At 68.7% G+C, this 56,812-nt stretch carries 53 protein-coding genes, 1 tRNA gene and 1 pseudogene (1 of these 55 cut by a window edge); 25 read left to right on the top strand and 30 right to left on the bottom strand.

The features are described 5' to 3' along the window. A pseudogene (locus AC5RUP_RS03740) lies at positions 1–339 on the bottom strand (hypothetical protein); the annotation flags it as partial. A 136-nt stretch (positions 340–475) separates the two neighbouring features. Then, positions 476–1,468: a stage II sporulation protein M gene (locus AC5RUP_RS03745; protein WP_494158283.1), complete on the bottom strand. Its 993-nt coding sequence runs from the start codon at positions 1,466–1,468 to the stop codon at positions 476–478. 111 nt (positions 1,469–1,579) lie between these two features. Here AC5RUP_RS03745 and AC5RUP_RS03750 point away from each other — a divergent pair, with 111 nt between their 5' ends. Then, positions 1,580–2,383 (top strand): RDD family protein, encoded by an 804-nt coding sequence (locus AC5RUP_RS03750; RefSeq protein WP_494158284.1) that lies wholly within the window; start codon positions 1,580–1,582, stop codon positions 2,381–2,383. 52 nt (positions 2,384–2,435) lie between these two features. On the opposite strand, the gene AC5RUP_RS03755 is transcribed toward AC5RUP_RS03750, so the two are convergent. From AC5RUP_RS03755 to AC5RUP_RS03770, 4 genes are all read right to left on the bottom strand, one after another. Further along, positions 2,436–3,680: a L,D-transpeptidase gene (locus tag AC5RUP_RS03755; protein ID WP_494150164.1), complete on the bottom strand. Its 1,245-nt coding sequence runs from the start codon at positions 3,678–3,680 to the stop codon at positions 2,436–2,438. Positions 3,681–3,875: 195 nt separating this feature from the next. Further along, on the bottom strand, positions 3,876–5,369 hold the full coding sequence (ahcY, locus tag AC5RUP_RS03760; RefSeq protein WP_494133714.1) for an adenosylhomocysteinase: 1,494 nt from the start codon (positions 5,367–5,369) through the stop codon (positions 3,876–3,878). 10 nt (positions 5,370–5,379) lie between these two features. After that, the gene (locus tag AC5RUP_RS03765) at positions 5,380–5,613 is read right to left on the bottom strand and encodes a Trm112 family protein (protein ID WP_494133411.1); all 234 of its coding nucleotides are present in this window, start codon (positions 5,611–5,613) and stop codon (positions 5,380–5,382) included. 125 nt (positions 5,614–5,738) lie between these two features. Further along, entirely contained in the window at positions 5,739–6,128 is a 390-nt protein-coding gene (locus AC5RUP_RS03770) for a DUF3499 domain-containing protein (protein ID WP_494001441.1), read from the bottom strand. A gap of 211 nt (positions 6,129–6,339) precedes the next feature. Between AC5RUP_RS03770 and AC5RUP_RS03775 the strand changes: the two genes are divergently transcribed. Next, positions 6,340–6,825 (top strand): metallopeptidase family protein, encoded by a 486-nt coding sequence (locus AC5RUP_RS03775; protein ID WP_494150166.1) that lies wholly within the window; start codon positions 6,340–6,342, stop codon positions 6,823–6,825. Between the two features lie 31 nt (positions 6,826–6,856). On the opposite strand, the gene AC5RUP_RS03780 is transcribed toward AC5RUP_RS03775, so the two are convergent. The 3 genes from AC5RUP_RS03780 to AC5RUP_RS03790 are packed head-to-tail and all read right to left on the bottom strand — an operon-like array spanning position 6,857 to position 12,674. Continuing rightward, positions 6,857–8,716 carry a DUF5719 family protein gene (locus AC5RUP_RS03780; RefSeq protein WP_494158285.1) on the bottom strand — a complete coding sequence of 620 codons (1,860 nt, stop codon included), beginning with the start codon at positions 8,714–8,716 and terminating at the stop codon, positions 6,857–6,859. Next, a complete protein-coding gene (locus tag AC5RUP_RS03785) occupies positions 8,713–12,096 on the bottom strand; it encodes a glycosyltransferase (RefSeq protein WP_494158286.1) in 3,384 nt (1,127 codons plus the stop codon). Before AC5RUP_RS03785 ends, AC5RUP_RS03780 begins: the two co-directional genes overlap by 4 nt. A 29-nt stretch (positions 12,097–12,125) precedes the next feature. Beyond that, on the bottom strand, positions 12,126–12,674 hold the full coding sequence (locus tag AC5RUP_RS03790) for a WhiB family transcriptional regulator (protein ID WP_494133415.1): 549 nt from the start codon (positions 12,672–12,674) through the stop codon (positions 12,126–12,128). A 272-nt stretch (positions 12,675–12,946) separates the two neighbouring features. On the opposite strand from AC5RUP_RS03790, the gene AC5RUP_RS03795 reads away from it, so the two are divergent. Beyond that, entirely contained in the window at positions 12,947–13,642 is a 696-nt protein-coding gene (locus AC5RUP_RS03795; protein ID WP_494093069.1) for a TIGR03089 family protein, read from the top strand. A gap of 25 nt (positions 13,643–13,667) precedes the next feature. On the opposite strand, the gene AC5RUP_RS03800 is transcribed toward AC5RUP_RS03795, so the two are convergent. After that, the gene (locus AC5RUP_RS03800; protein ID WP_494133416.1) at positions 13,668–14,240 is read right to left on the bottom strand and encodes a GtrA family protein; all 573 of its coding nucleotides are present in this window, start codon (positions 14,238–14,240) and stop codon (positions 13,668–13,670) included. Positions 14,241–14,436: 196 nt separating this feature from the next. On the opposite strand from AC5RUP_RS03800, the gene AC5RUP_RS03805 reads away from it, so the two are divergent. The 5 genes from AC5RUP_RS03805 (at position 14,437) to AC5RUP_RS03825 (ending at position 20,174) form a co-directional block, all read left to right on the top strand. Beyond that, entirely contained in the window at positions 14,437–15,561 is a 1,125-nt protein-coding gene (locus AC5RUP_RS03805; protein ID WP_494154959.1) for a 5-(carboxyamino)imidazole ribonucleotide synthase, read from the top strand. Next, on the top strand, positions 15,558–16,085 hold the full coding sequence (gene purE, locus AC5RUP_RS03810; protein WP_494158287.1) for a 5-(carboxyamino)imidazole ribonucleotide mutase: 528 nt from the start codon (positions 15,558–15,560) through the stop codon (positions 16,083–16,085). The genes AC5RUP_RS03805 and purE overlap by 4 nt, the downstream gene beginning before the upstream one ends. A 52-nt stretch (positions 16,086–16,137) precedes the next feature. Beyond that, entirely contained in the window at positions 16,138–17,736 is a 1,599-nt protein-coding gene (locus AC5RUP_RS03815) for an LCP family protein (protein ID WP_494158288.1), read from the top strand. Between the two features lie 126 nt (positions 17,737–17,862). Then, positions 17,863–19,140, top strand: coding sequence for a mannose-6-phosphate isomerase, class I (gene manA, locus AC5RUP_RS03820; protein WP_494133419.1), 1,278 nt, complete (start codon positions 17,863–17,865; stop codon positions 19,138–19,140). Next, positions 19,137–20,174, top strand: a complete 1,038-nt coding sequence (locus AC5RUP_RS03825; protein ID WP_494133420.1) for a lipid II:glycine glycyltransferase FemX — start codon at positions 19,137–19,139, stop codon at positions 20,172–20,174. Before manA ends, AC5RUP_RS03825 begins: the two co-directional genes overlap by 4 nt. An 86-nt stretch (positions 20,175–20,260) precedes the next feature. On the opposite strand, the gene glpX is transcribed toward AC5RUP_RS03825, so the two are convergent. Continuing rightward, entirely contained in the window at positions 20,261–21,250 is a 990-nt protein-coding gene (gene glpX / locus AC5RUP_RS03830) for a class II fructose-bisphosphatase (protein WP_494068294.1), read from the bottom strand. A gap of 245 nt (positions 21,251–21,495) precedes the next feature. Between glpX and AC5RUP_RS03835 the strand changes: the two genes are divergently transcribed. From AC5RUP_RS03835 to AC5RUP_RS03855, 5 genes are all read left to right on the top strand, one after another. Beyond that, the gene (locus AC5RUP_RS03835; protein ID WP_494133421.1) at positions 21,496–22,089 is read left to right on the top strand and encodes a DUF4245 domain-containing protein; all 594 of its coding nucleotides are present in this window, start codon (positions 21,496–21,498) and stop codon (positions 22,087–22,089) included. Between the two features lie 60 nt (positions 22,090–22,149). Beyond that, positions 22,150–22,764, top strand: coding sequence for a carbonic anhydrase (locus tag AC5RUP_RS03840; RefSeq protein WP_493978642.1), 615 nt, complete (start codon positions 22,150–22,152; stop codon positions 22,762–22,764). A 123-nt stretch (positions 22,765–22,887) separates the two neighbouring features. Then, complete coding sequence (locus AC5RUP_RS03845) at positions 22,888–24,315, top strand: class II fumarate hydratase (RefSeq protein WP_493978641.1); 1,428 nt, start codon at positions 22,888–22,890, stop codon at positions 24,313–24,315. Positions 24,316–24,606: 291 nt separating this feature from the next. Further along, positions 24,607–25,917: a S8 family serine peptidase gene (locus tag AC5RUP_RS03850; protein ID WP_494133422.1), complete on the top strand. Its 1,311-nt coding sequence runs from the start codon at positions 24,607–24,609 to the stop codon at positions 25,915–25,917. A 42-nt stretch (positions 25,918–25,959) separates the two neighbouring features. Beyond that, positions 25,960–26,190, top strand: a complete 231-nt coding sequence (locus AC5RUP_RS03855; protein WP_494068208.1) for a hypothetical protein — start codon at positions 25,960–25,962, stop codon at positions 26,188–26,190. Between the two features lie 2 nt (positions 26,191–26,192). Here AC5RUP_RS03855 and AC5RUP_RS03860 read toward each other — a convergent pair whose 3' ends face one another. Both AC5RUP_RS03860 and AC5RUP_RS03865 read right to left on the bottom strand, forming a co-directional pair. After that, positions 26,193–26,663, bottom strand: a complete 471-nt coding sequence (locus AC5RUP_RS03860) for an NUDIX hydrolase (protein ID WP_494154590.1) — start codon at positions 26,661–26,663, stop codon at positions 26,193–26,195. A gap of 9 nt (positions 26,664–26,672) precedes the next feature. Then, positions 26,673–27,179, bottom strand: a complete 507-nt coding sequence (locus AC5RUP_RS03865; RefSeq protein WP_494150178.1) for a prepilin peptidase — start codon at positions 27,177–27,179, stop codon at positions 26,673–26,675. Between the two features lie 56 nt (positions 27,180–27,235). Between AC5RUP_RS03865 and AC5RUP_RS03870 the strand changes: the two genes are divergently transcribed. The 4 genes from AC5RUP_RS03870 (at position 27,236) to AC5RUP_RS03885 (ending at position 31,454) form a co-directional block, all read left to right on the top strand. Next, a complete protein-coding gene (locus tag AC5RUP_RS03870) occupies positions 27,236–28,024 on the top strand; it encodes a hypothetical protein (RefSeq protein WP_494154591.1) in 789 nt (262 codons plus the stop codon). 402 nt (positions 28,025–28,426) lie between these two features. Continuing rightward, positions 28,427–29,356, top strand: a complete 930-nt coding sequence (locus AC5RUP_RS03875) for an AfsR/SARP family transcriptional regulator (protein WP_494154352.1) — start codon at positions 28,427–28,429, stop codon at positions 29,354–29,356. A gap of 138 nt (positions 29,357–29,494) precedes the next feature. Then, positions 29,495–30,118 carry a response regulator gene (locus AC5RUP_RS03880; protein ID WP_494154353.1) on the top strand — a complete coding sequence of 208 codons (624 nt, stop codon included), beginning with the start codon at positions 29,495–29,497 and terminating at the stop codon, positions 30,116–30,118. Next, complete coding sequence (locus AC5RUP_RS03885; protein WP_494154354.1) at positions 30,108–31,454, top strand: sensor histidine kinase; 1,347 nt, start codon at positions 30,108–30,110, stop codon at positions 31,452–31,454. Before AC5RUP_RS03880 ends, AC5RUP_RS03885 begins: the two co-directional genes overlap by 11 nt. 132 nt (positions 31,455–31,586) lie before the next feature. On the opposite strand, the gene phoH2 is transcribed toward AC5RUP_RS03885, so the two are convergent. After that, the gene (gene phoH2, locus AC5RUP_RS03890) at positions 31,587–32,984 is read right to left on the bottom strand and encodes an RNA 5'-3' helicase PhoH2 (RefSeq protein ID WP_494133426.1); all 1,398 of its coding nucleotides are present in this window, start codon (positions 32,982–32,984) and stop codon (positions 31,587–31,589) included. 268 nt (positions 32,985–33,252) lie between these two features. Then, complete coding sequence (locus AC5RUP_RS03895) at positions 33,253–34,014, bottom strand: isoprenyl transferase (protein ID WP_494014372.1); 762 nt, start codon at positions 34,012–34,014, stop codon at positions 33,253–33,255. Positions 34,015–34,138: 124 nt separating this feature from the next. On the opposite strand from AC5RUP_RS03895, the gene trhA reads away from it, so the two are divergent. Beyond that, on the top strand, positions 34,139–34,900 hold the full coding sequence (trhA, locus tag AC5RUP_RS03900; protein WP_494154355.1) for a PAQR family membrane homeostasis protein TrhA: 762 nt from the start codon (positions 34,139–34,141) through the stop codon (positions 34,898–34,900). A 33-nt stretch (positions 34,901–34,933) separates the two neighbouring features. On the opposite strand, the gene AC5RUP_RS03905 is transcribed toward trhA, so the two are convergent. The 3 genes from AC5RUP_RS03905 to mca form a co-directional block, all read right to left on the bottom strand. Continuing rightward, a complete protein-coding gene (locus tag AC5RUP_RS03905) occupies positions 34,934–37,090 on the bottom strand; it encodes a thioredoxin domain-containing protein (protein ID WP_494158289.1) in 2,157 nt (718 codons plus the stop codon). Between the two features lie 2 nt (positions 37,091–37,092). Then, positions 37,093–37,452 (bottom strand): hypothetical protein, encoded by a 360-nt coding sequence (locus AC5RUP_RS03910; protein ID WP_494154147.1) that lies wholly within the window; start codon positions 37,450–37,452, stop codon positions 37,093–37,095. Between the two features lie 63 nt (positions 37,453–37,515). Continuing rightward, on the bottom strand, positions 37,516–38,430 hold the full coding sequence (gene mca / locus AC5RUP_RS03915) for a mycothiol conjugate amidase Mca (RefSeq protein ID WP_494154146.1): 915 nt from the start codon (positions 38,428–38,430) through the stop codon (positions 37,516–37,518). Between the two features lie 54 nt (positions 38,431–38,484). On the opposite strand from mca, the gene AC5RUP_RS03920 reads away from it, so the two are divergent. Both AC5RUP_RS03920 and greA read left to right on the top strand, forming a co-directional pair. Further along, on the top strand, positions 38,485–38,934 hold the full coding sequence (locus AC5RUP_RS03920) for a DUF4307 domain-containing protein (RefSeq protein ID WP_494091945.1): 450 nt from the start codon (positions 38,485–38,487) through the stop codon (positions 38,932–38,934). Positions 38,935–39,203: 269 nt separating this feature from the next. Beyond that, positions 39,204–39,695 (top strand): transcription elongation factor GreA, encoded by a 492-nt coding sequence (gene greA, locus AC5RUP_RS03925; protein WP_494001468.1) that lies wholly within the window; start codon positions 39,204–39,206, stop codon positions 39,693–39,695. Between the two features lie 94 nt (positions 39,696–39,789). Here greA and AC5RUP_RS03930 read toward each other — a convergent pair whose 3' ends face one another. The 5 genes from AC5RUP_RS03930 to AC5RUP_RS03950 form a co-directional block, all read right to left on the bottom strand. Beyond that, on the bottom strand, positions 39,790–40,365 hold the full coding sequence (locus AC5RUP_RS03930; protein ID WP_494154145.1) for a rhomboid family intramembrane serine protease: 576 nt from the start codon (positions 40,363–40,365) through the stop codon (positions 39,790–39,792). Between the two features lie 2 nt (positions 40,366–40,367). Further along, a complete protein-coding gene (gene ilvA / locus AC5RUP_RS03935; RefSeq protein ID WP_494001470.1) occupies positions 40,368–41,606 on the bottom strand; it encodes a threonine ammonia-lyase in 1,239 nt (412 codons plus the stop codon). Next, entirely contained in the window at positions 41,603–42,880 is a 1,278-nt protein-coding gene (locus AC5RUP_RS03940; protein ID WP_494068222.1) for an AI-2E family transporter, read from the bottom strand. The genes ilvA and AC5RUP_RS03940 overlap by 4 nt, the downstream gene beginning before the upstream one ends. A gap of 37 nt (positions 42,881–42,917) precedes the next feature. Beyond that, positions 42,918–43,844 (bottom strand): aldose 1-epimerase family protein, encoded by a 927-nt coding sequence (locus AC5RUP_RS03945; RefSeq protein WP_494154144.1) that lies wholly within the window; start codon positions 43,842–43,844, stop codon positions 42,918–42,920. A gap of 83 nt (positions 43,845–43,927) precedes the next feature. Continuing rightward, positions 43,928–44,770, bottom strand: a complete 843-nt coding sequence (locus AC5RUP_RS03950; protein WP_494068224.1) for a Bax inhibitor-1/YccA family protein — start codon at positions 44,768–44,770, stop codon at positions 43,928–43,930. Positions 44,771–45,092: 322 nt separating this feature from the next. On the opposite strand from AC5RUP_RS03950, the gene AC5RUP_RS03955 reads away from it, so the two are divergent. The 5 genes from AC5RUP_RS03955 to AC5RUP_RS03975 all read left to right on the top strand — a co-directional run bounded on the left by AC5RUP_RS03955 (position 45,093) and on the right by AC5RUP_RS03975 (position 49,864). Beyond that, a complete protein-coding gene (locus tag AC5RUP_RS03955) occupies positions 45,093–45,389 on the top strand; it encodes a GroES family chaperonin (protein WP_493978707.1) in 297 nt (98 codons plus the stop codon). A gap of 317 nt (positions 45,390–45,706) precedes the next feature. Beyond that, on the top strand, positions 45,707–47,035 hold the full coding sequence (locus AC5RUP_RS03960; RefSeq protein WP_494091941.1) for a branched-chain amino acid ABC transporter permease: 1,329 nt from the start codon (positions 45,707–45,709) through the stop codon (positions 47,033–47,035). An 11-nt stretch (positions 47,036–47,046) separates the two neighbouring features. Beyond that, positions 47,047–48,027 (top strand): branched-chain amino acid ABC transporter permease, encoded by a 981-nt coding sequence (locus AC5RUP_RS03965; RefSeq protein WP_494001474.1) that lies wholly within the window; start codon positions 47,047–47,049, stop codon positions 48,025–48,027. A 74-nt stretch (positions 48,028–48,101) separates the two neighbouring features. Next, on the top strand, positions 48,102–49,097 hold the full coding sequence (locus AC5RUP_RS03970) for an ABC transporter ATP-binding protein (protein ID WP_494133716.1): 996 nt from the start codon (positions 48,102–48,104) through the stop codon (positions 49,095–49,097). Continuing rightward, the gene (locus AC5RUP_RS03975) at positions 49,094–49,864 is read left to right on the top strand and encodes an ABC transporter ATP-binding protein (RefSeq protein ID WP_494091940.1); all 771 of its coding nucleotides are present in this window, start codon (positions 49,094–49,096) and stop codon (positions 49,862–49,864) included. The genes AC5RUP_RS03970 and AC5RUP_RS03975 overlap by 4 nt, the downstream gene beginning before the upstream one ends. Before the next feature lie 232 nt (positions 49,865–50,096). Here AC5RUP_RS03975 and AC5RUP_RS03980 read toward each other — a convergent pair whose 3' ends face one another. From AC5RUP_RS03980 to AC5RUP_RS04010, 7 genes are all read right to left on the bottom strand, one after another. Next, positions 50,097–51,491, bottom strand: coding sequence for an ABC transporter substrate-binding protein (locus AC5RUP_RS03980; protein WP_494133436.1), 1,395 nt, complete (start codon positions 51,489–51,491; stop codon positions 50,097–50,099). 145 nt (positions 51,492–51,636) lie between these two features. After that, a tRNA-Leu gene (locus AC5RUP_RS03985) sits at positions 51,637–51,709 on the bottom strand. 46 nt (positions 51,710–51,755) lie between these two features. Continuing rightward, the gene (locus AC5RUP_RS03990) at positions 51,756–52,265 is read right to left on the bottom strand and encodes a GNAT family N-acetyltransferase (protein ID WP_494153852.1); all 510 of its coding nucleotides are present in this window, start codon (positions 52,263–52,265) and stop codon (positions 51,756–51,758) included. 97 nt (positions 52,266–52,362) lie between these two features. Beyond that, positions 52,363–53,811: an NAD(P)/FAD-dependent oxidoreductase gene (locus tag AC5RUP_RS03995; protein WP_494153851.1), complete on the bottom strand. Its 1,449-nt coding sequence runs from the start codon at positions 53,809–53,811 to the stop codon at positions 52,363–52,365. A gap of 123 nt (positions 53,812–53,934) precedes the next feature. Further along, positions 53,935–55,377, bottom strand: a complete 1,443-nt coding sequence (locus tag AC5RUP_RS04000) for a S8 family serine peptidase (RefSeq protein ID WP_494153850.1) — start codon at positions 55,375–55,377, stop codon at positions 53,935–53,937. A 49-nt stretch (positions 55,378–55,426) separates the two neighbouring features. Then, complete coding sequence (locus AC5RUP_RS04005) at positions 55,427–56,377, bottom strand: Ppx/GppA phosphatase family protein (RefSeq protein ID WP_494153849.1); 951 nt, start codon at positions 56,375–56,377, stop codon at positions 55,427–55,429. Then, positions 56,377–56,812, bottom strand: partial view of a DUF501 domain-containing protein gene (locus AC5RUP_RS04010; protein ID WP_494153848.1) — the 3' portion only. 281 nt of this gene lie beyond the right edge of the window; the window shows 436 of its 717 coding nt (coding positions 282–717); its start codon lies off the right edge, out of view; its stop codon occupies positions 56,377–56,379. Before AC5RUP_RS04010 ends, AC5RUP_RS04005 begins: the two co-directional genes overlap by 1 nt.

A 56,812-nucleotide genomic window follows, 5' to 3' on the forward strand; every position in this document is an offset into this window, starting at 1 on the left:
GGGGGCTCCGACCCGGGCGGATTCGGCAGCGGCGCCCGCTCCCCCGGCGGCCGGCGCCCCGGCGTCGGGCTGCGTGGACCCCTCGCTCCGGGGTTTCGTTCCGGCGCCGTCCGGGGCACCGCCGTCGCGCTCGGCGCCGTGGCCGTTCGCCACGGCGCTCAAATCCGGCAGCCTGCTGGGCCGGCGCATGGGCAGCGGGTTGGCGCCGTCCCGAAACCGGCCGTTGACCGCAGGGACCGGAGGCGCGGGGGCGCGCTCCGGTTCAGCGCCAGGGGCTTCTCCCGGCGCTGTCCGTGCCCTGCGTTCGTCTCCGCCGGATTTCACGTCTTCGACTGCCACGTCCGTCGCCTCTTTCTGTACCGCTGGCCTCTCTGCCTATGAGACTACCGCCGGCCGGCGGCGCTTCACGGTTGCCACCCCGGGGGCGGCCCGCCCGGCCGCCGCCTGCCGGCCCCGTCGCCTGCCCGGACGGCAGCTACCCGGTGGCGGCGGCCTCGCCGGCGTCGAACCGGCCCAGGTCGCCGCGCTCCCCCGCCAGGTAGGCCCGCCGGCCCACGACGAGGGTATAGATCCAGTAGGCGGCCAGCACCAGCACACCGATGCCCAGGCGCAGCCAGTCAGGCAACTGGCTGGGGGTCACGAAGCCCTCGACCAGGCCGGAGATCAGGAGGACGAGGACCAGCCCCAGGGCGACGGTAATCAGCGACCTGCCTTCCCGGGCCAGCGAGGCGGTACGGGTGAGCCGGCCGGGCGAGACCCAGGACCAGAAGATCCGCAGGCCGGCCGCCCCGGCAATGAAGATGGCGGTGATCTCCATCAACCCGTGCGGCAGGATGTAGAGGAAGAAGACGTCCAGCCGGTCGTAGGCGGCCATCATCCCGCCGGCCATGCCCACCCCCTGGGCGTTCATGAACAGGATGTACGGCACCCACAGTCCGGTCACTCCGAAGGCCACCGCCTGCGCGGCGATCCAGGCGTTGTTGGTCCACACCATGCCGGCGAAGGAGGCGTTGGGATTTTCCGAGTAGTAATTGACGAAGTCCTCTTCCACATACTGCCGGATGTCCTCGTCGGACCCCATCGCTTTGATGACCTCGGGGGTTCCCGCCACCCAGGCGCCGAACAGCCAGGCGACCAAGACGAAGAGGGCGCCGATGGCCACGGTCAGCCAGCGCAGGCGGTAGAACGCGGCCGGCAGCGACAACACGAAGAACTCCGCCACGTCCCGGGCGAAGTTGGAGCGGGCCCCCGTGAACCGCGTCCGGGCGCGCGAGAGGCGGGTGGAGAGGGCCGCCGACAGTTGGCCCTCGGCGGCCACCGACCGGATCATCGACAGGTGGGTCGACGTGCGCCGGTAGAGCACGAGCAGTTCATCCGCCTCGGCGCCGGTGAGCCTGCGTTTGGCGCTCAGTTCGTCCAGCCGCTGCCAATCGTGCTCATGCACCGCGGCGAAGGCATCGATATCCACGCTCCTAGCCTAGCCGCCGCGCGCGGAAGATCCGGGGCGCCGCCCGGCCCGCCGCCCCGGATCGATAGAGTGGAACCGGGCGCGGCACAGACCGCCCGGGAAAGGGATCCGATGAGCAACGTCATCACCGGCGAGGCGGTAGTGCTGGAACTGCGGCCGGCGTCGTTCGGCGTCCGGGCGCTGAGCTCGATCATCGATGTGGTGGCCAACGTGATCCTGCTGATCGCCGCCTTCGTGCTGCTGGCGGAGACCCTCGAGGTCAGGTTCGACGCCGCGGCCGCCCGGGCGCTGGTCATCGCCGTGGTGCTGTTCTTCCTGGTCGGGGTGCCCATCGCCGTCGAAACCCTTACCCGCGGCAAGTCGCTGGGCCGCTGGGCCATGGGCCTGCGGATCGTGCGTGACGACGGCGGTGCCATCCGGTTCCGGCATGCGCTCATCCGCGGCCTCGTGGCGGTCTTCGAACTGTACATCCTGCTCGGTTCGGTGGCCTTCATGGTGGCCCTGTTCAATGACAGGTCCAAGCGGCTCGGCGACCTGCTGGCGGGCACCTACAGCATGCGGGAACGCGTCGCGGTCACGCCGAAGATCCTGCCGGAAATCCCCCCGCAACTTGCACCCTGGGTGAAGCTCGCCGACATGGGGCGGCTGCCGGAGCCGCTGGCCCGGCGGATTATCCAGTTCCTCTCCCAGGCGCCCAAGATGATTCCGGCCTCCCGGGCCCGGTTGGCCACGGCCTTGGCCAACGAGGCGTCCGGCTATGTCTCTCCCCCGCCGCCGGCCGGGACGCCGCCGGAAATGTACCTGCTGGCCGTGATGGCCGAACGGCGCGAACGCGACTTCGTCCGGCTCTCCCGGCAGCAGGAGCGCGCCGCCCGGCGTGGCGCCCGGCTGCATTCGCTGCCCTTCCGGGACTAGGCCCGGCCGCGCGGTCCGCCCGCCCGCCACCGGGCCGCCGGCCGCGGGACGGCTACCCCTTGTCCTGCGACGTCCAGGTCTTCCAGTCCACGTTCCAGTCCCCGAAGCCGTCCGTCGGGTCCAGGAAACCGCCGTCGGTGTTGCGGATATCCACGATGTCCCCGGTCCGCATGGTCTCGTAGAAGTACCGGGCGCCGGCTTCGGACATGCCCACGCAACCGTGGGAAATGTTGCGCACGCCCAGGGCCGAGGGGTCCAGGGTGGTGTGGACGAACTCGCCGCTGTTGCTCAACCGGCTGGCGTACTTGGCGTCGAACGGCTCGTACCAGTCCGGGTCTCCCGGTTTGAGCCCGATGCTGCGCGGGTTGAACGGCAGCGACTTATGCATGTCCATGATCGGGTGGATGCCCTTGCTGGACGGCCAGTTCGGGTCGCCCAGCGTCACAGGGAAGGTCTTGGCCAGCTCGCCGCCCACGTAGATCTTCATGGTCTTGGTCTTGTTGTCCACGATCGCCCGGCGGTCATCGAGGATGTTGACGGTGATCTTCTCGTCGTTCATGCCGATCATGTCGTTGCCGAACTCCACGCCGAACAGTTTCATGTCCACGGTCACCGTGCTGTTCGGCTCCCAGTATCTTTCCGCGCGGAAGCGGGCCTTGGTGTCCGAGTACCAGTAGAACTCGCCCTTCTGCCCGGCGGAGGTGGTGATGGCGATGGCCTCCTCCACCGCTTCCTTGTTGAGCACGGGTTCGCTGAAGTTGAACTCCAGCGGCTGGGCGATGCCCACGCTTTGCCCGTCCAGCGGGTACATCCAGCCGTCGGCCTGGTTGGGTGCGAGCACGGTGGTGAAGGTCTGCTGCTTCGCGGTCTCGGTGCCGGCGCGGTCCACGAGGGTGTAGTTGAACTCGTATTCGGTCAGGAAGTCCAGTCGTTCCGTCGCCTTCCAGACGCTGCCGTCGTCGGACAGCTCCCCGGCGATCGGTTCGCCGCCCTTTGCCGGCGCCAACGCCACATCCTTGATGGAGGCGTTCTTGGCGGTGATGGTGGCCACGGTGGCGGGATTGACCTCCACGGCTTTGTCTGCCGGGGTGACACCGACCGACATCTCCTTGACGACCGGCGCGGAGAAGCCCTGCCGCTCGGCCGGGGCGGCGGCGAACACCCGTCCCAACTGGGCAGCGAACGTGGGCGACGCCATGGTTGCTGCCGTGACGGCCGCGGCGGCAGCCACCAGCACTCCGACGATGCACAGCAGGGCGATCTTAAGGCCCTTGCGCTTCTTCTGTTCCTCAGTCATCCCAACCCAACTCACGAGACCCCGGCGGCAGGCGGTCGCCGCTGAAGGGCACGACAGCACCCTGCTTCCATCGTAGGGCGGGCACCGCCGAAGGCACGGGTTATTGCGGGCGAGCCCGCCCAACAATCCGGTAACCATTTCACCGGACGGCCAACGGCGGGACGGGGCGCCCCGCCGTCGGCCCTCCGGCCTGGATCAGTAGCGGTAGTGGTCCGGCTTGTACGGGCCGGCGGCGTCCACGCCCAGGTACTCGGCCTGTTCCTTGGTCAGTTCGGTGAGTTCGACGCCGAGCGCGTCCAGGTGCAGCCGGGCGACCTTCTCGTCGAGCACCTTCGGCAGCACGTAGACCTGGTTGGCGTACTCGGGCTCGCCGGTGGCCGAATCCTCGGCCGGCTTGCCGTGCTTGGTGAACAGCTCGATCTGCGCGATGGTCTGGTTGGCGAACGAGTTGCTCATGACGAACGAAGGGTGCCCGGTGGCGTTGCCCAGGTTCAGCAGGCGGCCCTCGGAGAGCACGATGATGGAGCGCTCGGTCGCCAGCCCGGCATCGAAAACCCATTCGTGCACCTGCGGCTTGATCTCCACCTTCTCCACGCCCTCGACGCCGGCCAGGCCCGCCATGTCGATTTCGTTGTCGAAGTGGCCGATGTTGCCCACGATGGCCTTGTCGCGCATCTTCACCATGTCGGACGCCATGATGACGTCCTTGTTGCCGGTGGTGGTGATGAAGATGTGGCCCTCGCCCACGACCTTGTCCAGGGTGGTGACCTGGTAGCCGTCCATCGCGGCCTGCAGCGCACAGATCGGGTCGATCTCGGTGACGACGACGCGGGCGCCCTGGCCGCGCAGCGCCTCGGCCGCGCCCTTGCCGACGTCGCCGTACCCGCAGACCACGGCGGTCTTGCCGCCCATCAGAACGTCGGTGGCCCGGTTGATGCCGTCCGGCAGCGAATGGCGGATGCCGTACTTGTTGTCGAACTTGGACTTGGTCACCGCGTCGTTGACGTTGATCGCCGGGAACAGCAGCTGGCCCTGCTCCGCCAGCTGGTAGAGCCGGTGCACGCCGGTGGTGGTTTCCTCGGTGACGCCGCGGATGCCGGCGGCGACCCGGGTGAACTTCTGCGGGTCCTTGGCCAGCGAGGCGCGCAGCACGTCCAGGATGATGGTGTACTCGTGCGGGTCCTCCGCGGTGGCCGAGGGGACGGCGCCGGCGGCCTCGAATTCGACGCCCTTGTGCAGCAGCAGGGTGGCGTCGCCGCCGTCGTCCAGAATCATGTTCGGCCCCAGCTCGGGATTCCCGTCGGCACCGGGCCAGGTCAGGATCTGCTCCGCCGTCCACCAGTACTCTTCGAGCGTTTCACCCTTCCAGGCGAAGACCGGAACGCCCTGCGGTTCCTCCGGCGTGCCGTTGCCCACCACGACGGCGGCGGCGGCCTCGTCCTGGGTGGAGAAGATGTTGCAGGAGGCCCAGCGGACCTCCGCTCCGAGCGCGGTCAGCGTTTCGATCAGGACCGCGGTCTGCACCGTCATATGCAGGGAACCGGCAATCCTGGCACCGGCCAGGGGCTGGGCCTCGCCGTACTCTGCGCGCAGGGCCATCAGGCCCGGCATCTCGTGCTCCGCCAGGCGGATCTGGTGGCGGCCGGCAGCTGCCAGCGAGAGGTCCTTGACCTTGTAATCGAACGTCACAGTCATGCTCCTAAGCGTCGTCAGCGGAACCGGCGGCGGCGCCGTCGTTGGTTGAATCAAGGGCGCCCCCGGCGGGGGCGGTTTGCGGGAGCAGCACGGGGATGCCGTCTTCGATCCGGTAGTGCAGCCGGTCTCCGGCGGCGGTGCGGCCGGTCGAGAGCAGTTCGTCGCCCTCCTGGACCAGTGATGAACCGGTAGCCGGGCAGCGCAAAACCGCCAGCAGTTCGGGGGTCAGATGTGCCATGCGATGGTGTCCTTTGATCTCCAGCAGCTTTGGCTGCGTCCGCTTCCGGCGGCCGGCGGCGCGGGGCTTCGCCGCGGACGGCAGGTTGCCGGCACGGCGCGCTGCCCGTCTCCCAGCGTATCGCCCTAGGGTTGTCCGCGCAGAATGCGCAGGTGCCCGCGCCGGGTGCCTGCGGCACCCGCGGGAGGTTCCAACGGCTCGCGCTGGCCGCGCGGCTGGGGCGCCTCGTCGGGCACCTCCGGAGTGCGGGCCGCCTCGCGCACGGCGTCGGCGAGGGCCAACAGGTCGTCAGGGTTGGGGACCGGTGCCTGCTCGGGCAGGGCCAGCCGCATGACTTCCCAGCCGCGGGGCACGGTCAGCCGTTCGGCGTGCTCGGCACACAGGTCGTAGCAGTGGGGCTCGGCGTAGGTTGCCAGCGGGCCCAGCACGGCGGTGGAATCGGCATACACGTACGTCAAAGTAGCGATGGCCGACCGCTGACAGGCCGAGCGTGAACATTGACGAATGGATCCCACGAGAATGCATCCTACTCCGGGCCTCCCTCCTTCCCGACCACCGGCGCGGGGCGGTGCGGGAAGATTAGGTCACAATCGGGTCGCGCGGACGCCGCCCGCCGGACGCTTCGGCGCACCGCCGCCGGGGCCGGGTGCGCCGCCGCGGGGCGCTTCGGCGCACCGCCGCGGGGCCCGGGTGCCTTATTCCGGTTCCCGGGCTTAAAGTCGGTATATGGAAAACGGACCATCACTGACCCTCTCGCTGGACAGCGACGGCGGTGGCTGGCGTCGTCCGTTTGCCGCACGACGCCGGAACCGCCGCGGCCGCGGGCTGCGCGGCGACCTGCTGCCCGCCAACCTGCCCGGCCATCTGACCAGGTCCGAACAGTTCGAGCAGTGGGTCGCGGAGTCCGCCGAGCGGCTGGCGTACTTCTGGGGGGAGCGGGTCGAAGCAGCCCAATTCGTGGTCGAGGACATTCCGCCCCGCCTCGAAGAGCTGCTGGCCCGCGGCCAGGCCGCGCCCCTGGGCAGCTTCACGCCGGCCTCGCCGGGCCGCCCGGCCGTGGTGACCGTGTTCCGGCAGCCGGTCCAGGCGGCCGCCCGGCTGCGGGCCGAACTGCCGGAAATCATTCACGATGTGGTGGTGGAGCAGACCGCGCAACTGCTGAACATGGCGCCGGAAGCGGTTGACCCCGGCTACGGCCGGACCCGCCCCTGACCGGCGTTCCGGTCCCGCCGCCGCTTCTTCCCTAGTACCCGATATCGACCGGCACCGCGTTCTGCGCCTGCGTGCCGGCGGGCACCGGCAGGACCGCAACGTCGGGAGCACCGCCGTCGGTCAGGATCTGGGCGCCGTAGACGGCTTCGCCGGACGCGCTGATCAAAAGGGCCGCGGCGTCGGCGCCGTCTGCCCGGGGATCCAGGGTCACGGTGGTTCCGGCGGGCACCGTCACCGCCTGCTTCTCCCCCAGTTTGCCCTTCGGATCCACCGGCGTGATTTCCACCCGGGCGTCCCCGGACGGCGCGCTGAAGGCCATCCGGGAGCTGACACCGCCCGGCACGACCGCCAGATGGTTGCTGCCGAGGCGGCCGGTCGCCGGTGACCACCCGAAGTCCACCGGTTCGCCCGCCTCGGTTCCCCTGCTGACCCGCGCGGCGGCAGCGATGGACACGTCGGCGCTGATTTCGACGGAATACGTGCCGGCGGGCAACGACTCCAGCGGCACCCTGGTGACGCTGCCGGCCGCCGCGGTGACGACCCCGCCGCCGGGGAGGCTGACCGGGCCGTCGGAACCGAAGACGCGCACTTCGAGGACCGCGTCGGTCACGCCGGGCACCGCCACGTCCAGCGCGGGCGCAGCGTCCTCATAGCCGTCCTGGGCCCGGATCGCCCGGGCCGGTTTCTGGTCCTGGACGGTGATTCCCGTGACCACCTGGCGCGTGCCGGCCGGGGCGGACGCCTGCAGCAACTCGACGCCGCCGGGGGTCAGCTGGCGCAGGATGCTCTGCTGGATGAAGCCGGTCACCGGGCCGCCGGAGGACTGCACGCGCACGGCCAGGGATTCCTGGTTCGCGGCCACTCCCGCCAGCACGATGGAGCGTGACTCCCCGGGAGCGACCAGCAGCCCGCGCGTGCCGGCAGCCTGGACCTGCCCCTCGGACGAGACCAGTTCGAGGTCGACCGAAGAGGGTGTCTGGGAACTGTTGTGCAGTTTCAGCACGGACGTGGTTCCCACGGTGGTGGACGCGCCGAGCAGCCAGAAGTCATTGGCCGGTGCCATGCAGTTGGCAGCGGCCAGTCCGCGCAGGTCGCCGTCGGAGGCCCGGTAGGTCATGGCCGCACCGGCCAGCGCGGTGGACTCCCCCATCGGGGCGGCCCGCAGCACGGTGGGAGCGGACAGGTCCTGTCCGGACACCACGGACGCCACCATCTTGGTCTCACCGGAGGACTCTTCCGTCGGTTCCGCGATGCGCGCGAGCGGAGTGCCCGCGCCCAGTTCCGTCAGCTCGCTGCCGGGGACGTTGCCGCCGAGGTCGCTGAGCACAAGGGCCCGCGCCCTGGTCTGCGCCGTGGTGGAGACCGGACTGAACTGCGGATCGGTGTCTTCGGCGGCGCTGTCCAGCAGCCGCAGGGGCTCCGGGCACACCGCGGTGTAGTCTCCGGCCGGAACGGCAGCGGACACGGGCGGCCGCTCGGCGGCCCCGCCCGGCACGTCCACCAGGCTGCCGGCGGCTACCGCCGCTCCGGTCAGCAGCAAAAGGCCCGCCCCGGAGACGGCGCCCAGCATCCGCCGCCCGCCGCGCGTCGGCGTGCCGCCGGCGGTGGAACTGCCGGAACGTGCGGCGGGCTTGCCCGCGGCGGCATCGCGTGTGCGGTCCCGCCGCGCGGCCCGCTTGGCGGCCTTGCGGTCGACCGGCTGCACGGGCTCGGCCGCGCTGCTCGAGTCTGGCTGCACGGGCTCGGCCGCGCTGTCCCGGTCCGGCTGCACGGGCTCGGCCGCGCTGTCCCGGTCCGGCTGCCCGCCGTCAGGTGCGGATGCGGCAGCGGCTGGCCCGGTCGCCGCCTCTGTCGCCCGCCGCTCCTCGCCGCGGCCACCCGTCTCCGTCATCGTTGCTGTCCTTTTCCGGCCAGGGCAACTGCGCCGCCGTCGGCCGGGTCTTCGAATGCCGCCCTGCGCAGTTCGGCGGGGCGGGCATCCGCCCCGGTGGTCTTGATGTGGTCGATGCGGCGCGGCACGAACCGCCGCCGGGCCGGGATCGGTATGGCGAGCAGGACGGTCAGTCCGATGGCGAGCACCTGAAGGATGCCAATCCACGGCGACCACGGGCTCGAATAGCCGATCTTTACCGTACCCGCTGCTGCCGGCACTTCAAACGCCTGGGCCCAGCCGTCCTGCGAGGATTCCAGCGGCCGGCCGTTCAGGGTGGCGGTCCAGCCCGGGTCCGTCCGCTCGGCCAGGATCAGCCGGCGTCCGGGCTCGCCGGCGGGAATCTCGCCGGCCGCCGCGGTCCAGCCGGACGGCACGGTTTGCAGCAGGTCGCCGTTGGCATCGACCAGGCGCACCCGGGCGGTCAGTTGGCCGGCCGCGGTGCCGTCCTTACCGGTCGCTCCGACGACCCGCCAGAGCCAGCCGGAGTCGGTGCGCCCCACGGACGTCAGTCCGGGCACGGCGTCGATCCGGCCGGCGAGCAGTTCGGCCGCCGTATCGGATTCCTGCAGCACCACGAAGTCCACGCCGAGCCTCACCAGGGACGGCCGCGGATCCACGCCGGTGCCCGCCACGATGACCGCCACCGTGTTCCGCAATTCGGCGTCGGCGTCGTCGTCGGAGCGCACCTGGGCGTCGGTGAGCGGACCGGCCAGGGTTCGCGCCGAGTAAATGGCCGAGAGTTGGTCCAGGGTAGTGCCGCTGCCGTGCATCACGGCAGCGGTCACCGCGCCGCCGGTTCCCGCCGTCAACACGAGCGCACGGGCCTGCTCCGGCCCGGTCCCGCTGTCCGCAGAGGTGGCCGGCAGCGTGCGGCCCGCCCCGGGCGCCACCGCCATCTGCGTGCCGAAGTCCGTCAGCGTCCGCGCCTCGCTGGACGGTGTGTAGCCGGTGAACTGGGGCACCAGCCAGTGCGCCAGGCTCGCCGCCGGGCCCAGGGCCATGAGGACGGCGGCGGCAACGGCCACGGTGCGCCGCAGGCCCGAGGTCGGGCGCCGCGCAGCGGCCAGGTCGTGCCGCAGCCGGTCCCCGGCGATCAGTGCCGCGCCCAGGAGCAGGAACAGGGCCAGCGAGACAAAGGGACCCGTGAACGGTGTGACCACGGCTCCCGGAGCGACGGCGGTGGCCAGCAGCGATGAACCAAAGGAGGCCGCGAGGGTCAGGAACGCGCCGAGCCAGAGCAACCGTGCGCGGCCGGCCCCCTTGCCCGTGACCGCCCCGGCCACGGCCAGCGCCAGCACCGGCACGGCGACGACGAGCGCGTAGACGAGCGCCCACGGGCCCTGGGCCAGTTCCTCCAGCATCCCAACCCCGGCCAGCCCGTCGGCGGGGCCGAAGGCCAGCGGGAAGCCCATCAGCTGCTGCCACAGCGGGGCGGCGTGGAAGGCCAGCGGCAGGCCGGGATCGCCCAGCAGCGCGCGCGGCTGGTCCAGCCCGGCGACCAGCATCGGCAGGGCGAGCGCCAGCGGCGGGATGAGCGCCCACCAGACGGTCTTGGCCCGGCGGCGCAAGGCCAGCATCAGGACGGCGATAAAGACGACGACCACCGGCAGCAGCGCCGGTGCCGACGCCGTGATCCCGGCCAGGCAGAGTCCCGCCGCTGCCGCCGCCGTCCAGGAGGGATTCCCGTTGATCCCAGGCTTGTGCACGGCTTCGTGCGGCAGCAGGGGCCGGTTGGCGTCGGCGCGTTGGGCGGCGGAGCCGGTGGCGCGCAGCAGGCCGAGCACGGCCCACGGAATCAGCAGGTGGGCGATCAGCGCGCCCAGGCGGCCGGTGCCCAACGCGACCTGGAACGCCGGAACGCTCGCCCAGAACATCGCGGCCCAAAAGCGCAGGCCGCGCCGCTGCGTGAAGGCCCCGGCAGCGAACCATGCGCCGGCGGCGGCCAACGGCATGGCCAGCAGCACCAGCGTCAGGACGGCGGCGGAACCGTTCCCCAGGCCCAGCACGGCCAGGACCGCCAGCACGTAGCCGAAGGGGTCGCCGTGCCCGGGGACGCCGGAGCCAAGCGAGATCCACCAGCTGGACGCGTTGTGCCAGATTTCGGCGACGGTGGCCGAGACCGGCAGCAGTCCGCCGCCCACCAGCGCCGGCGCCCCGAAGAAGTCAAACATGCCCACCGTGGACACGAGGGCCAGCACGACGGCGGCGGCCACCAGTCCCGTACCCACCCAGGTCCGGGCGGGCGCGGCGAGGGCGGCGAAGTCGTCGGATCCACCGGTGGGCTGGTCGCTGCTGCCGGCATCCGATCCGGAGCCGTCGCCCACGACGCCGGCGGCGAGCTCGGGCCGCAGCGACTCGGCCAGTGAGCGCCGGTAGGCCCAGACCTCGCGCCTCGGGACCATCAGCGGGCGCACTATCGCCCGCGAGGTCCTGCGGCTCTTGGCGGCCTGCCGCCGGGACGCGAAAAAGCCAGCGGGACGGAACAAGGCGGCAAGGGTGGCGCCCAGTTGCCGCAGCCCGTGTATCGGGTCCTTGGCCACCACCGAGGCCAGGAAGCTGTACAGCCCGCCGAGCAGGGCCCCGAGCCACAGGAACGGGACCTCCCACCAGGCCGCATGCTTGAGCCGCAGGTGGATCTGCGCCTTGCGGGCTGCCCTTGCGGTGCTGTGGTCGCCGGTCCGGGTGGCGTGGCGAACCCTCGCGGTGGGAACAACCACCACGCGGTGGCCGGCCAGCCGGTTCCGCCAGCACAGGTCCACGTCATCACCGGTCCCGGGCAGGGCCGGATCGAACCCGCCCAGCAGGTCGAAGACGTCGCGGCGCACCAGCATGCCGGCGGAGTTGACGGCAAAGAAGTCGCTACGGCCGTTGTACTGGCCCTGGTCCATCTCGTCGACGTCGATCATGGTCAGCCGTTCGGCCCAGCGGCTCACGGTCAGGCCCACGTCGACCAGCCGGCGCGGGTCGTCCCAGTCCACCTGTTTGCAGCCGGCGATGGTTACCGACGGTGCCGTTTCCACGGCGAGCAGCAGTTCCTCGAGCGCATCAGGCTCCGGGGCGGAATCATCGTGCAGCAGCCACAGCCATTCCTGGGCCGGACCGTCGTCCGGGGCGTGCTTGGGCAGCTCGGCCAGCCCGACCCGGACGGCGGCGCCGAACCCGGCGCGGTGGGAAGCGGCGGCCACCGGGCTGCCGGCGGGCAACTGCGCGTGCAGCAGGTCAGCGGACCCGTCGGACGATCCGGTGTCCACCCCGACGTGGGCATCGGCGGGTCTCGTCTGGCGGGCCAGGGCGGCCAGGGTTTCGGGCAGGCAGGAAGCGCCGTCGTGGGCTACCACGACGGCGGTGACGCGAACTTGCTGCTGAATTAGAGCGCTCGTTTCCGTAGCCGGCGGCGCTCGCGCTCCGACAGGCCTCCCCAAATGCCGAAACGCTCGTCATTGGCCAGCGCATACTCCAGGCACTGCGAGCGCACCGTGCACGCCCCGCACACCTTTTTCGCGTCGCGGGTGGATCCGCCCTTCTCGGGGAAGAACGCTTCCGGGTCCGTCTGGGCGCACAGGGCATCGGCCTGCCAGCCGAGTTCTCCCTCGTCCTCATAGCCGGCGCCGAAGCCCGGCAGCCCGATCCACTGCGGTTTCGGCGCCGGGTCGGCCTCGGCCGGTTCCCGGAGCAGGCGCGGAGCAGTCAGCTCCAGCACCTCGGCCCCGGGTCCCTCGGCCAACGCTTCGTGCGCGGCGAGGAAGGCGGTGGCCGCGTCCTCGAGTGTCTGTTGGCTGGATTCGCGGAAGCGTTCTGCCGCCGTCGGATCTGCCGGATCCACATACCAGTCCGCCGGTACGCCGCGCGATCCGTGCGGTGCCGAAGCCTGCGCTTCGAGCTCCCGCCGGTGCGCACTACGTTCTGCCTGCCCCATCAGCCCTCCCGGAGTTCCTGTACCAGCATGGTGCTAGATTCATGTGCAGCGCTGGATCTCAGTGCCGGACACAAGCATGCTGTTACACGTTTAATAACTAATTACATGGGTGTAATACGTTCAAGTCAAGCGCCGGCGGAAATCTTAGAGACCCGGCAGCGAAATCCGCGTACGCCACGCGAGGGCCCGCCCCCGTGATGTACGTCACAAACACAGCGTGCATGCCCCAGCCGGCCTCCGGCTGAGCCACGAACCCGACCTTAAGGAGCACCGTGAGCACCCCCGCCACGATCAACGACCTGTTGGCCCGGCTGCGCCCGGGCTCGTCCCCCTGCCTGGTCTGGTACGGCCCGGAGGGCGAACGCATCGAGCTGTCCGGGCGCGTGCTGGACAACTGGGTGGCCAAGACGGCGAACCTGCTGGCCGAGGAACTGGACGCCGCCGAGGGTACGAGCGTGGGTCTTCTGATGGAGCCACACTGGCGGTCGTTGGTCTGGGCGCTGGCCGCGTGGCAGGCCGGTGCCACCGTCCGGCTGGGCGAGGGCGCCCGGACCGCCGATGTGGTGGTGGCGGCGGATCCGGCCCTCTTGGTGCGCGACGGCGGCGGGCACCAGGTCCTGGTCGCCCTGGGCGCGCTCCAGTTGCGCTGGCCCGGGGAACTGCCCGACGGCGTCCTCGATTACGCGGCCGAGGTCCGGTCCTACGCGGACGACTACCTGGGAATCGATTCCCTGGCGGCAAACGGCTTGGCCCTGGAGTACGACGGCGGGGCACTCACCTTCGCCCGGCTTCTGGACCGGCCGACGGCCGCCGGGAACCTGCTGGTGCCGGCGCAAACCCCCTGGCCGGACGTGCTTCGCGAAGCCCTGGCAACCTGGCAGGGCGGCGGCACGGTCGTGCTGGTGCACCCGGAGGTAGGGGTGACCCAACGGTTGCTGGACAGCGAACGGGTCACCGTACAACTGTGAACCTTCGATCCGGCCCGGGCCCCGCCTAACCGCGCGCCGTGCCCGATGCCTGGGGGCCGTCGACCTCCGGCGCGGCGTCCGCGGGAGACTGGTCGGCATGCTCCTCGGGGTGGCGCTCGAAGATCTTGCGGTCCTCGGCAAACTCCGGCTCGGCGTCCAGCTCAACGTTGAACACCAGGAACCGGTAGGCGAAGAAGCGCATCACGGTAGCCAGCACCGTGCCGACGATGCCCGCGAACAGCAGCATGGTCCGGTCCGTCACCTCCAGCGGGTAGCGGGCTATCCAGACGCAGCCGGCGGAGACCACCATGCCGATGACGTTGATGACGATGAACAGCACCAGTTCGCGCAACACGTTCGCCTGGCGGCGATGTCGGAACGTCCAATAGCGGTTGGCTACCCAGGAGAACAGTGTCGCCACGGAGGCGGACACGAACCGCGCCTTCACCACGCTGTCGTCCATGGGCCCGTTGATCAGCCACCAGTACACGCCGTTGTCCACGATGAAGGCGATCCCGCCGACCGTGCCGAACTTCGCCACTTCCCGCCAAAAAAGGGAAACAATGGCATGCAGGCGCTCGGAAATAGTTCGGTTCATGATCGAAGGTGGATCCCTTTCGCTCGGATGCCGGAGCAGAGCCGGCCGACGCACTATTGTATTGCGCCAGTCTGGGCGTTACCTAGGACGTCCCCGCCGCGCGACGCCCAATGCGGCTCGTCCGGAGCCTGTTCGGTACCCTGACTAGGTGAGTTTTCCCGTGATCGGCGTAGTGGGCGGCGGCCAGCTTGCCCGAATGATGGCACCCTGTGCGGTAGAGCTCGGCTTTGAACTGCGTGTTCTGGCCGAGGCCGCCGATGTTTCCGCGGTCCCCGCCGTGGCCACGGCCCCGGTGGGCGACTACCGCGACCTGGAGGCACTGCGGGGGTTCGCGAAGGGCCTGGACGTGATGACCTTCGATCACGAGCACGTCCCTACCGAACATCTGCAGGCCCTGATTGCCGAAGGCGTCAACGTGCAGCCGCATCCTGACGCGCTGATCCATGCGCAGGACAAGCTGGTCATGCGCGCGGTGGTGGACAGGCTGGGGCTGCCCAACCCGGTGTGGGCGTCCGTCACGGGCGTCGACGAGCTGGTTGCCTTCGGCGGCAGGATTGGCTGGCCGGTGGTGCTGAAGACGCCGCGGGGAGGCTACGACGGCAAGGGAGTGCGGATCATCCGCGATGCGGACGCTGCCGCCGAGGCGGCCGACTGGTTCACCGGCGGCGCGCTGCTGGTCGAAGAAAAAGTCGAGTTCAGCCGGGAGCTCTCGGCGCTGGTAGCCAGGACTCCGTCCGGCGAAGCACGGGCCTGGCCGGTGGTGCACACCATCCAGGTGGACGGCGTCTGTGACGAAGTGATCGCGCCGGCACAGGACCTGCCCACGGACGTCGCCGAGGCGGCCCAGCAGGCGGCGCTCCGGCTGGCCGACGAGCTGGTCGTCACCGGCGTGATGGCCGCCGAGTTGTTCGCCACCCCGGGACGCGGAGCAGGCTTCGTGATCAACGAACTGGCCATGCGTCCGCACAACACCGGCCACTGGACCCAGGACGGATCGGTCACCAGCCAGTTCGAGCAGCACCTGCGGGCCATCCTGGATTTGCCGCTGGGCGACACCTCCCTGCTCGGCGGCGCCGTCGTCATGAAGAACTACCTGGGCGGCGCAAATACGGACCTGTTCTCCGCCTACCCGCGCGCGCTGGCCGCCGAACCGTCCGTCAAGCTGCATGGCTACGGCAAGTCGGTCCGTCCCGGCCGGAAGATCGGCCACGTCAATGTGGTGGGCCGCGACGCGTCCCAGGTGGAGGAGCTGCGCCGGCGCGCGGACCGCGTCGCGGCGATTGTCCGCGACGGCGTGGACCCCCAGGAAGGCAAACCATGAGCAACAAGCCCATAGTCGGCGTAGTGATGGGGTCGGATTCCGACTGGCCCGTCATGGAGGCCGCCGCCCGGGCGCTGGAGGAATTCGGCGTTCCCTACGAGGCCGACGTCGTCTCCGCGCACCGCATGCCCGAGGACATGATCGGCTACGGCCGTGACGCGCACTCCCGGGGGCTGCGAATCATTATCGCCGGCGCCGGCGGCGCCGCGCACCTGCCCGGCATGCTCGCCTCCGTGACCCCGCTGCCGGTGATCGGGGTGCCGGTGCCCCTGAAGTACCTGGACGGCTTGGACTCCCTGCTCTCCATCGTGCAGATGCCCGCCGGCGTGCCGGTGGCCACCGTGTCCATCGGCGGAGCCCGCAACGCCGGGCTGCTGGCCGTGCGGATGCTGGCAGCAGGCGGTGACGAATTGGCCGCGCGGCTGCAGCCGGCCCTGCTCGAGTTCGCGTCCGGCCTGCGCCGGGCCGCCTGCGACAAGGGAGCCGCGCTGCGTGAACGCGCAGCAGGCTCCGGCGAGGCCTAGGACGGTGGGTCCCCAGCCGCCGAGGAAGCCGTCGGGGTCTTCGGCGCGCGGGGTGACCGATCCGGTCCGCTACCCCCAGCACGCTCCGGCACCGGTGCGCACCAAGCGCGCCTTCGTCCTGCTGCTGCTGACCCTGCTCGTCCCGGGCAGCGCCCAGATCGTGGCCGGGGACCGCCGGCTGGGCCGGCGCGGCCTGGCCGTGACGCTGCTGGCCTGGGCGGCCATCCTGGCCGCGGCCGTCATGGCCCTGGTGAACTGGCCGCTGCTGGTGAACCTGGCCACCGACCGGTGGGGTTCGCTGGCCCTCGTGGTGGTGCTGGCCGCGCTGGCCCTGTTCTGGGCGTTCCTGTTCCTGAACACCCTGCGCATCATCAGGCCGAACCTGCTCGCCCCGGGCGCCAAACCGGCGGTGGCGGTGACGCTGGTTGCCCTGATGGTGCTCACCAGCGGCAGCCTGGGCTACGCCGCCTACCTGCTCAACGTGAGCCGCAACGCCTTCAGCTCCATCTTCGAAACCCGGCCCGCTTTCGACCCGGTGGACGGCCGCTACAATTTCCTGCTCATGGGCGGCGACGCCGGCGCGGGCCGGGTCGGGCTGCGCCCGGACAGCATCCAGGTGGTCAGCGTCGACGCGAAGACCGGCCAGACCGTCATGTTCGGCATCCCGCGCAACTTCCAAAACGCCCCGTTCCCGGCGGACTCGCCGATGCACGAGGTCTATCCGGAAGGCTTCAGCTGCGGTGACGAGTGCATCATCAACGCCCTCTACGTCGACGTGGAGCAAAACCACGCCGACCGCTACCCTGATGCCAAGAACCCGGGCGCGGAAGCCATGAAGGACGCCGTGAGCGGGATCCTGGGCATCGAGATCCAGGCCTATGCCCTCGTGGACATGGACGGCTTCGAAGCCCTGGTGGACGCGATGGGCGGCATCACGGTAAACGCCGGCGGCTGGGTGCCCATCTCCAACAGGACCATCCCCGGCACCAACCAGCACTACCCGCCGAAGGGCTGGATCGCCCCGGGCGTCCAGGAGCTCGACGGCTACCACGCCCTCTGGTACGCCCGCTCCCGCGAATTCGCCACCGACTATGACCGCGTCCAGCGCCAGCAGTGCGTGATGTCGGCCATGGTCAAGCAGCTGGACCCGGCAACGGTGCTGACCCGCTTCCAGCAGTTGGCCGAGGCCGGCGAACAGGTCGTCGAGACGGACATTCCCAGTTCGCAGCTGGGCAGCTTCGTCTCGCTGGCGCTGAAGGCCAAAGACCAGAAGGTGAAGCGCCTGACCATCGGACCGCCGGACTTCGGCACCGCCGCGGAGAATTTCGTCACCTACCCCGACTTCTCGGTGATCCACCCCCGTGTCCAGGAGATGTTCAACCAGGAAGAGCAGACCGGGCAGAAAAAGCGCAACGACGACGGCGGCGCCGGTGGCGCCGGTGGCGACGACGGCGCCGGCGGCGGAGAGACCACCGCCGGCGAGGGCGGGGCCGGCCCCGCGGACGAGGCGGCACCGGATGCGGCCGACGCCCCGGAGGCGCCTGCGGAGCCCCAAGTCACCGCGGAGTACCTCCAGCAACTGGCCGAGGTCGGCGATACCGCCACGCTCGGTGCCCTGGTGGCCAACAACGGCAAGTGCTCGGTCCCCTGATCCCGGCCTGATGCCGTGCAGGGTCCGGCGGCATCCCCCCGGTGTCTGGGGCGGATGCGGCCGGAATGCCGCAACGGCACGGGGTCTGAGAGGATCGTTGGAACAAGGACGAGGAAGAGGCTTCACATGTATCGGTTGACGAATGTAGTGCGTCCCTATGCCTGGGGCTCGACGACGGCGATTGCCGAGCTGTTCGGGCGGGAACCGTCCGGCGGACCGGAAGCCGAACTCTGGATCGGCGCGCACCCCGACTCCCCGTCACGGGTGCAGCTGGCCGGCGGCGAACGACCGCTCGACGAGTTCATCAAGGAGAATCCCGGCGCCGCCCTGGGCGAGACGGTCCTGGGCATGTTCGGCGCCACGCTGCCGTTCCTGACCAAGGTCCTGGCCGCCGATTCCGCGTTGTCGCTCCAGGTCCACCCCACGCTCGAACAGGCCCGCGCGGGGTTCGCCGCGGAGAACGCCGCCGGCATCTCCTTCAACGACCCGCAGCGCAGCTACCGCGACGACAACCACAAGCCGGAGATGATCTTCGCGCTCAGCGACTTCCAGGCGCTGTGCGGTTTCCGCCCCCCGCGCGACGCCGCGCGGCTGCTGGCCGGGCTGAAACCACGGCTGGCGGACGCCGGGGCGGCTTTGGAGCTCCTGGACGAGGTCCTGGAGCTGCTGGATGGCGGCGACGAGGAGGCGGCCCTGCGCGGTGCTTTCCTGGCGCTGCTCGACGGCGGAGAGCGCTCCGCCCGGCTCGCCGCGGACACGGCCCGCCTGCTGGCGGCCGCGCCGGCCGGCAGCCTGGGCACCGAATATGCAGCGGTCGCCCGCCTGGGCGAACTGTATCCGGGCGATCCCGGCGCGTTGATCTCGCTGCTGCTGAACCTGGTCGTCCTCTCCCCCGGCCAGGCACTGTGCCTGCCGGCCGGAAACATCCACGCCTACCTGCAGGGCCTCGGGGTGGAGGTCATGGCGGCCTCGGACAACGTGCTGCGCGGCGGCCTGACCCCGAAGTTCGTCAACGTGCCCGAACTGGTGAAGATCACCGACTTCCGGCCGATTGCCCCGCCCATGGTGAAACCGACCATCACCGATGCCGGCCAGGAACTGTACTGCCCGCCCTTTGCCGAGTTCCAGCTCCAGCGGATCGAACTGGCCGACGGCGGCAGCCCGGTGCCGCTGGCCCAGCACGGTCCCGCGATCGTGCTGGCCGTGTCCGGCAGCGTGCTGCTGGACTCCCCGAAGTCCGACCTGATGCTTGGCCGCGGCGAGGCGGCGTTCATCCCCGACACGGAACAACCGGTGAACGTCCATCCGGCCGGAGACACCGGAACGGGCGCGGTGCTGTTCGCGGTGACGACCTCGGGCGGCATACATGAATTCGATCAACAACGAACGGGAGCAACACTTTGACCGCTTCGATCCTGCAGTCCGCGCCGTGGGCCGACTTTCAACGCAGCCTGGGCAAACAGGTCTTCGAACGCAGCGGTGACGGCTGGAACTTCCTGGCCATCGCGGAAAAGACGCCCCTGGGCCGGTTCCTGTACGTACCATACGGCCCGGCCGCGGCGGACAACGCCGCCCTGATCCGCGCGCTGGCCGCCCTGCAGTCCCTGGCCGCGGAACAACGCGCCCATTACGTGAGGATCGAACCGGTCGGCACGGACCTCGGCGAGCGGCCGCAGGCGGCGCTGCAGTCGCTGGGCCTGGTCAAGGCACCGGTGGACGTGCAGCCGAAACTGACCTGGATGCTGGATCTGAGCCAGCCGGAAGAGGACCTGCTCGCCGCCATGCGCAGCACCAGCCGTAACCTGTACCGCAATATCCACAAGAAGGGCGTCACGTTCGATGTCTCCACCGACCCGGAGGACATCGATATCCTGCTGGGTTTCCTGCGTGACGTCTCCGAGCGTGCGGAGTTCAAGGCCCAGTCCGATGACTACCTGCGGCACGCGGCCCGGACCCTGGTCCCGGCCGGCGCGGCCAAACTTTTCATCGCCCGGTTGGACGGGCAGCCGATCGCGGCCGCGCTGTCCTACGACACGGAGGCCACCCGGGTGTATGCGCACGCCGCGGCGGACGACGCCCACCGCAAGCTCAACGCCGGGATTCCGCTGGTGGTGACGATGATGATGGACGCCCGCGCCGCCGGCATCCGCCACTTCGATATGTGGGGTGTCAGTCCCGAGGACGAGCCCGACCACCCGTGGGCGGGTTTCTCCCGGTTCAAGCGTTCCTTCGGCGGCTACGAGGTCAGCTATCCGGGCAGCTGGGACCTGCCCGTCAACCAGCTCATGTACCGGGCCTACCTGCTCACGCGCTCGGCCCGCGAGGCCGTAACGCCCGCCGTGCACAAGGTCCGCGCCGCGGTGCTGCCGGCCGCCGGCAAGGCGCGCGCCGCCGTCGTGCCGGCCGTGCGCAAGCTGCGCGGCTCGCTCCCCCGCTGACCGCCCCCGCGGATCCCGGGACGAAGAGAGGAAAACCCCGCACCGGCTCGGGCCGGTGCGGGGTTTTCATTCTCCGTGCGGTGCGCCTAGAGCTTCCGCTCGAAGCGGTCCCACTTGTATTCCTGGTGCTCGCCCTCGACGATGCGGATCGTGCCCGACTTGGAGCGCATCACGATCGACTGCGTCAGGACCTTGTGGTTCTTGTAGCGGACGCCGCGCAGCAGGTCGCCGTCGGTGATACCGGTGGCCACGAAGAAGCAGTTGTCGCTGGTGACCAGGTCATCGGTGGTCAGCACCCGGTCCAGGTCGTGGCCGGCGTCGATGGCCTTCTGCTTTTCCTCGTCGCTGGTGGGCCAGAGCCGGCCCTGGATCACGCCGCCCAGGGACTTGATGGCGCAGGCGGTGATGATGCCCTCGGGGGTGCCGCCGATGCCCATCAGGACGTCGACGTCGGTGCCCTCGCGGGCGGCCGCGATGCCGCCGGCGACGTCGCCGTCCATGATGAACTTGGTGCGTGCACCGGCGGCGCGGATCTCCTCGACATACGGCTTGTGCCGGTCGCGGTCCAGGATCATCACGTTGATCTGGTTGACCTTCTTGTTCTTGGCCTTGGCGATCAGGTGCAGGTTCTGCTTGATGGGCAGCCGCAGGTCCACCAGGTCCGCCGCTTCGGGCCCGGTGACCAGCTTCTCCATGTAGAACACGGCCGAGGGGTCGAACATGGTGCCGCGCTCGGAGACGGCCAGCACGGAGAGCGCGTTGTTGATGCCCAGCGCCGTCAGCCGGGTGCCGTCGATCGGGTCCACGGCGACGTCGCACTCGGCGCCGGTGCCGTCGCCGACCTTTTCGCCGTTGAACAGCATCGGGGCCTCGTCCTTTTCGCCCTCGCCGATGACGACCACCCCGTTAAAGCTGACGGTGGACAGGAACGCGCGCATGGCGTCCACGGCGGCGCCGTCGGCGGCGTTCTTGTCCCCGTAGCCGACCCAGTGGCCGCCGGCGATCGCCGCGGCTTCGGTGACGCGCACCAGTTCCAGCGCCAGGTTTCGGTCCGGCTCGTTGTCGCCGACGCGCATGGACGGCGGAAAGTTGGAAAAGGGGTCAGCCTGGGCTTCGTGGGACACTTCGACCTCATCTTCGAGTAGCTCTTCAGACAGCACCGGCTGCGGTGCCGTGATGGATGCATCTGCGGTGCGGACATCTTCCATTGCTTTCGATCATAGTCGTCGCCGCCCCGGGGGCCAGCGCGCGGGCCGCCCGGGCCGCCCCCTGGTGCCGCGGGCGTGTGCGCACAGGGGCGGGCATCTGAGATCATGGAACGGTGAGTGAAGCGCGTCCCGAAGAATCGACCGAGCTGCCGGTCAAGCCAGTGCTGACGGCCAAGCAGGCCAACCGCGCGAAGGCTCCGGTGGTCGGCATGCTGATGGCTGTGGGGCTCTCCCTCGCCGTTCTGCTGCCGGTGATGTTCCTGAATCCGGGCAGCAAGCCCGGAGTCTACGAACGTAATATTGACGTCCCGGGCGTCGCCCTGCAGGCCGAGTCCACGGCGGGTTACCTGCCGCTCGCCGTCGACCTCCCGGCGGGCTGGACGTCCAACTACGCCCGGTGGGATACCGGGGGAACCGCGCAGGTGGCGGCGTGGGAAGTCGGCTACATCACGCCGGGCGAGGAGTACATCGGACTGATCCAGACCGACAAAGCCAACCCCACCTGGGTCGGCCAGACAACCGACAACGCGCCGGTCACCGGCGACCGCGAAGCGGGTGCCACCTGGGAACTGCGCGACGCCGGCGCGGGCGAGCGCAGCCTCGTGCTGGAGCACGGCAAATTCACCGTCATCCTGACCGGCACCGCGGAGCTGGACGAATTCGATGTCCTGGCCACCGCGATCGTGGAAGACCTGGACAGCAAGTAATCCGCCCCGACACGGAAACCGGTGCGCGGGCCGGGACGCACGAAGCAGTAAGGTTGCTTCGTGCCCACCTCATTGACCCCCGCCCAGGCCTGGCAAAAACTCATCGACGGCAACGCCCGCTTCGTGGCAGGCACGTCAGTCCACCCGAACCAGGACGCCGCCCGGCGCAGTTCGCTGGTCAACGAGCAGCATCCGTTCGCCATCATCTTCGGCTGTTCCGACTCCCGGCTGGCTGCCGAGATCATTTTCGACCTGGGACTCGGCGATGCGTTCGTGGTCCGCACCGCCGGCCACGTCCTCGGTGACGCGGTGATCGGATCGCTAGAGTACGGCGTGGATGTGCTCAACGTTCCGTTGATTGTCATCCTGGGCCACGACAGCTGCGGTGCCGTGACCGCGGCAAAAAACACGATAGACACCGGTGAAATGCCGCGCGGCGGCCTGCGGGACCTCGTGGAGCGGATCACGCCCTCGGTGCTCGCCGCCCGGCGTGCCGGCCTCGAGGACCTCAACGACATGGTGATCGAAAACGTGCGGCAGTCTTCCGAACGCCTGCTGGACAGTTCGCGGGCCATTTCGGAGGCGGTCGAGGCCGGCCGCACGGCCGTCGTCGGCGTGGCCTACCGGCTGGCGGACGGCCGCGCCGAGCTCGTCGCAGGGCACGGAGCCCTTTAGCGACGCACCGGGCGGGACGCCCCGCCCGGTGGCCGCTGGCCCGGTCGGCGCCGCGTCATCCAAGCCGCCGCCGTGCCGCAACACAATTCGGAACCGGTGCGCCGCAGGCATAAGCTTGGAGCCATGACTTCTGCTGATTCTGCTGAATACCGCATCGAACACGACACCATGGGCGAGGTCCGTGTTCCGGTCAACGCCCTCTACCGTGCGCAGACCCAACGCGCTGTCGAGAACTTCCCGATCTCCGGCAAGACGCTGGAGCGCGCCCACATCGAGGCCCTGGCCCGGATCAAGAAGGCTGCCGCCACCGCCAACGCCGAACTGGGCGTCCTGGACGGCGAACTGGCCAAGGCCATCGCCGCGGCGGCGGACGAAGTAGCCACGGGCAAGTACGACGGCGACTTCCCGATCGACGTTTTCCAGACCGGTTCCGGCACCTCGTCGAACATGAACACGAACGAGGTTTTGGCCGAGCTGGCCACCCGTGCGCTGCGGGACGCCGGCAGCGACAAGACGGTCCACCCGAACGACCACGTCAACGCCTCGCAGTCCTCCAACGACGTCTTCCCGACCTCGGTGCACGTGGCCGCCACCTCCGCCCTGATCAACGAGCTGATCCCCGCGCTGGACTACCTGGCCGCTTCCTTGGAGCGCAAGGCCGAAGAGTTCAAGGACGTGGTGAAGTCCGGCCGCACCCACCTGATGGACGCGACGCCGGTCACCCTCGGGCAGGAATTCGGCGGCTACGCCGCCCAGGTGCGCTACGGCATCGAACGCATCGAGGCATCCCTGCCGCGCGTGGCCGAGGTTCCGCTGGGCGGCACCGCCGTCGGCACCGGCATCAACACCCCGGCCGGCTTCCCGCAGCGCGTGATCGAACTGCTGGCCGCCGACACCGGCCTCCCGCTGACGGAGGCGCGCAACCACTTCGAGGCGCAGGCCAACCGCGACGGCCTGATCGAGGCCTCCGGCCAGCTGCGCAACATCGCCTACGCGTTCATGAAGATCAACAACGACCTGCGCTGGATGGGTTCGGGCCCGAACACCGGCCTGGGCGAGATCGCCATCCCCGACCTGCAGCCGGGTTCTTCGATCATGCCCGGCAAGGTCAACCCGGTGATCTGCGAGGCGGCGATCATGGTTGCCGCCCAGGTCGTGGGCAACGACACCACCATCGCCTTGTCCTCCACGAACGGCGCCTTTGAGCTGAACGTGGGCATCCCGGTGATGGCCGCCAACCTGCTCGAGTCCATCCGCCTGCTGGCGAACACCTCGCGCGTCATGGCGGACAAGATGATCGACGGGCTGACCGCCAACGTGGAGCGCGCCCGCTTCCTGGCCGAGGCCTCCCCCTCGATCGTGACCCCGCTGAACAAGTACATCGGCTACGAAAACGCCGCCAAGATCGCCAAGCACTCGGTCCAGGAAGGCCTGACCGTGCGCGAGTCCGTCATCGCGCTCGGCTTCCTGGAGCGCGGCGAACTGACCGAAGAGCAGCTGGATTCCGCGCTGGACGTGCTCTCGATGACCGTCCCGCCGCAGGCCAAATAGCAGGCCGGTCCATCGCGGGTCCTGAAGGGCGCTCTTGCTTCGGCAGGGGCGCCCCTCAGCGTGTCGGCTGCCGCGGCCGACACCTGGCAAGGGCGCTGGATTTACGTCAGGAAGGGGCCCTGCTGCCTTTTTTGGCCCCGACCGGCTGAAACGATTGCCTTGGAGCTTGAACCGACGGCCTCCGGGACTAGGATGAGCGCACACGTCCCCGTGGACGGCGGATAAACGGCCCATCCCGGGCCGCCCGCCGGCCCGTCGGGGACCCGGTGGAAGAGTGTCCAGGAGGTCTCCGTGATTGGCGATTCGCAGCCCCCGTCCCTGGCGACGGCCGACTATTCCCTGCCCGGGCAGCCGAAGACCACCGGACGCTTTATCGTCGTCTTTTACGGCCCGGCCGAGGAATGTGCCGGTATCCTGGCCGACGCCGCCGGCCTGTCGAATGTCGCTGACAGCCGCGATTTCGGCACCCGCGGAGTGGACCCGGACACGGCCTCCGGCGCCGACGCGACGGTCTTCGCGAACCTGGGCATCGCCGTCGTCACCGCCGGTCCGGACCAGATCAGTTCGCTCCAAGTCAGTAACGCCGCCCGGCACCGTGTCCTCTCGGTCTCGCCGGAACTCATCCACGACGTCCTGGGCCCGGCCGATGACTACGCCGCCGGCTACCGCGACGGCGTGACCGACCTGTCCGGCCGGCTCGCCGCGCGGCGGCACGAGCGCTACGAAGCGGGCCCCGCACCGGCGGGCTTCGCCGACAACAACAATTTCACCTGGGGACAGCAGGCCACCAGGGCCGTCTCGTCGCCCTATTCGGGGCAAGGCGTGCGCGTCGCCGTGCTGGACACCGGGTTCGATGAGGCGCATCCGGATTTCGCCGGACGCAGCATCACCAACGCCTCCTTCATCCCGGGCGAGCCGCCGCAGGACGGACACGGCCACGGCACGCACTGCATCGGGACCGCTTGCGGCCCCAAGGCCCCCGGCACCGGCCCGCGCTACGGCGTAGCCTACGAAGCGGAGATCTTCGCCGGCAAGGTGCTCAGCAACGCCGGTTCCGGGACCGACGCCGGCATCCTCGCCGGGATCGACTGGGCCGTGGGCAACGGCTGTGCCGTCATCTCGATGTCCTTGGGAGCCGACGTCGCACAAATCCACCCGCCCTACACGGCCGCCGGGAGCCGGGCGCTGGAGCAGGGTTCCCTGATCATCGCCGCCGCGGGAAACAACGCCGACCGCCGGAAGGGCGAGTTCGGGTTCGTCGGCGCCCCGGCGAACAGCCCGTACATCATGGGGGTAGCCGCGCTGGACCAGGCCCTGGAGGTCGCGTTCTTTTCCGCCCGCAGCCTTCCCCTGCGCGGCGGGCAGGTGGACTGCGCCGGTCCCGGGTTCCAGGTGTATTCGTCCTGGCCCATGCCGAAGCGTTACAACACCATCAGCGGCACCAGCATGGCGACGCCCCATGCCGCCGGCGTGGCGGCCCTGTGGTCAGAGGCTACCGGCCGGCGCGGCCTGGAACTATGGGCCACCCTGGTGCAGGAAGCGGAGCGGTTGCCCGTGCCCTCCGTCGACGTCGGGGCGGGGCTGGTATTTGCCCCGCAGTGACCCGCTTCCCCCGGGAGGGGGCGCCGGACCTATCATGGGGGTATGCAGATCACCGTGACGGTGCGCCACGACTACCTTTCCGATACCGGGCGGATTGCCGAGCAGTTGGCAGCCGGCGGCATGCGGGTGGAAAACGTGTTGTCCACCTTGGGCATGATTACCGGTTCATTGCCGGAGGGACAGCGTGCCGCTGTTGCCGGAATCGAGGGCGTCGAGTCCGTGGACGAAGACCGGCAGTTCGTCCTGCCTCCTCCCGACTCCGACATCCAATAGGCTCAGCGGACAAATTCCGGGACTCCCCCGGCCCGCAAGGCCGCCTTCAGCCGGGCGCGATGGTAGTCGGTCAGCTCCGGCAGTTCGTCCAGCCCGAACCAGCCGACCTCGGACGACTCGTCGTCGTTGACCCGCGCTTCGCCGCCCACCTGCCGGCACCGGAAGTTCAGCGTCAGGAACTGGGCCCGGTCCCCGTTGACGAACTCCATGGGGCCGCCCGCGTGGACCTCGGCCAGGTGCTCGACCTCGGCAACGACGCCCGTTTCCTCCCAGACCTCGCGCACCACGCCCGCGGCGGGCTGCTCCCCCGGGTCCAGGATGCCGGTGATCAGCGTCCACCGCCCGTTATCGGCGCGCCGGCCCAGCAGGACGCGGTTGCGCCCATCCAGCACCACCGCGGTGACACCGGGCAACCAGAGCAGGTCGTGGCCGATTTTGTCGCGCAACCGGAGGATGAAGTCGGGAGTAGGCATGGACCTAGGCTACGTCGGCAGCAGCAGCGCCGCCCACGCGCCGGCGATCATGAACGGCCCGAACGGAATGTCGCTGTGCAGCGATCCACGCCGCAGCACCACCAGCAACACCCCGTACGCACCGCCCAGCAGGAAGGCCGCGAACGTCCCCAGCAGCAGGTGTTCAAACCCCAGGTAGCCCAGGTACATCCCCAGCACCCCGGCCAGTTTGACGTCGCCGAATCCCATGCCGGCTGGATAAATGAGCCGGACGGCGAAATAGAAGACCCAGAGCAGTGCGCCGCCGGCCGGCACCCGCCAGAACATGCCGGCTTCATAGCCTCCGAGGGAGGCCGCAAGCAGCAGCACCCCGGAGACCGCGTAGGCCGGGAAAACAATGCGGTTCGGCAGCCGGTGCGTCCGCAGGTCAATCCAGCTCAGCCGGACTCCGATCACCAGCAGATAGCCGCCGGCGGCCAGCAGCATCCAAAACGCGAATGCACGGCCGGGCCACAGCAGCGCCAGTTGCTCGACCATGGACCCAACCTACTGCACCCGCCTGATCCCCGGGAGCCGGCGGCTACACTGTGGATATGAACGGCGGGAGCGTGCTCAAGGCCGGCGACGCCGCCGGCAACGCGGAGATCTTCAGGTGCCTCTGCCGCTCTTCTCCGTGGAAGTGGGAATCGCTGCGGTTTGAGCTCCGGGCCGTCCACCCGGATGCGCCGGAGCCGGATGCTTCCGGCGGCATGCTGCGTGCGTGGACCCGGCGCCCCGGAGCGCTTCGGGTCGAGTCGGCTGACGGCAGGCTGCTGTACAGCACCACCGGCATTAACGACTCCCGGGACGGTTTCTACGTCAGCGCGACACGCAAGTCGTGGCTGTTGCCTCCGCATCTGGTCACGCCGGTATTCAACGACCTCCATCTGGTGCGCCGCCGGCCCGAGGCCGCCTACGGTGAGCCGGTCTTCGGCAACGGGCGCTGGTCCGCGATGCTGGATCCGGTTGAGCTGGCCGGCAACGCGCCGGTGGCCTATGAGGCGCCCTTCGCCAACCCCGTGGAGATCCATGATCTGCGTGAGGTCGAGCACCAGGGCCGGAGGGCGTTGGAGGCGGTCGTCTCGCCCAACCAGACGTATGCACCGTACGACGCCGGCCATCCGCTGCTTCCCGAGGGCCGCACCGAGGTGCGGGTCGACTGGCGGACCGGCGTCTGTGTTTCCGCGGTGGCCATGGACGGGCCCCAACAGGGCGGCGGTCATGCGTTGACCATCCTCGGGGTGGACGAATACATGCTCGACGACCTGTTCCTCGAGGTCAGCATGAACCTCACCGACGTGCGGGAGCACATTCCCTGGCCGGTGCGCCCGCATCCCGCCTGACGGCGCGGCGAAGCGGGCCGGTGCCACCAGGCCCGGACGTCCGGCCGGCACCGGCCAGCACACCCCGCCGCCCGGGTGCAGCACGCCCGGTGGCACTCCGGTCGTCCGGACGGTGCAGGGCGCGCGGCCGGGCCCTGGCGTTGAGGGGTGGGGCCAGGGCCCGGCGGCGTGCGCCCGGCCGGCCGGCCGTGCTGCGCCAAGCCACCGGGGTCACGAGTCCAGAGTCCCCATTCATCCTTGGAAAAAGCCGGTGCCGTCCCAGTCCCCCCCTCACATTAGGGGTATCGGCACCCCTCAGGCGAGGCTGTCCCGCCGTCGGGGAGCCAGCGCACGATGGTAGTGCACTCATTGGGGGGTGCGTGCTGCGAGGGGGGAATCGTGGAGCAATTGAGTGGATGGGCCATGCCTATGGCCGTGCAAATGATCGGAAACTTGCGGATCCGTCGCGGCGAGACCGTGTTGACCGCCGACAAATTGGGCGGCCCAAAGCCGCGTCAGGTGCTGGAAATCTTGCTGTTGCACGTTGGTTCGCCGATGTCGAAGGACCGGCTGGTGCACCTGTTGTGGGGCGGCCGCGCCCCGGGTGAAGCGCTGGCCACGTTGGAGAGCTACGTCAGCATCCTGCGGCGCAACCTGCAGCCTGGCTGCGCGAAGACGGGACCGCTGCGCACGGCCAACGGCGGTTACATGATCGACCGGGACATGGTCGACGTCGACCTGCACCGCTTCCAGGCCCTGGTGCGGGCCGCCGAGTTTGCCGAACCGCCGAGGGCCTACCCCTTGTTGGTCGAGGCGTTGTCGCTCGCGTCGGAGCCGCTGCTGGGTGACGAGCTGACTCCCGATTGGGCGGAAGAGGCCCGTTCGGGCCATGCGGAAACGGTGCAGCACGCCCAACAGTTGGCTGCGGAGGCAGCGCTGGCCTTGCATCGGCCCGACGAAGCCGTGCTCTGGGCCCAGCGGTGCGTTGCTGCTTCTCCGCTGAATGAAGCGGCGTGGACAGTCCTCATCCGAGGCCTGGAACTTTGCGGGCGGCATGCCGACGGGTTGCAGGCCTACGAACGGTGCCGTCGGTTGTTCGGCCGCGACCTCGGTTGTGCCCCCGGCCCGGCCCTTCAGGAGGTCCACGTGCGGCTGCTGAAGGCCACCGCTGATGCCCAGTCCGGACTTTCAGAAGTTCTGGCGGCGCTGCTGCTGCTCAACGAACGGCTGACCCCGTCCGCAGCAAGGCACCGGAAGGAACATTTCACAGTCGACGCAACGGCCGGACCCCAGTACATGGCGGCGGGAGACATTGTCAGCTCGTTCCTGCGCAAGGCGCTCGCAGCCAGCTGAGGGCGGGAGACCTGCCGGCCCCGGTATGTACTTCCCGGCGCGCACCGTGCATACTCGTGGTGGGGTCAAGTCCTTCGTGTCTTGAGTTGGGGAACTGGAGTGAGCTCTTTGGGGGAGCAAAAACTAACAATCGCTGTCGTGGATGATCACACGACCTTCGCGGAGTTGCTGTCTGACGCTTTGGACCGGGAAGCGGATCTGGCCAATGTGGGCAGCGCCGCCGGTGTGAGCGAGGCGGTTGCCTTGTGCCGCCGGGCCCGGCCCGACGTGGTCATCATGGATTACCACCTGCCCGACGGCGACGGGGTCAGCGCGGCCGAGCAGATCCTGCAGGCTGCCCCGGAGACACGGATCATCTTGTTGACCGGTAACCCGTCGCTGAATGTACTGGCGCGCGCCGCCGCCTCGGGTCTTTGCGGTTTCCTGCCCAAAGACGGTTCCCTGTCGACGCTGCTCGAGACGGTCCGGAACGCCAGGAGCGGCAGCATGTCGGTCTACCCGTCCGCGCTCACTCGATACGTCACCGCTCCACCGGCCACGGCAGCGGACAGGCCTGCCCTGACCAAACGCGAGCACCAGGTATTGGCCCTCATGGCAGCAGGCAACGATGTCCGCACGAATTCCCGGAGGCTGGGCATATCCCCGCACACGTGCCGGGGATACGTGAAGTCGATCCTGGCCAAGCTCGGCGCACATTCACAGCTCGAAGCCGTCGCCACCGCCCAGCGGCTGGAACTGCTGGACGGCGGGCATGGTCGTTGACTTGGCCGCGCAGGTCCGGCGCAGCATCCTCTCTGAAAAGCCCTCTGGATCCCGCCGCCGGAAGCCCTCTGAAATGCAGGCGGCCCTGCGCCGCTTCGCAATGTCGGGGCTTGCGGCACTGATCATCGTCACGGTGCCGGTGATCATGGTCGCCCGCTCGCTGGCTGCCGACCATGCCCTCCTCCACGCCGCGGAACGCACGGCACAAATCGTCGACCACCAATTCTCCCAGGACGTCACGGAGGCGGCGCTGGCCGGGGTTCCGGAGGCCCTGGCCGAATTGGACAGCGAAGTTGACCCGATGATCGACGACGGCCACCTTTTGCGGGTCACCGTCCGGGATCTTGACGGCTCGATTGTCTATTCCGACGTCGATGAGCTGATCGGCCGGCAGATCCACCTGCCGGCCCGGCTCCTGGCCCAGTTGCAGGGGAATGCACCCGTCAGCGTCGTCGAAGATCCCCCGGACGACAACATCTTCGGGCTGGGCCGCGCCGAGCTGGTCAACGTGTATGTGCGGGCCCAGGCCGCCGATGGAAATGACTACATCTTCGAACTGTCTCACCCGGCGAACGAAATCAACCGCATGCAGGACGAGATGCTGGGCATCCTGCCTGTCATCCTCGTCGCGTTGGCCGTGCTGCAGTTGCTCCAGCTCGGACCGGCACTTCGAATGGCGCGCCGCATGCGGAAGGCCAGTGAAATCCGGCGTGGACTGCTGCAGAAATCGATGGCGGCCTCCGAAGAGGAACGCCGGCGTTTGGGCCGGACCCTCCACGACGGCGTCATCCAGGATCTGGCGGGGCTGGCCTACACCCTGGAATCGCGCGAACAGCAGCAGACCGCTTCGGACAGCGACTTTCATGCGCTGGCACGGAATATGGTGAAGGGCAGCATCGACGACTTGCGCCGGATCACCCTGACGCTGTACCCGCCGGACCTGTCGGCCGAGGGCCTGCCGGCTGCGCTCGACGGGTTGGGTGTGCCGGTCCGCCAACGGGGAGCCGATTGGCAACTGGAGATCGACTTCCCCGAGCCCGCCGCTCTCGCCCGCCCCGATTTGCTCTACCGGGCGGCACGTGAAGCCGTGACCAATGCTTCCAAGCATGCGTCCGCCCGGCTGGTCAAGGTCTCGCTGCGGCAGTCCAGCGATGCAGTTGTGCTGGAGGTCGTCGACGACGGCGTCGGCTTTACTCCTGACGCCGCCAGGCGGGCCGAACACCTCGGCCTACGGATCATGCGCGACACCGTCCGGGAAGCCGAGGGTACGCTGCACGTTGAATCGGCCCCCGGCGCCGGCACCCGGATCGTCATGGCCTTCCCTTCCGGGCAGTAGTTTCCAGGCGCCTGCCAGGACGCAGCCAGGGGCAACCCCCGGCGCAGTGAGGCGACGATCGGCCGGCTGCCTTCGGCGGGAAGCGGGCCGCGCTGCGGCAGCCCGCTTCCCGCCGACGGATGGGAACGCCGGCTAGATCTCGGCGCCCTCCAGCAACTCCGTGACCAGGGCGGCGATGGGCGAGCGCTCCGACCGTGTCAGCGTCACGTGGCCGAAGAGCGGGTGCCCCTTGAGCGTTTCGACGACGGCGGCGATGCCGTCGTGCCGCCCGACCCGCAGGTTGTCACGCTGCGCGACGTCGTGCGTGAGGACGATCTTGGAGTTCTGGCCGATTCGGCTCATCACCGTCAGCAGCACGTTCTTCTCCAGCGATTGCGCCTCATCCACCACCACGAACGAGTCGTGCAGCGAGCGGCCGCGGATGTGCGTCAGCGGCAGCACCTCCAGCATGCCGCGGTCCATGACTTCCTCGACCACTTCGGTCGAAACCAGGGCGCCGAGCGTGTCGAACACCGCCTGGGCCCACGGATTCATCTTTTCCGATTCGGAGCCGGGCAGGTACCCGAGTTCCTGGCCGCCGACGGCGTACAGCGGCCGGAACACCACCACCTTCCGGTGCTCGCGCCGCTCCAGGACCGCTTCCAGCCCGGCGCACAGCGCCAGCGCGGACTTGCCGGTACCGGCCCGTCCGCCGAGGGAGACTATCCCCACCTCGGGGTCCATCAGCAGGTCGATGGCCAGCCGCTGTTCCGCGGAGCGTCCGTGCAAGCCGAACACGTCGCGGTCGCCCTTGACCAGGCGGACCTGTTTGTCGGCCCCCACCCGGCCCAGGGCCGATCCGCGGGTGGACAGCAGCACCAGTCCCGTGTTGGCGGGCAGCTCCGCGGCCTCCGGGATGAACACCGGCTCGTGTCCATACAGCGCGGTCACGTCGTCGTCGGCCACATCCAGCTCGGCCACGCCGGTCCAGCCGGAGTCTTTGACCAGTTCGTTGCGGTACTCGTCCGCGCGAAGCCCCAGCGCCGACGCTTTCACCCGCAGGGGCAGGTCCTTGGAGACCACGGTGACGTTGCGGCCCTCCACGGCGAGGTTCTTGGCCACGGCCAGGATTCTGCTGTCGTTGTCGCCGCCGCGGAATCCCGCCGGCAGCACGTCGGACGAAACATGGTTGAGCTCCACCCGCAGCGTGCCGCCCTCCGTCCCCAGCGGTATGGGCTGGTCCAGGCCGCCGTGCTGCACGCGCAGGTCATCCAGCAGACGCAGCGCCTGGCGGGCAAAATAGCCCAGCTCCGGGTCGTGCCGCTTGCCTTCCAACTCCGTGATCACCACCACCGGCAGGATCACCTCATGCTCGGCGAAGCGCAGCAGTGCCCGCGGATCGGACAGCAGCACGGAGGTGTCCAGGACAAATGACGCCCGCGCTGTTTCCCGTTCCCCGGCGGAAACAGAACGACCGGACGAGGTGGCAGCGGCGGGCTGCTTCCCGGGTCCGGTCGTGGCGGCTGGATGCGGATTCTTGCTGGCGGTCATGCTTGCTCCCGTCCGGAGCGCGACGGCTCCGACTGTGTGAAGCGGGGCGTGGACGGTAGGGCCACCAGGCCGGAACCGGCCTCCCCCGATGCGGCTTTCGCTGTGCGCATCAAACTGGTGGCCTCCCGATCAATCTGCGGTTTTGCCGACTGATAGACCCAAATTACGCCGATGTAATTCAGCAACACAAGGGTCCGGAAGAAATCGTTTCAATGAATTCTGCGTAACAGGGACGGATGCCGGCCCGCCGCCCGCTCCGCCGACCGCGTCAGGCGCCGAAACGGCGCTGCCGGCTGGCGTAGTCGCGGAGCGCCCGCAGGAAGTCCAAGCGCCGGAAATCCGGCCACAGGGCCTCACAGAAGTAGTATTCGCTGTAGGCGCTTTGCCACATCAGGAAGCCGGAGAGCCGCTGTTCGCCCGAGGTCCTGATGACCAGGTCCGGGTCCGGCTGGCCGCTGGTGTAGAGATAGCCGGAGATGTCCTCGACCGCCAACGCATCCGCAACGTCGGCAAGGCTCTTGCCTTCCGCGTCGGCATGGCGCAGCAGGCCCTTGACGGCGTCAACGATTTCCCGCCGGCCGCCGTAGCCCACGGCCACGTTCACGTGGACGCCGTTTACACCGGCGGTCTGCTCCCCCAGGTCGCTGAGTTTGGCAGCGAGGTCCGCCGGGAGTGTCTCCAGCGCGCCGACGGGATGGACGCGCACGTTCTTGCCCTCGCCCAACCGGTCCAAAGTGTTGCCAATGACACCCAGCAGTTCGCGCAATTCGTCTTCCGAACGGCCCATGTTGTCCGTGGAGAGCATGTAGAGGGTAACCACCTTGATGCCCAGGTCGCCGCACCAGCCCAGGAACTCCAGGATCTTGTCTGCTCCGGCCTGGTGGCCTTCCCGCGTGGGCGCCCCGGCCAGCCTGGCCCAGCGCCGATTGCCGTCGACGACCACGCCGATGTGGCCCGGGATCCGGTCGGGCGCCAGCGAACGTTGCAGGCGCCGCTCATACAGGCGGTACAGGACGCCGGGAAGAGACACCGCACCCCGCCTTCCTGATCGCCCGTTCACGACTTAGAATTCTATCCCCCCGCCCGGCCGGTTCCGCGCCACCCCTTGTTACCGGCCGGTAACAAGGGGTGGCGGCGGCCGCTAGAATAACCGCATGAGTGAACACGGCGCCGCCACCGGGCCCTCCGGTTACCGGGGCGGCTACGAGGATTCCGCCGCCCGGCGGGAGGCCACGGACGGCCCCATCGAGCGGGCCGTGGAGCAGGTAGCCGACGCGCTCAACATCAAGCCGAAGTTCCGCGGCTGGCTGCACGCTGGGGCCACGCCCCTGGCCCTGGCGGCCGGGATTGTCCTCGTGGCGCTGGCACCCACGGCAGCGGCCAAATGGGCCTGCGCGGTCTACGCGGTTACGGGCCTGCTGCTCTTCGGCGTCAGCGCCGTCTACCACCGCGGCAACTGGAGCCCCCGCGTCAAACTGGTGCTCAAGCGCCTGGACCACACCAACATCATGCTGGTCATCGCCGGAACGTACACGCCGCTGGCCTGGTCACTGTTGGAACCGGCGAAGGCCACGTTGCTGCTGTGGCTGATCTGGGCCGGCGCCATCGCCGGCGTCGGGTTCCGGGTGTTGTGGCCCCACGCGCCGCGCTGGCTCTATGTCCCGGTTTATTGCGCACTCGGGCTGGCCGCACTGTTCTACCTGCCCGACTTCTTCGCGGCCAGCGTCCCCGCGGCGGTCCTGATCTGCGCGGGAGGGGTCCTCTACATCGGCGGTGCGGTGGTGTACGGGATCAAGCGGCCGAATTTCTCTCCCACCTGGTTCGGCTTCCACGAGCTGTTCCATGCCTGCACCGTGGTGGCTTTCGTCTGCCATTACCTCGCCATCATGATCGCGGTGCTCGGCAACTCCGGCTAAAGGTCACCACGGGCGTCCGGCAAAGCGCCGGACTCATCCTGCTCCCGCACCCAGCTCGGCCAGCAGGCCCTCGACGGTTGCCACCGGCCGCCGGCACACCATCCCCCGGCACACGTAAGCCAGGGCACCTTCGGCCGGGACGGGCTTATCGGCCAGCAGCGGCGGCGCCCCCTCCGGCCGCCGGGCCTCTCCGGACCGCGCGATCACCAGACCCGGGCTGCCGGTTGCGCGCGCCGCGGCTATGAGCTCGGCGGCCGCACCCGGAGCCCCCGTGACCGCCAGCTCTACCGGCCCCGCCGCCAGTGCCTGCGCAGCGGCCAGGCCCCACCCGGCGGCACGCGGTGCGCGCACGGCAATCCGCTCCAGATACCCCAGCAGCCGGCCCGCCAGCTCCCGGTGCCGGGCGGAGCCGCTGTAGGCGGCATAGCTGGCCAACGCGCCGGCCAACAGCCCGGTGCCGCTGGGAGTGGCGCTCTCCAGCGGATCCGCGGGCGGAACGGATCCGGCGGCGGCAGCCACCTGGGCGGCGGGGGCCGCCTGGTCGCTCAGCTGTCCCGCCTCCAGGAACACCTCCTCCGCGCGCAGCACCAGCGCTTCCGCGACGGCATACCAGCGGGGCTCTCCGGTGGCCGCATACAGCGAGAACAGCCCCTCCGCGCAGCCGGCGTAGTCCTCCAGCAAACCTTCGAAGTGCTGGGCAGTGCCGTTGTGAGACACCCGCGCAAGCCGGCCGGAGCCGTCCAGGTGCACGGCCAGCAGGTAGTCCGCGGCGGCCACCGCGGCGGCGGTCAGGTCGGGCCGCGCCAGCAGCTCGCCGGCTTCGGCCAGCCCGGCCACGGCCAGGCCGTTCCAGCCGGCGACAACTTTTTCATCCCGCTCCGGCTGCGGCCGTTCCTGTCGGGCGGCCAGCAGCACCGGACGCAGCCCTTCCCACCGCTGCCGCTCGTCCGGTTCCAGCAGCCGTCCCGGGTGCAAGGTCGAGCCGGCGGCGGTGACGTTGCCCCGCTCGCGCACGCCCATCACGGAGGCAACCCAACCGCCGTCGTCGGCGCCGAGCAGCTCCCGCAGCTCTGCCGGGGACCACAGGTACGTGGCGCCTTCGTGGTGGACACCGTCGACGACGGTGTCGGCGTCGAGCGAGGACGCAAACCCGCCGTGCGACAACCGCAGCCGGTCCACCATCCAGTCCGCCGTGCCGGCCGTGACCGCGCGCCCCAGGTCCCTCTCGGCCTCGACCGAAGACTGGAACGCCCACTGCGCATACACGCGCAGCAGCTGGACATTGTCATAGAGCATTTTTTCGAAGTGCGGCACGGACCACTGACGGTCCACCGCATAGCGGGCAAAGCCGCCCTCCACCTGGTCGTACAACGCGGACCCGGCCATGGCCTGCAGCGTCCGGGACGATAGTGCGGCGGCCTGGCCCGCCGTGTCGGACCGCGAGGCCGCGGCATGCCGGAGCAGGAAGTGCAGCACGGCCGACGGCGGAAATTTGGGTGCCGCGCCAAACCCGCCGAAGACGGTGTCCTCCTGCCGCGCCAGGACTTCGACGGCCTGCTCGAGGACCGGGCGGCCCGCACCCCAGCCGCCGGCGGACACCTGTACGGGTCCCGGCCCCGGATCGCCGGACCGATCGGCGGCGTCATCGGGCCCCTGAGTGAGGTCCCCGAGGAGCTCACGGTTGGCTTCCCCTGCCTGCGCGAGGGCCTCGGCCAGCGAGGCGGCAGTGGTTTCAACGGCGTCCCGGCGCTGCTCCCAGGCTTCATGGACCGCCTGGAGTACCTGGCGGAAGGATGGCTGGCCCTGCAGCGGCCGCGGCGGGAAGTAGGTGCCGGCATAGAAGGCCCGGCCGTCGGGCAGGGTAAAGACGCTCATCGGCCAGCCGCCCTGACCGGTCATCAGCTGCGTGGCCGCCATGTAGACGTTGTCCACGTCCGGGCGTTCCTCCCGGTCCACTTTGACCGGAATGAAATGCTCGTTCAGGTACCGGGCCGTGGCTTCGTCCTCGAAGGACTCACCGGCCATCACATGGCACCAGTGGCACGCCGCATAGCCGACCGAAATGAAAACAGGCACGTCGCGCAGACGTGCCTGTTCAAAGGCCTGGTCACCGAACGGCCACCAGTCCACCGGGTTCCCGGCATGCTGCCGCAAGTAGGCCGAAGCCTCCGAGCGCAGTCTGCCGGCCATGGTTACTCCCGGCGGTCCGGGCGGCCCGAGCGGCCGCTGCGTTCGTTCGGGCTCCCCGTTTCGGTGCCGCCGCCGTCCGCGTACCCCCGCGCGCCCCCGCCGGAAGTGCCTGCCTGCCCGGACGCTTCGGGGCCGGACTCGGGCGAATCCTGGCCGCCGCTCTCCTCCACCTGGGCGCGATAGCGCACCCGCCGGATGCGCCGGCTCATGTCCCAGATCAGGAAAACCACCACGGCCGCGAGGCCAAAGGTGAAGAAGAAGCCCCAGGGCCCGGGCGACACCTGCTCAGGGTCCAGGCCGGGCCGGAGACTGGGTTCGCCGGCACCGGCGGCGACGGCGGCAAGGATCTGGATCAGGGGCAAGTTTTAATCTCTTTCTCGCTGCGTCCCGGAAACTTCGACTCCGGCGCTGGTTGGCTGCAAGGTCTATCTTATGCCCGCGAAAAAATCCGTTTCCGGCACGCTGGTCTCCACCCGGGCGTGGATCAACGAGAAATCCTCCCACGGCCAGACGGTCCGCTGCATCTCCTCAGAGACCGCGAAGAAGAACCCGGTGGGCTCCACCTGGGTCCGATGCGCCAGCAGCGCGCGGTCGCGGTGGCGGAAAAAGTCGCCGCAGTCGATCTGCGTGGTGGTGCGGTGGTTGGGCATGGGCGGCTGGTGCCCCTCGGCGTCGGCCTCCAGCCATGCCGCGAGGCGCGCGGCGTAGGGCGACTGCAGCCCGGCTTCCTCCAGGGCGTAGTGCAGTGCTTGGAACCGTTCCGGGTTGAACGCGCGGTCGTAGTAAAGCTTGAGCGGCTCCCAGGGACTGCCCGCGTCGGGGTAGCGCTCCGGGTCACCGGCAGCGTGGTAGGCCTCCACCGCCACCTTGTGGGCCATGATGTGGTCGGGGTGCGGGTAGCCGCCGTTCTCGTCGTAGCTGATCACCACATGCGGGCGGAATTCGCGGACCAGCTTCACGAGCGGAGCCGCAGCCCGTTCCAGGGGCAGCGTGGCGAAGCAGCCGAACGGCAGCGGCGGCAGCGGATCCCCCTCCGGCAGGCCAGAATCAGCGAACCCCAGCCAGCGATGCTGTACGCCCAGCTCCGCTGCCGCCCGGGCCATCTCCACCCGCCGCAGGCCGGCCAGGTCCCGGTGCGCTTGCGGGTCGGAGGCGGCCTCCGCGTTGAGGATGTCTCCGCGTTCACCGCCGGTGCAGGTGGCGACGAGCACCTGGACGCCTTCGGCGGCATAACGCGCCATGGACGCGGCGCCTTTGCTGGATTCGTCGTCCGGATGGGCGTGGACCGCCAGCAGGCGCAGTCCCTCACTCTGCGCCGGCTGGGCTGCGTCGAAGCTCACGTGGCTGCTCCTGGGAAATCTTGCGTGGGTGGGTGGGAAGCTAAACTTGAGGGCGTGAGCACCTCCGGCCCCCGAACTCCTCAGACTCCCCCCAGCTTAACGGTTTCCGAACGTTACGGCACACCGCGGCGGACGCTGTCCCGCCGCAGCAAACTGGCACTGGCCGGCGGGGCCTTGGGCGTGGCCATCATCGGCGCCGGTTTCTTTGCCCTGGGCCAGGGCGGGCCGCAGATCGAGAGCAAGGACGTGGGCTTTGCCGTGGCCGACGCCGGTCACATCACCGTGGACTTCCAAGTCACCAAGGATCCCGAGGCCATCGTCCACTGCGCGGTCCAGGCCCTGAGCGAGAACTACGCCGTCGTCGGCTGGAAGGTCGCCACGATCGGGCCGGCCGCCGAAGGGGATACGGCCGAGACCACCGCGCACCGCGTCCAGCTCAGGACCGAATCCCTGGCCGTTTCCGGCGGCGTGGACAGCTGCTGGCCCGCCGGCACCGGCGGCTGACCCTCCCGCCGGGCGCGCCCGGAGGCATGCCATTCCAGGCTGTCGCGGTTCTTTTGCCACCGGGTTATTGGGAAAACCGGCGTCGGCTGACTACAATTGAGCAAATACATTGCCCCGCCCCCCGGTGAACTGGGACCTCCCAGAACGAATGATTCACCTTTACGGCGGGGTCTTTGCATGGAGTGGCCGCCACCTTGGCGGCCTTTTGTGCAAAGAGCCACCGTGCCGGCCCGCCTCCAGCGGTACCGGCAGCAATTAAGGAGAACTACGTGTCCACTTCCAGCGCACCCGTCGCCTGGCTCACTCAGGAAGCCTACGACCGTCTGAAGGCTGAACTGGATCACCTTTCGGGCCCCGGCCGGGCAGAGATTGTCGACCGCATCGAACAGGCCCGCTCCGAGGGGGATCTCAAGGAAAACGGCGGTTACCACGCGGCCAAGGAAGAACAGGGCAAGGCCGAGGCCCGGATCCGTCAGCTCACCGACTTGCTGCGCAACGCCCACGTGGGCGAGGCACCCGCTGACGACGGCATCGTAGAGCCGGGCATGGTCATCGAAGCGAAGATCGCAGGCGACACCGAGCGCTTCCTGTTGGGCAGCCGCGAGGTCGCCGGCGAATCCGAACTGGACGTGTACAGCGAAAAGTCTCCGCTGGGTGCTGCCATCCACGGCCTGCGCGCGGGAGAATCCACCACCTATGCTGCGCCTAACGGCAAGCAGATCAGCGTGGAGATCATTTCCGCCAAGCCTTACGCCGGCTGATTACGCACCATCATCGTCGAAGGCGGGCTCCTGCGGGAGCCCGCCTTCGGCGTATGCGGCAGCAGGCGTCAGCCCGCGCGCGCCGGGAACGGGTTCAGCGAAGGCCCCGCCTGCGGCGCAGCAGCACGGCTGCGGCGACTCCCCCGGCCGCCCCGAAAAGGTGCGCCTGCCAGGAGATCCCGGGCAGCGCCGTCGGCAGGACTCCCCACAACACCGAGCCGTAGAACAGAAAGATGACCACGGCCAGCAGGATCTGGCGCCAGCTGTGATTGTAGAAGCCACGCACCAACAAGTAGGCTAACAACCCGAAGACCAGGCCGGAGGCGCCGATGGTCAGGCCCGCGCCGGTCAGCCAGACCCCTAGCCCGGAGGCCAGCCAGCTGCAGGCGAGCACCACGAAAAACCGCCGGATTCCTTCCAGCAGCGTCAGGAACGCGAGTACCAGCAGCGGGACCGTGTTGCTCAACAGGTGGCCGGTGTCGGCGTGCAGCAGCGGCGCGAACACCACACCGTCAAGCCCGTCGAGCCGCCGTGGCGCGATGCCCAGCAGCAGGCTGAAGTACCCGCCGGCGAAGATGTTGACCAGGAAGACCACCCATAGCAGTGCCGCCAGTGCCCCGGCTCCGGCCAGCGCCGGGGCGGGGCGCAGTCCACGGCTTCCGGCGGCCACGGTCAGTGGACGACGATGGGCTGGAAGCCAGCGGCGCGGAGGCTGCCGAGCACCAGTTCGCAGTGCTCGTGGCCCTTTGTCTCGATGTCGATGGTGATGGCCACATCGCCCATGCTGATGGACCCGCCGATGCGGGTATGGTCCACGCGCGTGACGTTGGCGTCCGATTCGGCGATGATCCGCGAGATCGTGGCCAGCGAGCCGGGTCGGTCGTCGAGCATGATCCGCACGGACATGAACCGGCCGGAAGCGTACAGCCCCCGCTGGATCACCTTCAGCATCAGCATGGGATCTATGTTTCCGCCGGAGAGGATCACCGCCGTGGTGCCCGGATCCGGGATGACACCTTCCATGAGCGCGGCGACGCCGACGGCACCGGCGGGCTCGACCACCAGCTTGGACCGTTCAACCAGGAAGATCAGTGCGCGGGCCAGGGCGTCCTCGCTGACCGTGACCACGTCGTCGACCAGTTCCCGGATGATGGAGAACGGCAGCTGCCCGGGCCGGCCGACGGCGATACCGTCGGCCATGGTGGAGACCTTCTGCAGCGGCACCAGCGCATCGGCGGCCAGGGAGGGAGGGTAGGCGGCCGCATTCTCCGCCTGCACGCCGATCACCCTGATCTCGCGGCCCAGCTCCTTCGCCCTGGCCTTGACGGCCGTGGCGACCCCGGCCAGCAGTCCCCCGCCGCCGACGCCCATGACGATGGTCTCGACGTTGGGGACCTGCTCCAGGATCTCGAGCCCCAGCGTGCCCTGTCCGGCGATGATGTCGGGGTTGTCGAACGGATGCACGAAGACCGCTCCGGTCTCGTCCGCGTAGCGCTGCGCCTCGGCGAGGGCCTCGTCCACATTGTGGCCGTGCAGCACGACTTCGGCGCCGTGGCCCCGGGTGGCCGCGAGCTTCGGCAGGGCGACGCCGAGCGGCATGAAAATGCGGGCCTTGATGCCCAGGCGGGCCGCCGCCACCGCGACGCCTTGCGCGTGGTTTCCGGCGGAGGCAGCCACGACGCCGCGCGCCTTCTCCGCATCGGACAGCCCGGCCATCCGCACGTAGGCACCCCGGACCTTGAACGACCCGGCCCGCTGCAGGTTCTCGCATTTGAAGAACACGTCGGAGCCGACCATCCGGCCCAGGGCGCGGGATTGTTCGATCGGCGTCTTGGCGATGATGCCGTCGAGGGTTTTCCGGGCGGCTTGGATGTCGTCGAGCGTGACGGGAAGCTGGGCGGTGACTGTCACTTGTCGGTCTCTTTTCTGTGCAGCAGGACGCGGCGTCGGCGGGAGGGTTCCCGGTCTGAGGGCTCGGGCGGATTTCCGGGACCCGGCGAAGCCAGTGCCGGTTCCGGCGCCCGGTAGGGCTCTTCCACCGGTGGCGGCGCGCCCAGGGCCGGGTCTGTTTCCCAGCCGCGGGCGGCGATGTACTTCACGACCGCGTTGAGGATCGCGAGCAAGGGGACGGCAAAGAGTGCGCCGGCGACGCCCGCGACCATGGAGCCGCCGGCCACGGCCAGCACGACGGCCAGCGGATGCAGCGAGACTGCCTTGCCCATGATCAGCGGCTGGAGCACGTGGCCCTCCAGTTGCTGAACTCCCAGCACGATGGCGAGCATGATCAGCGCGTTGACCCAGCCGTTGGCCACCAGTGCCAGGAGGACGGCGACGAACCCGGTGAGCAGGGCACCGACGATCGGGACGAAGGAGCCAAGGAATACCAGGACGCCCAGCGGAAGTGCCAGTGGCACGCCGATGATGGCCGCGCCCGCGCCGATGCCGACGGCGTCAACGAAAGCGACGAACATCTGGACCCGGATGTAGTGCACCATGGAGGTCCAGCCCTTGCGGCCGGCGCCATTGCTGGCTGCCCTCGCCTTCTTGGGCAGCAGGCCGACCATGAAACGCCAGATCCGGTCGCCGTCGTAGAGGAAGAAAATCAGCGCGAAGATGGTCAGCAGCAGGCCGGTGACCAGGTGTCCGGCGGTGGACCCGACGCTCAGGGCGCTGGAGAAGATCGCGCTGCTGTTGTTCTGCAGCTGGTCCAAGCCTTCGTTCAGGTAGTCGTTGAGTTGTTCGTTGGTCAGGCGGAGCGGCCCGTCGGTCAGCCAGCCCTGGACCTGGCCGATGCCTTGCATCACCTGGTCCCACAGCTCGCTGAAGCCGATGTAGAGCTGCCGGCCGACCAGGGAGAGCGCCCCGCCGATCAGCCCCAGGAAGCCCAGGATGGTGATGACGACCGCCAAGCTCTTGGGAACCTTGGCCTTTTGCAGGAACCGGACGACGGGGGAAATCAAGGCGGCGATCAGGGCCGCGACCATCAACGGGATGATCAGCAGCGAGACGAAACTGAGCAGCCAGACCAACAGTCCGCCCACCACCAGGATCAACCCCACCCGCCACGCCCAGGCCGCGCTGATCCGCAGCGCATAGGGAACGTCCTCGCGGACGTGGTGTTGGCCGTCAACTCCGGCCAAACGTCCGGCCGGCAGCGGACGGTTTTCGGGGAAGGACCGGTTCATACACCCAATAGTTTCATACTGTGACCCAGCCGTGCGTTCAGTGAAGCTGCGCCGTAATGCCCCAGCTCCCGCCGAACGTTGCACCGGGCTCCAGCCATTCCAGCCCCAGGCCGGAATTGAAGCTGTTGGCGGGTGCCGTCATCGGTTCCACCGCGACGGCGCGGTCCCGGCCCGGATATTTGGTGGTCACCAGGACATGGACGTAGCGGAAGGTTTCCTCCTGCCACAGCCGGACCTGCGAGCCGCTCTCCGAGGCGAGGGTGGTTACCGCGCGGCCGCCCGGGCCGGCGGACAGGGCGGTGTAGCCGTGATCGATGTCCAACTCCGCCACCCGGCTTCCGCCGCGCAGGTCGGTCTGGCCGGTGACCGGGACATCCGCCGTCGGAATCATGGTGTGCGGGTCGGTGGGAAAGTACCGCGCCGCCGGCACGGTCAAGGTCAGCCGGTCGGCGGGTTCGTCTCCGAGCCGGATGAAGGGATGTGCGCCAAGTGCGACCGGCGCCGCGGCCGCGGACAGGTTCCGCAGTTCCTGCCGGACGGTCAGGTCGCCGGCCTCGTCCAGGGAGTATTCGGCAAGATGGCTGAGCCGGAAGGGGTAGCCATGCTGGGGGAAGATCTCCGCCTGCAGCACTACCGTTGACGCGCTGCGGTCGACGAGCCGGTAGCCGGTGTTGCGCAGCAGCCCGTGGCTGGCGTGGCCGCGGCCCGGTTCCGTGATGTCCAGTTGTTGGACGGCGCCGTCCAACTCCCAACGGCCTCCCTGCACCCGGTTGGGCCAGGGCGCCAGCAGGATGCCCGAGGCCGAAGGTGGAATGCTGTCGTCGGCGAAGGTCTCGGTTAACTGCACGCCCTGTTTTTCGAAGAGCCGGAGGCAGCCCGCCAGTTCGGTGACCACGGCCCGCGATCCGGCGCGCCTCAGTTCAAACTGCTCGCCGGTCGCTGCCCGGCTGCGCTGGCCCGTCATGGTTCCACCGTAGCGGGTCGCCGCTTAAACAGCCGACCCCGGCGCACGGCCGGGGTCGGTTGGTTGGTAAGGAGAACGGCTGATTACTCGTCGCCGCGGAGGATGGCGAGCAGGCGCAGGATCTCCACGTAGAGCCAGACCAGTGTCACGGTCAGGCCGAAGGCGGCCGTCCAGGAGTACTTGCGGTCCACGCCCTGCCGGACGCCCTGCTCGATCGAGGTGAAGTCGACGATCAGGGAGAACGCGGCCAGGCCGATGGCCAGCAGGCCGATGATGACGCCCAGCGGGATGCCGATGCCCATAATGGTGATCACCGCGCCGCGCATTCCCCACTGGTTGTCCAGCACGCCGAACCACATCAGGCCCAGGTTGACCAGCGAGAAGAGCGCGTAGCCGATCAGCGCGATCATGAAGAAGCGCATGGCCTTGGGGGTGGCGCGCACCTTGCCGCTCTTGAACAGGGCCAGCGTGACGGCGAAGACGCACACTGTGCCCAGCACGGCCTGCGGGGCCACGCCGGCGTACATCGAGTCGATGACCATGGACAGGGCGCCGACGAACAGGCCCTCGGCGGCGGCGTAGGCCAGGATGAGGCCCTTGGACGGTTCCCGCTTGAAGGCGTTGACCAGCCCGAGCACCAGGCCGGCGATCATGCCCGGAATCAGCAGGATCGGGAACATCCAGCCGATCGCACCGCCGACGACCACCAGGGACAGGCAGGCCAGGGTCTTGAGGATGACGTCGTCATAGGTCATCCGGCCGGTTTGGGCGGGACCCGCCGACGGCTGGTTGTACAGATCCTGCAGCTGCTGGCTGGAAAGCTGGGTCTGGCCGGCGAGCACGGCGGAGCCGGCTCCGGCAGGGCCCGCGGGCGAGCCGCGGAACGCCTTCGGGTTGTTGAAAACCGGATTTCCTCCGATTGCCATCTTGTTGTCCTCCATCGTCAGGGGGCGAGCTATTGCTTAGACTACCAATCCCAACGAACAACACGGCAGAAAATTCCTTGACTGGCCGGTGAACCCGCGTCGGGCACCGGCGCCGCCCTCCGGCGCCGCCCTGGGCAGCAAACCTGCGTCGGCAGCAACGCCGCCCTGCGGCAGTCTCGCGGCCGACGCGCCTGCAGCCCCGCGGCCGACGCGCCTGCAGCCCCGCGGCCGGGCCCGCCTGCCCGGGTAGAATGCTGGGGTGACCTCCCGCAGTCCTTCCAACGCGCCCCGCTCCTCCGCCCGGGCCAAGCTGCCCCTGCGCATGCTCCATGACCGCATCCTCGTGGCTCCGGACCAGGACAGCAGCGAGCGCCGTTCGTCCTCGGGAATCGTCATTCCAGCCACCGCCGTCATGGGCAAGCGCCTCGCGTGGGCCGAAGTAGTCGCCGCCGGCCCGCACGTGCGCCAAGTAGCCGTCGGCGACCGGGTGCTCTTCGACCCCGAAGACCGCGCCGAAGTCGAAGTCAACGCCGCCGACTACACCCTGCTCCGCGAGCGCGACGTCCACGCCGTCTCCCAGCCGGAGGAAGCGGACAGCGGCACGGGGCTCTACCTGTAGATCTCTACCTGTAAATTCGGGCCCTTCCTGCAGTTCCCGGGCGCCCTGCCTGAAGCTTCCCGCAGGGACGCCTCTGGTTTCCCGCGTGGTTGCCGGCATCCGGTAGCCCGCCTGTTCCCGGAGGCCGATACGTTTCATCGATGCTAAATGACGGCTTCACAGTTGTTACCTGATCGCGACAGAACGCACCCTCCCGCCGCCCGTGACGCAGGTAACATAAACGACACGTCGGTGATTTCCGTCACAGACACTGTCAGCGCCTGCCGGTGATCCGGCGGACCACACCCCCCACTGTGGAGGTTCATATCTTGATCGCGATGCCGAAGCTCGTTCGGCCATTGGGGACACTGCTCGCCTTACTGGCGATCATCGCGGGCCTTATCTTGTCCGCGCCCCCCTCACTGGCTTCGACCACCTCACCCGAGCCCACCCCCGGCGCGACGACGACGGGGACCGCGCCGGCGGAGCCCTTCCGCGATACGATCAGCGGCGTCCTGCGCAATGCCGACGGCCCCGTTGTGGGGGTGCGGATCACGGCGACGGGCGAAGGATTCACCGGCGAGGCGACCACCGGCGAAAACGGGTCCTGGTCGATCGGTGTCCCGAAACGTGGAACCTACCAAGTCGAAGTGGACGTCTCGACCTTCCCGGAGGGAGTGGAGCTCGCCGAAGGCACACCGAATCCGCGGGAAGTCACCTTTACGAACACTTCCAACGCCGCCGCCATCTTTCCCCTCGGTGAAGGCATTGTGCTCCAGGGCGCCGGTTTCGCCGAGGTCTTCGTCGAGCGTCTCATTGCGGGCCTGAGCTTCGGCCTGCTGCTGGCCCTGGCCTCGGTCGGGTTGTCCCTCATTTACGGCACCACCGGGCTGACTAACTTCGCCCACGGCGAGATGGTCACCGTCGGCGCGGTGCTGATGTTCGGCCTCGCGCTGGTCGGCCTTCCGGTGTGGCTGGCCATGCTGTTGGCCATTGTCCTGGGCGGTGCATTCGGCTGGGCCCAGGACGCCTGGCTTTGGAAGCCGCTGCGTTATCGGGGTACCGGACTGATCCCCATGATGATCATCAGCATCGGCCTGGCCTTGGCTGCCCGGTACGTCATCCAGTTCAACTTCGGCGGCGCCACGCAGCAACTGCCGCAGGCCCGAAGCCCCATCCTGGAATTTGGCGACATTTCGATCAGCCGCAACACGCTGCTCTCGTTGGTTGTCAGCCTGATAGTGATCATCCTGATTGCCATGCTGCTGCTGAAGACCCGGCTGGGCAAGGCAACCCGGGCCGTCGCCGACAACCCCGCGCTGGCGGCGGCCTCCGGCATCGATGTTGACGGGGTCATCCGCATCGTCTGGACGGTCGGCGGGGTGCTGGCCGCGCTGGGCGGCATCCTTTGGGCCTATTACCGCCCCGGTGTCACCTTCAACATGGGCCAGCAGATCCTGCTGCTCGTCTTTGCCGGCGTCATCCTCGGCGGCCTGGGCACCGTGTTCGGCGCCCTGGTCGGTTCGGTCATCGTCGGCATGTTCGTCGAACTGTCGACGCTCTGGCTGGAAGCGGACCTGAAGTATGTGGGCGCCCTGCTGATCATGATCGTCGTCCTGCTGTTCCGGCCACAGGGCATCCTGGGCCGTCGAGAGCGCGTGGGTTAGGAGGCAACACCATGGATTTCCTGAATATTTTCACCAACGCCCTGGGCGAAATCATCAGCCCGACGACGGCCGCCTACGCCTTGGCGGCACTCGGCCTGGCCGTCCACTTCGGCTATTCCGGCCTGCTCAATTTCGGCCAAGCCGGCTTCATGGCTATCGGCGCCTACGGCTTCGCCATTCCCACGCTCGAGTGGGGGGTGCCGTTCTTTGTCGGCGTCTTGATAGCCCTGATTGGTTCGGTGATCTTTGCGCTGCTGCTGGGCATCCCCACGCTGCGCCTCCGGGCGGATTATCTGGCCATCGTCACGATCGCCGCAGCGGAGATCATCCGGTACGTGGTCACCACCAACGACCTGACGGACATCACCGGTTCGGCGAACGGCCTGGCTGCCTTCGAAGGCGGGTTCTTCGCCCTGAACCCGTTCCCGCAGGGCGCCTACAATTTCGGCCTGGTGACCCTGAACGAACGCGGCCTCTGGATCCGCGTCGTCGGCTGGGGCCTGGTGGTGATCTGCTGCCTGCTGGTGTTCCTGCTGATGCGCAGCCCGTGGGGCCGGATCCTGAAAGGCATCCGCGAGGACGAGAACGCGGTGCGGGCCTTGGGCAAGAACGTGTACTCGTACAAGATGCAGGCCCTCATCATCGGCGGCCTGTTCGGAACAATGGCCGGCATGGTGTTCACGCTCCCCCGCGGAGCGGTACAACCAGCCAACTACCAGACGGAGCTGACGTTCTTCCTCTGGACCTGCGTGCTGCTGGGCGGCATGGCCACCGTCCTCGGCCCGGTTATCGGCGCCATGCTCTTCTGGGTAGTCCTCTCGCTGACCCAGGGACTGCTCTACGGTGCCATCGAGGCGGACTACATCACCTTCCTGACAACCACACAGGCAGGACAGCTCCGCTACATCCTGGTTGGCATCGCCTTGATGCTGCTGATGATCTTCAGGCCCCAAGGCGTGCTGGGCAATAAGAAAGAACTGGCATTCACATGAGCGAACAAGACCGCACCACCGCTGCCGGGGCCACCGCCGTCCCGGAACAGGCCGACCAGCCGGGCACGGACTACATGACTGACACGCGTCCCATTGCTGCCGACGAACCGGGCCCGGGCTGCCGGAAACGGGATCCCATCCTCGTCGCCAAAAACGTGACCCGGCAATTCGGTGGCGTCAATGCCGTGGACGTGGAATATCTCGAGATCCCACGGCACCAAATCACGGCGCTGATCGGACCCAACGGGGCGGGCAAGACCACGCTGTTCAATCTGCTCACCGGCTTCGACGTCCCCCAGAGCGGTGAGTGGTCCTTCGAGGGGCATTCGCTCGCCGGTGTGCCGTCCTACAAGGTGGCGCGCAGGGGCATGGTGCGCACGTTCCAGCTGACCAAGGTCATGGGAAAACTCTCCGTCATGGAGAACATGCGCCTGGGGGCCACCGGCCAGTCCGGTGAGAACCTCTTCAAGGCCCTCTTCAAGAACATCTGGGGGCCCAAGGAACGGGAAATCACGGAGCAGGCCGACGTCCTGCTGGCCAAGTTCAAACTGGACTCCAAACGGGACGACTACGCAGCATCGCTCTCCGGCGGCCAGCGCAAACTGCTGGAAATGGCACGCGCCCTGATGGTCCGGCCCAAGCTGGTCATGCTCGATGAGCCGATGGCCGGCGTCAACCCCGCCCTGACGCAGTCGCTGCTGGAGCATGTCAAAAACCTGAAGGCCGAGGGCATGACCGTGTTGTTCGTCGAACACGACATGCAAATGGTCCGCCACATTGCCGACTGGGTGGTGGTCATGGCCGAAGGCCGGATCGTGGCAGAAGGTCCGCCCGGCGTCGTCATGAAGGATCCCGCTGTGATCGACGCGTATCTGGGCGCCCATCACGACGTCGACCTGGGCGACGCCGAAGGCGTCGAAGCGCTGGAGGAAGAGCTGGCGCAGGACGCGGAGTCGGTCGTGGGCACGGACGCCGAGGGCGTCCTGGGCCGCCACATCAGCGAGCAGGATTCCAGCGCAGAAGAAGCAGGCAACGCCGACCGCGGAACCAGAAGGAAGGACCGGCCATGAACGCGCGCCGTATGGAAACGACTCCGGAAGCCGTGGCGCCGGGGGAACCGGTGGTCACCGTGACGGAATTGGTGGCCGGCTACCTGCCCGGCGTCAATATCCTCAACGGCTGCAGCATCGAGGCCCGCCAGGGCGAATTGATTGGCATCATCGGCCCGAACGGTGCCGGCAAATCGACCCTGCTCAAGGCGATGTTCGGTCTGGTCAAGGTCCATTCCGGCACCGTAGTGGTGCGCGGCCAGGACCTGACGGGGTTGAAAGCGAACAAGCTCGTCAGCCGCGGCATCGGGTTCGTCCCGCAGAACAACAACGTCTTTTCGACGCTGACCATCGAAGAAAACATGGAAATGGGCATGTTCCAACGGCCCAAGGACTTCAGGAAACGCTTCGATTTCGTGGCGGGTATCTTCCCGGAACTGGCCAAGCGGCGCGCGCAGCGGGCGGGCTCGCTCTCCGGCGGTGAACGCCAAATGGTGGCGATGGGACGAGCCCTGATGATGGACCCGGCGGTGCTGCTCCTGGATGAGCCTTCCGCCGGCCTCTCTCCGGTCAAGCAGGACGAGACGTTCCTGCGGGTGCACGAAATCAACCGGGCCGGTGTTTCGGTGATCATGGTGGAACAGAACGCGCGCCGCTGCCTGCAGATCTGCGACCGCGGTTACGTCCTGGACCAGGGCAAGGACGCCTACACCGGAACCGGCCGCGAACTGCTGAAGGATCCGAAGGTCATCCAGCTCTACCTTGGCACGCTCGCGGACACCGCCTGAGACCCCAGCCTCACCTCGAAGGCGGCGCCTGCCCCCGGGGCGGGCGCCGCCGTCGTGTGTGGCTACTCCATGCCAGGCCCCGCCGCCCGCGCGGACGGTCCCACGCGGTCCTCGCATGCCCCCCGCTCCTACACAGCCCGGTCCAGGACGTCCGACCCCCCCGGAGCACGGCAGAGGGCCCCGGCCGGCGGCCGGGACCCTCTGCTGTGTTACCCGTGGAGCTGGAGCGGCCTTACAGCTGGCCGAACTCCTCGCGCTTCGGCTGCGGCACGTTGGTGTCGTCGTACTCGTAGATGCCGATGTAGGCCTCGGTCGGATCGCCGTTCTCGTCGAACGAGATCGGGCCGGAGATGCCGTCGTAATCGATATCTTCGCCGTTGCGCAGCAGCGTGACGCAGCCGGCAAAGTCGAAGCACTTTTCGCCGTCCGCAGACACGCCCTGCATCTCCTTGGCGATGTCCTCGCCCTTGGTACTTCCGGCGGCCTCGGCTGCCAAGGCCACCAGGTTCACCGCGTCGTAGGACTCACCTGCGTAGGAGTAGGAATTGAGTTTGTCGTCAATCTCCGCCAGCGCCGCCTGGAAATCTTCCTTGGCGAACGTTCCGGGAATCGTTCCCTGTGCCCCGGCCATGGCGCCCGGATCGAGGTCCGCGCTCAGGTCAGAGGTGTTGCCGTCCACCAGGAACATCTGGTCGGGCGTGACTCCCTTGGACAGCAGCAGCGGTGCGATCGACTTGATCTGGTCAAAGGTGATCAGCGCGATCGCGTCGGGCTTGGCGTTGACGACGGCGTCTACCTGCGAGCTGAACTGGGAGTCGCCCTCGTTGAACATCTCCGTGGCCACAACCTGGCCGCCGGCGCCTTCAAACGCCTGCTTGACGTTCTCCGCCAGGCCGGTGCCATAGGCGTCGTTCAGCACGATCATGCCCAGTGTCTGGGCACCGCAGGACACCATGTAGCTGCCCAGCGTGCGGCCCTGCAGCACATCCGACGGCGCGGTGCGCCAGTACAGGTTGTTGTCGTCCCAGGTGGTGAAATCCGGCGAGGTGTTCGCCGGGGAAATCTGCACCACCCCTGCGCCGGTGATCTGGTTGATCACGGTCTTGGAGACGCCCGAGGACGCTGCGCCTACGACGGCGCTGACATTCTCGCTCAGCAGTTCGGTCACGGACTGGGTAGCGATGTCGGTGGTGGTATCGCCGGAGTCTCGCTGGATGGTTTCCACGTCCTTGCCCAGTACGCCGCCGGCCTCGTTGATCCGCTCAACGGCCAGCTCGACTCCCGCGACTTCCGGCGGGCCCAGGAAGGCCAGCGAGCCGGTGGCAGGCAGCAGCGTACCGATCTTCAGCGGGGTATCAGTGGAGCCCTTCGTCTCGGGAACGGCCGAGGGATCACCCGTCGCGCCTGCCGTGGGGCCCGCACCCTCCCCCGCGTCGGGACACACCAAACCGGATGCGCCCGCCGGCGCCGATGTCCCGGCTCCCCCGCCGGTCTCCGAGGGCGTTGACGTGCCCCCGCCGCACGCCGAGGCAAACAAAGCGATCCCCAAACCGAGCGCGGCCATCCTTCCCGCGCGTGCGGTGTTGCCGCCGGTGCCGAAAAGCACTGCATTGTGTGTTGCAGTCATGTATGTTTTCTCCTCGATCGAAAGGTCCGCGAACCTTTGATGCGATCACCAGGTATTCCTGATTACAGAGAAAACTAGTCCAATTTGTTGTTGAAAATAAGCGTTTTGGGTTACATCCTTGTAACGCTCGTCACATTCCAATCCGTACCCCCGGTGGGACTCGAACCCACACTGGACCGATTTTAAGTCGGTTGTCTCTGCCATTGGACTACGGGGGCTGGCACTCCGGCACCTACCTAGGGTACTTGATGGGCCTGCGCAGGTTCACAATCGCCCGAAGGGTTCGGCGTAGCGGAAAACACCCGCGGGCAGCGGACGGCCGGTCAGCGGGAGGGCCATAAAATTGGCGGCCCACGATGGATCCGGGGCACCGATGCCCAGTTCACTGGCCGGCCGATAACCAAACCGCGGATAGTAGCCGGTGCTTCCCAGCAGCAGGATCACGCTCTCCCCGGCGGCCTCGGCGCGCTGCCGCGTTTCCTGCAGCAGGGCCGCCCCGATGCCCGCACGCTGACGGTTCGGCTCCACGGCAAGGGGTCCCAGCCCCAGCGCGGGCTCATCGCCAATCCAGCCGCGGGTGCTGATGACATGGCCGACGACGGCGCCCCCTTCCTCGGCGACGAGCGAAAACTGCGGCAGGAAGCCGTCGCAGTCGTACAACTCGGCCAGCAGCCGGGCTTCCACCGGTTCAACACCGTCGTCGGTGGCGAAGGCGCGTGCCACCAGCCCGAGCACGGCGGGCCGGTCGTCCCGCTGTTCTGTCCTGATCCTCACCGCAGCATTCTATGCGGCCCCGCCCCAGGAAACCTTCCAGAATGCAGTAAGGCCCGGGCACCGCCACAGCGGTACCCGGGCCTTGCTGCTGGTGTGCCTAGCGGCCGGTGGAGGCGAGTTCCTTGTCCGCCTCGGTGCCCTTGGCATCCCCTGCCGGCTTGGGAGCGTCGGCGGCCTGCGGGCGCGGCTTGGGGGAAGCCGCCTCGCGGAACTGGCGGTACGGGGTCTGCAGGTCGGCAAGGCGCGTGGTGTCGCGGCCCAGGAAGATCGTCCAGAACCAGTTCGAGATCACGCGGATCTTGCGCTCCACCGTCGGCATGGCCATCCCGTGGTAGCCGCGGTGGGCCATCCAGGCCGGCCAGCCCTTGAGCTTGATGCCCATAATCTTGGCGACGCCCTTGTTCAGGCCGAAGCCGGCGACGGCGCCCAGATTCTTGTGCTTGTACTCGGTGACGGTGCCCACGCCCCAGCGGGCGGCGTAGATGTTCTTGGCAAGACGCTTCGCCTGGCGGATGGCGTGCTGGGCGTTCGGGACGCAGAAGCCTCCCACCCCGCCGCCGGTCAGGTCCGGCACGGCGGCGACGTCGCCGGCGGTCCAGGCTCCGTCGATCGGGCCGTTCTCGTCGATGATCTGGAGCGTGGCGTCGGCCTTGATCCGGCCGCGCTCGTCCTGCGGGAAGCCGAAGTTGCGCGCCACCGGGTTCGCCTGCACGCCGGCGGTCCACAGCAGGGTATCGGCCTCGAAGGTTTCGGCGGGAGTCTTGTCCGGCATGTTGATCAGCTCCAGCACGCCGCCCTCTGCCTTGGCGAGCGAGGTGTTGAGCATGACCTCGATGCCGCGCGAGCGCATGTGCTCCACGACCCATTCGGCCTGGTCTTCGGTGACCTCGGGCATGATTCGGCCCATCGCTTCGACCAGGACGAAGCGCAGGTCTTCCTGGCGCAGCCGCCCGTTCTTCTTGACGGCGGCGCGGGCCAGGTCCTCGATCTCGGTCATGGCCTCAATGCCGGCGAAGCCTCCGCCGACGCCGACGAAGGTCAGCGCGCGGGTCCGCTCCGGGCCCTCCGAGAGCAACGAACCGGTTTCGATCCGCTCGAGGACCTTGTTGCGCAGTTCCACGGCTTCTTCGACCGTCTTCAGGCCGATGCCGGCCTCGGCCAGCCCCGGGATCGGGAAGGTGCGGGTGATGGCACCGGCGGCAACGACGACGTCGCGGTAGTCCAGCTCGAAGGCCTCGCCGACGGCGGGGGTGATCACGGCCTTCTTCGCGGCATGGTCGATCGACGTCACCTTGCCGGTGATGAGTTCGGTGTCCCGCAGGTGCTGCCGGTGGTTGACCACCACATGGCGGGCCTCGATGCTGCCGGAGGCCACCTCGGGCAGGAACGGCTGGTAGGTCATGTAGGGCAGCGGGTCCACCAGGGTAACGATGCCGCCGTGCCGCTTGACCTTCTTCTGGAGGTTCAGCGCGACGTAAAGACCAACGTAACCGCCGCCGACCACCAGGACGCGCGGACGATCGGACAGAGCAGGAGTGAGTGCCATGCCCCCAGTATAGCCGCTTTTGTGAAACTTTTCACGAAGTACCCGGCGGCGGGCGTGACGGTCCGAAGGAACCCCCACCGACGGCGGGTGTGGCGGACCGAACGGCCCGAAGGGTCGGAGGAATCAGCGCTTGGCGGGCTTGCGGATCTCTTCCTTGATCGGCGGGATGAAGTCCGTGTTTGCTTCCTCGACTGCCGACGTCCCCTGCCGCACGGCCTTGCGCGCCCGCATGGTCTGGACTGCGCCCAACACCAGGACGGCGGCGATCAGTCCGCCGAACGAAAACACGAGGACGGCCGGCAGCACCGAGTCTTCGCTGGGCGGCGCTACCGCCACGGGCGTGGTCGGTTCCGGAATATCCGGCGCCTCGGCCTTGGACTGCACCGGAGCCTCCGACTGGGGCGCGGCGGCCTCGCCGCGGCGGTGCACCGTGATCCACTGCGCGATGGAGCCGAGCGGGTTGCCGGCGACCTCCGGCACGTCAGCGTTCAGGGCTGCGTCGGCATCGAGTACGCCGTAGCCGTAGATCGGATCATGGCCCGGAACACCGGCGTCCTTGGCCGTGCTGACGATGCGGTTGATGACCTGGGCCGCGCTCATGTCCGGGTACTTGGAGCGGATCAGTGCGGCCACGCCCGAGACCAGCGGCGTGGCACCGGAGGTGCCGGACCAGTCGGCATAGAGGCCGCCGGGCAGTCCGCCGACCAGGTTCTCGGCCGGTGCCGCAACACCGATGACGATGCTCTGGGCCGAGGCCTCCTGGCTCGCCTCGCCGTCGCGGTTCAATCCCGCCACGGTCAGCACGCCGGGGATGGTAGCCGGGGCGCCGGACTGTTCCGTGCCGCCCGCGCGGTTGCCCGCGGCGGCGACGACCACCACGTCATGCTGTTCGGCGTAGAGGAACGCGGCGTCCCAGCTCTCCGGCCAGGAGGTGCTGGAGCTGGTCAATGACATGTTGATGACCTGCGCGCCATTGTCCACGGCCCAGCGAACGGCCGCCGGGATCTGCTCGTCCACGCCGATGCCCGAGGGGTTGGGCGTTCCGAGCCAGGTAGAGGCGGTCAGGATCTGCGCCTTCGGCGCCACCCCGATCACGCCGTCCGTTCCGGCGCCGATCCCCTCGTCCTTGTGCTTGGACTTGGACTTGGACTCTTTGTCGTTCTTCTTTTTGTCGTCCTTTTTGTCTTTCTCCGGTGCATGGCCGCGCCCGGCCAGCAGGGTGGCAACCAAGGTGCCGTGTTCAGGCGTTTGCCCGATGCCCCGCTGGCCATCGGGATCACCGGAGCCGGAGACGTCGGTACCGCCGACCACGGCACCCTTGAGGTCCGGGTGCGTCGCATCAACGCCGCTGTCGATCACTGCTACCTTGACGCCTTCGCCCTGCGATTCGTCCCAAGCGGCGCGGATCCCGTAGGCGTCCAGCCAGTATTCCTTGTCGCGGGTGTCGTCTGCCTGGGCCGGGCCGGCAAGTACCAACGAGGCGAGTACCGCGATCGCCGATCCCAGCGAGAAGGCCTTCGACGCGGCCGCGCGTCTGGCCGGCCGTTCACTGTCGCGCTGGCGCATGGGTGTCCCTTCGTTGGCAAAGCGGTCTGGTCCCCGGAACCCGGGAAGCTCAGTGCGGCAGCCGGGTGGCCGCACTCAGGGCGATTCCGTCAAGAATATCGTGTTCGCTGGCGGTCGCACCGTCCACGCGGCCGCCGGTCAGTGCGGCCAGCCGTCGGGAAACGGTCCGCCAGATGAGCGCGCCGGCACCGATGACATCCACCCGTCCCGGATGCATGTAGGGCAACGCGGCCCGCTGTTGCCGCGTCATCTCCAGGAGGGAGGTGCACGCGGCATCCAGCCGGGCACCGTCCAGATGCGCGCCGTGGATGGTTTCCGGACGATACTCGGGCAGCTGCAAGGCGTGGGCGGTGACCGTGGTGACGGACCCTGCCACTCCGACCAAGCGGTCGACGTCGGCCAGCGGCACCTCGTCGAGCACGCGCGCCAGGTGTTCTTCGGCGCCCGCCACGGCGTGGGCAATCTCGGCGGCGGTTGGCGGATCCGAGAGCAGGTGCCGCTCGGTAAAGCGGACGCAGCCCATGTCGGTGCTGAGCGCGGCCAGCACCCCGTCGGCGGTTCCCAGCACGAACTCCGTGCTGCCGCCGCCCAGGTCCACCACCAGCACCTTCTCCCCCGGTTGCGGCGCCAGGACGCTGGCGGCGCCCGTGAAGGACAGCTCGGCCTCTTCCCGGCCACTGATCACTTCAGGTTCCACGCCGAGGCGCCGGCGGATGCCGTCGACGAAGACCTGCCGGTTGGCGGCGTCGCGGGTGGCGGAGGTGGCGACAAAACGCAGGGTTTCGGCACCGTGGCTGCGCAGCTGGCCGGCGTAGTCCTCCGCCGCCGCGAAGGTCCGCTCCAACGCTTCCGGCGCGAGCGCCCCGGTGGCGTCGACGCCCTGTCCCAGCCGCACGACTTTCATCTCGCGGACCACGTCGGTGAGCCCGCCGTCCTGGACATCGGCGATCAGCAGGCGGATCGAGTTGGTCCCGCAATCGATGGCTCCGACGCGTGCCACTAGGACCTGCCTCCACCGGCGTCGCCGGGCATGGAACCATCGACGGTGCCGGTGCCGCCGTCGTCGTCCGCCACCTTCCCGGTGCCTCCGGCGCGCCGGGCCTTCTTCGCGGCCAGCTCTTCGGCCGTGAGTCCCTGCGTCCGGGTGTGCCGGCTTAGATCCCGGGCCGGAGCGGTGCCGTCCACATCCCAGGCCCCGGAGCAGTAGCAGCGGTCCTCGGTCCACCATTCGGCGATACGTTCGAGCGCTTCGTCGCCCAGCGGATTCACGCCGGGACCTGCGGCCAGCGAATGACCCACCAAGACGTGCAGGCATTTGACCCGCGTGGGCATGCCGCCGGCGGAGACTCCCGCTATTTCGGGCACGTCGTCGATGCCTGCCCGGCGGCCGACCTCGTCGCGGGCCGCCAGGTACTCCTCGTGCGCGCGGCGGTAG

Source organism: Arthrobacter sp. Y3223151 (genome assembly GCF_059091125.1).

Excerpts from the sequence above, each read along its gene's own strand:
- AC5RUP_RS03750 (WP_494158284.1), top strand. The coding sequence starts at position 1,580 with ATGAGCAACGTCATCACCGGCGAGGCGGTAGTGCTGGAACTGCGGCCG.
- AC5RUP_RS03755 (WP_494150164.1), bottom strand. The coding sequence starts at position 3,680 with ATGACTGAGGAACAGAAGAAGCGCAAGGGCCTTAAGATCGCCCTGCTG.
- AC5RUP_RS03765 (WP_494133411.1), bottom strand. The coding sequence starts at position 5,613 with ATGGCACATCTGACCCCCGAACTGCTGGCGGTTTTGCGCTGCCCGGCT.
- AC5RUP_RS03775 (WP_494150166.1), top strand. The coding sequence starts at position 6,340 with ATGGAAAACGGACCATCACTGACCCTCTCGCTGGACAGCGACGGCGGT.
- AC5RUP_RS03780 (WP_494158285.1), bottom strand. The coding sequence starts at position 8,716 with ATGACGGAGACGGGTGGCCGCGGCGAGGAGCGGCGGGCGACAGAGGCG.
- AC5RUP_RS03790 (WP_494133415.1), bottom strand. The coding sequence starts at position 12,674 with ATGGGGCAGGCAGAACGTAGTGCGCACCGGCGGGAGCTCGAAGCGCAG.
- AC5RUP_RS03800 (WP_494133416.1), bottom strand. The coding sequence starts at position 14,240 with ATGAACCGAACTATTTCCGAGCGCCTGCATGCCATTGTTTCCCTTTTT.
- AC5RUP_RS03805 (WP_494154959.1), top strand. The coding sequence starts at position 14,437 with ATGATGGCACCCTGTGCGGTAGAGCTCGGCTTTGAACTGCGTGTTCTG.
- purE (WP_494158287.1), top strand. The coding sequence starts at position 15,558 with ATGAGCAACAAGCCCATAGTCGGCGTAGTGATGGGGTCGGATTCCGAC.
- manA (WP_494133419.1), top strand. The coding sequence starts at position 17,863 with ATGTATCGGTTGACGAATGTAGTGCGTCCCTATGCCTGGGGCTCGACG.
- glpX (WP_494068294.1), bottom strand. The coding sequence starts at position 21,250 with ATGCGCGTCGGCGACAACGAGCCGGACCGAAACCTGGCGCTGGAACTG.
- AC5RUP_RS03845 (WP_493978641.1), top strand. The coding sequence starts at position 22,888 with ATGACTTCTGCTGATTCTGCTGAATACCGCATCGAACACGACACCATG.
- AC5RUP_RS03855 (WP_494068208.1), top strand. The coding sequence starts at position 25,960 with ATGCAGATCACCGTGACGGTGCGCCACGACTACCTTTCCGATACCGGG.
- AC5RUP_RS03860 (WP_494154590.1), bottom strand. The coding sequence starts at position 26,663 with ATGCCTACTCCCGACTTCATCCTCCGGTTGCGCGACAAAATCGGCCAC.
- AC5RUP_RS03865 (WP_494150178.1), bottom strand. The coding sequence starts at position 27,179 with ATGGTCGAGCAACTGGCGCTGCTGTGGCCCGGCCGTGCATTCGCGTTT.
- AC5RUP_RS03870 (WP_494154591.1), top strand. The coding sequence starts at position 27,236 with ATGAACGGCGGGAGCGTGCTCAAGGCCGGCGACGCCGCCGGCAACGCG.
- AC5RUP_RS03875 (WP_494154352.1), top strand. The coding sequence starts at position 28,427 with ATGCCTATGGCCGTGCAAATGATCGGAAACTTGCGGATCCGTCGCGGC.
- AC5RUP_RS03885 (WP_494154354.1), top strand. The coding sequence starts at position 30,108 with ATGGTCGTTGACTTGGCCGCGCAGGTCCGGCGCAGCATCCTCTCTGAA.
- phoH2 (WP_494133426.1), bottom strand. The coding sequence starts at position 32,984 with ATGACCGCCAGCAAGAATCCGCATCCAGCCGCCACGACCGGACCCGGG.
- trhA (WP_494154355.1), top strand. The coding sequence starts at position 34,139 with ATGAGTGAACACGGCGCCGCCACCGGGCCCTCCGGTTACCGGGGCGGC.
- AC5RUP_RS03905 (WP_494158289.1), bottom strand. The coding sequence starts at position 37,090 with ATGGCCGGCAGACTGCGCTCGGAGGCTTCGGCCTACTTGCGGCAGCAT.
- AC5RUP_RS03940 (WP_494068222.1), bottom strand. The coding sequence starts at position 42,880 with ATGAACCGGTCCTTCCCCGAAAACCGTCCGCTGCCGGCCGGACGTTTG.
- AC5RUP_RS03945 (WP_494154144.1), bottom strand. The coding sequence starts at position 43,844 with ATGACGGGCCAGCGCAGCCGGGCAGCGACCGGCGAGCAGTTTGAACTG.
- AC5RUP_RS03950 (WP_494068224.1), bottom strand. The coding sequence starts at position 44,770 with ATGGCAATCGGAGGAAATCCGGTTTTCAACAACCCGAAGGCGTTCCGC.
- AC5RUP_RS03955 (WP_493978707.1), top strand. The coding sequence starts at position 45,093 with ATGCTCCATGACCGCATCCTCGTGGCTCCGGACCAGGACAGCAGCGAG.
- AC5RUP_RS03960 (WP_494091941.1), top strand. The coding sequence starts at position 45,707 with ATGCCGAAGCTCGTTCGGCCATTGGGGACACTGCTCGCCTTACTGGCG.
- AC5RUP_RS03965 (WP_494001474.1), top strand. The coding sequence starts at position 47,047 with ATGGATTTCCTGAATATTTTCACCAACGCCCTGGGCGAAATCATCAGC.
- AC5RUP_RS03970 (WP_494133716.1), top strand. The coding sequence starts at position 48,102 with ATGACTGACACGCGTCCCATTGCTGCCGACGAACCGGGCCCGGGCTGC.
- AC5RUP_RS03975 (WP_494091940.1), top strand. The coding sequence starts at position 49,094 with ATGAACGCGCGCCGTATGGAAACGACTCCGGAAGCCGTGGCGCCGGGG.
- AC5RUP_RS03980 (WP_494133436.1), bottom strand. The coding sequence starts at position 51,491 with ATGACTGCAACACACAATGCAGTGCTTTTCGGCACCGGCGGCAACACC.
- AC5RUP_RS03995 (WP_494153851.1), bottom strand. The coding sequence starts at position 53,811 with ATGGCACTCACTCCTGCTCTGTCCGATCGTCCGCGCGTCCTGGTGGTC.
- AC5RUP_RS04000 (WP_494153850.1), bottom strand. The coding sequence starts at position 55,377 with ATGCGCCAGCGCGACAGTGAACGGCCGGCCAGACGCGCGGCCGCGTCG.